Here is a 55,769-nt window from a genome sequence, read left to right as displayed (position 1 = left end):
GGGCGCCTATCGCTCGCTGAGCTCTGAGCACCTCGATCGGGTCGTGCGCGCTGTTGCCGATGCCTCACCGCGGATTGAGCTGCGGCTCGAGACCGATGTGCGCCAGGTGCGGGCGAAAGAGGTTGAGCTTGCCGATGGCTCGCGGTTGCACGGGCGTGTGGTGATCGATGCGCGTGGACCAGAGCAAGGGGCTAACAGTCCAGGTGGGGGATATCAGAAATTCGTGGGTCTTGAATGTCGTCTCAGCCGTGCTGCGCCGACGAGAGTGCCGATCCTGATGGATTCACGTTGTCAGCAGCGTGATGGCTTTCGCTTCTTCTATATCCTGCCCTTCGCTGAGGATCGGGTGCTGATCGAAGATACCTATTTCTCCAATCGCCCGGATCTGGATGTCGAAGCGATCAGCGCCGCGATTTTGGCTGAGGCGCCTGCGTTTGGTTTGGAGATTGACGCGGTCTTGCGCACCGAGGTTGGTGTCTTGCCGATGCCGGCGCTCAGCACCTTTCATCCTAAGTCCGAGGCGCCGATCCTAGCGGGCTATGCCGGGGGCTGGTTCAATCCGAGCACAGGCTATTCATTGGCCGCGGCTTCGCGCTTAGCCGAGCATCTCGCGAAGACGCCGATCGATGACCTCTTTGGCCGGGATTGGCGGCGCTTGACGCGCTACCTGCGCTTCCAGTCGATCTTCTTGGCGGCGCTGAATCTGCTCATGTTCCGCTGGTTCCATGATGATAAGCGGCGGCGCTTGATGGAGCGCTTCTATTTGCTGCCAGACGCGGTGATTCATCGCTTCTTCGCGATGGAGACGACCTTGGTCGATTGGTGGCGGATCATGTATGTCGGTGCCCCCTGGACGCCAAAAGGCTGGGGACGCCGGGCGCGAACCCCAGAACAGCCCTAGTCAATCCTTCATCAGTCTTTACCGAGCGACTGTGCTCAGCAGTTGTGGCGCAGTTCTACACCCATCACGAGAGAGTGTCTGTCATGCCAGAATCCGCGGCCGATTGTCGGCCTATTCCGTTCGTCCTGGTCTTCGTTATCGCCGCATCGGCGATCTTGCTCGGCGTCTACGCGGTGCCCAAGTCATTCAGTCTAGGCGTTATTGATGCGCCAGTGATCACCAAGGCGGCCATTTATCTGGGCGCGACCATGCTGATGATGTGCTATGTCGATGCCTTTCGCTCGCGCTGTCTGCGTGGCTTCGTCACCATCGCCTTGGTTCTGCTGGCGCTTGGCTGCGCGATCCCCTTCTTCGGTAGCGAGCGCGAGCTATGGGGCCCTCTGCAGCATGGGGCGATCAACAGCCTCTATCTGCTTGGGGCGCTACTGGCATTCCTGCACTTTTCTCTGCATACCATGCCGAGTGCCTGGCGTCAGAGTTTGACGCCAGGGCGCTCCAACCTGATCGGCGCAGTACTCGTGCTTGGCGTTGCCTGGTATCGCGATTATGACCCGAGTTTAGGGGTCGCGGAGAACCTGATCGGTTTGGCGGCGACGGGGAGCGCGATCTTCGTGGGTGCTGTGTGCTGTACGCTGCTGATGCGGCATCGAGCGCAAGGGCTCGCACAAGCCTAAGGCGATCAACCTTCGATGATCAGGGATGATTCGAAGGTTTGATCTCCGTTCTCCGCAAACAAAACAACGCCCATTGCGGGCGCTGTTTACCACTTCCCTGTGTATTAATCCTTGGCTTGGTGCCTAAGCGGACGAATGCTGATCTCGTCCTATGAGCGGCTCAGTCTGAGATGGGCCGCTCTGCATCAAGCAGGGTCTTATTGGACCTGAGCGATCTGCTGACCTTGAACCTGCTCAACCACTGCAGCGGTGCGAGCATCATAAGCTGCTTGTGCGGAATCTTTCCAGCCATAGCCTGGCAGGCTCAGTGCATAGGTGTGAATGATCCACATCTGCACGAACAGGATGGCAAAGAAAGGAACCATCCAAGTAGCTGGGTTAATGACGGTCCAGATCTTCCAGTCTTCTTCTGGATGATCGGGCTTTGCAATGGTTGGGTCAGCCATCAGATAAGGAACTTGCATGGAATCTCTCCTAAATAAAGGTTAGCGACTGCAGCACAATCAGCTGCAAATGCGTTCGAGGTATCGAGGCGCTTAGCGCTTAGAACCAGGGCTGATAGACCCAGGTCACCACGTGAACAACAGAAGCGATCATCACCCAGCTCCAGGTGCCATGCTTCCAATGCTCATGGAATTCCTTTGCTTGTGCGTCGGTCAGTCCGGACAGGTTCTTCGTTTCGGCCATTGAGAGTTCCTCCGATCTAACGGGGTCGAGTCACGGCGCGCGCCATCGAGACGAGTGCCTAGAAAACCGCATCTGCTGTGTGGTTGCTGGTGTGTTTCCGAACATCAGCTGCGGTGCATGGTTTGTTAGTTTAGCGTGACACTTCTCAGTGTCAAGCAAAAGTTACAGAAATCTTTGCTCAAGGCGTTGTCTGTGCCGAATCTGCTCGCTTGACCAAGTGCTTAGCAAGCGTTCAGCAGTCGCTCACCAGCGCTCACCAGGCGTTGAAGAGCCATTTAGCAAGAAAGATCGCGGCCAAAAAGAAGAGGAAGGCCGCCCCGCCAGCCTTGACGAACATCAAGATGTTGGCGATGACGCCGCGCCAAGCTCCAGCAATGGCCTCGACTCCACCATAGTTATCGTCACCGCCGTCGTTGTCGGTTTGCTCATCTTTGGCAGCAGCGGGCGCCGTGTCGGCGGTGCTGCTTGAGCCCGTCTCGCTCTCGACCCGAGGTGCAGCGGTGACGAGGCCGTAAGGAGAGGTTCGCGTCACCTTAAAGAACTCGATCTCGGATTCGGCGCCAGCCTTCTCGATAACGACGAATTCGGTGTCGACCGGGAGTGCCTTGTCGGTGGCGAAGGCGAGGGCGAAGTCTTCAAGACTGTCGGATTCACCCAGGTATTCCCAGGATTTGGATTTTTCGGGCCAGGTACGTCTAGCGGTATACTTCATCGGGTCTGCGACTCCTCGTAACGATGATGAGGTGCTGAAGGGGGCGGTTGGCTCTTGTCGGCTGCTTGAACGGCCGTCTGAACGGCGGTCAGATCAGCATGCGCGGTGCGAGATTCGGGTGTCGTTGGCCAATCTGCCTGCTGTCGTGTAATCTAGACAGTCTCGCGTGTCTAGTTTAGTAGACACCTGTGTCAACTTAGCAAATTCGAGTATCTCAGCGTATGCCGTCGCGCAAGAAACAGGTCATTGTCATCGGTGCCGGGATGGGCGGTTTGAGTGCGGCTTTGAAGCTCGCCTTGAACGGCCTTGATGTCAGAGTCCTCGAGCGTGGTCATCATCCCGGTGGCAAGCTGCGCGAGCAGCACGTTGGCGATCAATCCTTCTATACGGGCCCGACGGTGCTGACGATGCCGTGGGTCTTCGAGCAGATCTTTCGTGAGGCCGGTGCTGACCTCGGTGAACGGGTCAAACTGCATCAGGCGGAGGTGCTGGCGCGCCATGCCTGGAGTGAGACCGAGCGCCTGGATCTGTTCGGTGAACATGAACGCTCCGCGCAGGCCATCGCTGAGTTTGCCGGGGCCAAGGAGGCGGATGGTTTTCGCCGCTTCGCCGCCCATGCCAAGCGCGTCTATGCAGCCTTAGACGTGCCCTTCATCCAGTCGCAGCAGCCGACGCCGGTGACCATCTTCGCGCGCTTCGGCTGGAACGGGCTGGGTGAGCTGATGCGGATCAAGGCCGTGTTCACGCTCTGGCAAGCGCTCGGCAGCTACTTCAAGGACCCGCGCCTGCGGCAGCTGTTTGGCCGCTATGCGACTTACGTCGGCGCCTCCCCTTACCATGCCCCGGCGACCCTGATGCTGGTGGCCGATGTCGAAAGCCGCGGTGTACATGCGGTGGAAGGCGGCATCCATCGCTTGCCCGAGGCACTGGCGGAGCTGGCGGTCGAGAAGGGTGTTGAGCTGAACTATGGTACGGCTGTGGCCGAGATCCTGGTTGAAGGCGGGCGCGCTCGTGGCGTGCGCTTGGAAAATGGCGAGCAGCTTGCAGCCGATGCTGTGATCTGTAATGCGGATGCGGCCGCGCTGGGTGCGGGTCTGTTCGGCGAGCAAGCCAAGCGGGCGGTGCCGCCGATTCCGCCTGAGAAGCGCTCCCATTCGGTGGTGACCTGGAATCTGCTGGCGCGCCCGGTCGGGTTTCCGATGCAGTATCATAACGTCTTCTTCCCGCGCGACTATGCGGATGAGTTCAAGGCGATCTTCGAGGATCTACGACTCCCCGCCCATCCGACCGTCTACCTCTGTGCGCAGGATCGCGGTGATCCCTCGGCGCCGGAGCCAGCCGAGCGCGAGCGAATGTTGATCGTGGTCAATGCGCCCTCGCGGGGTGACTCTCAGGTTCTCTCCGATGAAGAGATAGGCCGCTGTGGCGAGCAGGTGACCGCCTTGCTCCAACAGTGCGGGCTGACGCTCGCCGAGCGCGAAGACATTGCGGTGACGACGCCGGCCCATTTCGAGCGTGCCTATCCAGCCTCTGGTGGGGCGGTCTTTGGGCGCGTCAATCATGGTTGGTGGGGTTCGTTCGATCGTCCTGGCGCGGTGACCAAGATCGAGCAGTTGTTTACCGCTGGTGGTAGCGCGCACCCAGGCCCGGGTATCCCGATGGCATCGATCTCCGGGCGCCTGGCGGCGGATATGGTGCTGAAAAGCCTCTAATTGAGACCGTTGTTGAGTCATTCCCACAATCGCGCCAGCCGCTATCCTGTTCAGCACTGCGTCCTTCTCATCGCAGTGCTGATGGTCTCGGCTCGCGCCTGCCTCAGGTCCCAGGGAGCCGATGGCTGAGCCGCACGTTGTTGTCATTGGCGCTGGGATTGGCGGTCTGGCCGCCGCGATCAGGATCGCCGCCCAGGGTCTCAGGGTGACCCTACTTGAGCGCTCAGGCTATCCGGGCGGCAAGATGCGTGAGGTCCAAGTCGCCGGTGCACGGATCGATTCAGGGCCGACCGTGGTGACCATGCGCTGGGTGTTCGAGGAGCTCTTCGCCGCGGCTGGAGCCAGGCTCGATGATTACCTCAGCCTGCATCCGGTCGAGGTCTTGGCTCGCCATGCTTGGAGTGAGGATGAGCGGCTCGACCTCTATACCGATATCGATCGCTCGGCCGAGGCGATCGGCGATTTTGCTGGTGCCGAGCAGGCGCGTCTGTTTCGCGCCTTCTGCGCGCGTGCCAGCGATATGTACCGCACCTTGGAGCATGCCTTCATCCAGCTCGCGGAGCCGACCCCGCTCTCGCTGGTGCTCGATTCTGGCCTGATTCCGGTGGCGCGTCTGAAGCCCTACTCGACCCTCTGGCAGGACTTGGGCCGCTTCTTCCCTGATCCGCGTCTGCGCCAGCTGTTCGGCCGTTATGCCACCTATGTCGGTTCCTCGCCGTTCCACGCGCCGCCAACGCTCGGGATTGTCGCGCATGTGGAGCAGGCTGGGGTCTGGACCGTCGATGGGGGTATCCATCAGTTGCCTAAGGCCTGTGCCGCGCTTGCGCAGGAGCAAGGCGTTGAGCTGCGTTATCAGGCCGGCGTGCAGGAGATCCTCGTCGAGCGCAAGCGCGTCGTTGGCGTGCAGCTTGAGAGCGGCGAGCGTATCCAGGCGGATGCCGTGCTCTGTAACGCCGATGTCGCGGCCCTGTCCGCTGGGGCCTTTGGGGCGGCAGCGCGCCGCGCGACCCCGGCGCATCCACGCTCCGCGCGCTCATTATCGGCAGTGACCTTCAGCGTTCATGCCAAGACCAGTGGCTTCCCGTTGGTGCGCCACAATGTGTTTTTTTGCCGCAACTATGCAGAGGAGTTCGAGGCCATCTTTGGGCGTGGTGAGCTGCCCAGGGAGCCGACGGTCTATGTCTGCGCACAGGATCGCGATGACGATGCCGAGGTCGCGGGGCCGGAGCGGCTGTTGTGCCTCGTCAATGCGCCCGCGCGGGGCGACACCAAACCTTTTACTAGCGAAGAGATCGAGCAATGCGAGGAGCAGACCTTCAACCTGTTGCGCCGCTGTGGCCTCAGGACCGACCTCAATCCGGAGCGTCGGGTCATCACGACGCCGACGGAGTTCGAGCGCCTGTTTCCGGCCACTGGGGGGGCGCTCTACGGCCGCACCTCGCATGGATGGCGGGGGCCGTTCAGCCGCTCGGCGGCGCGCTCGCGACTGGCGGGACTCTATCTGGCGGGGGGCAGCGTGCATCCGGGGCCGGGGGTGCCGATGGCGACCATCTCGGGGCGCCTGGCGGCGGAGGCGATCCTCAAGGACCTGACCTAAGCGTTCAGGTTCCAGCGCGCGGCTACGCCTGGTGGTATGTCGATGCGCTCAGTGATGATGGTCTCCATGGGCTGACCCTGATCGCCTTCATCGGCAGCGTCTTCTCGCCTTACTACTTCAAGGGCCGGCGGCGTGGACGCGATGAGCCGCGCGATTATTGCTCGCTGAACGTCTGTCTCTACGGCCAAGCGCGGCGTTGGACCATGACCGAGCGGCGTCAGCACGGACTCACGCAAAGTCCCTCGCACTTGCAGATCGGACCTAGCGCCCTGCACTGGGGGGCTGATCGGACCCTGAGGGTGGAGATCGATGAGATCGGCACGCCGATCCCGCAGCGCGTGCGCGGTGAGGTCAAGGTCACGCCGACCTTTATCAATGAGCAGGTCTTCGAGCTAGATCAGGCCGGGCGGCACCGCTGGCGACCGATCGCGCCGAGTGCCCGTGTTGAGGTCAGTCTGGAGCGTCCAGCCATCAGCTGGACTGGTCATGCCTACCTAGACCGCAACTGGGGCGACGAGCCGCTAGAGGATGCCTTCCGCTATTGGGATTGGTCGCGGGCCAGTCTCGGTGGTGATGAGAGTCTGATCCTCTATCATGCCGATCGACGGGAGGGAGACAGGCTCTCGCTTGGGCTCCACTTCGGTGCGGATGGCGGCTTGAGCCATTTTGAGGCGCCGCCGGATCATCGCCTTGCGCGCACGCCGATCTGGCGCATGCCGCGTTCTAGTCAAGCCGATGCTCAGCATCCGCCACGGGTCGTCAAGACCCTCGAAGATACCCCGTTCTATTCCCGCTCGGTGATTGCGTCACACCTGCAGGGCCGCCCGATCGAGGCCGTGCATGAGAGCCTATCGCTCGATCGCTTCCGCTCGGCTTGGGTCCAGCATTTGTTGCCCTATCGGATGCCGCGGCGTTGAAGGAAGATGGCATCCTCGGTGCTCGGTCTGAGTTCGAGCTGGGTTAGGGTCGCGAGCGGCTTGCCGCTAGCGACGAGCGATGGCAGCCAGGCGCGCTTGCGGTGTCGCCAGGGCAGGGGACGCAGTAGATCGTGCTGAGCATGAACCTGGATGCGCGCGGCCATCTTGGCGTAATCGCGCGGGTCGGCGATGCCAAAGCGGAATTGAGTGCGCATCCGCCGAAAGGTGTTGCCAAGCCGCGAGAAGGCGAGCAGGGCTGGGTGGTAGCCATCGATCAGGAGATCGGCCCCGGCGGGCGCGAGTCTGCCAAGTGCGGCGAGGCAGTCTGCAACCTGTTCGGCATCGAGGTAGGGTAGTACCCCTTCCAGGATAAACACTGGCCGCGTCTCGTCGAGGGCGGCGGCGATCTCATCGAGCTGGTCGGGCAGGGACGCACAGACGTGCCGAATCTGCGCCGAGGCTGGCAGGAGCTGGTCGCGTAGCGCCATGACCGGCGGCAAGTCGGCACAGACCCAGTGGCGCAGGCGCGCCCGTTGTGCTGGCGCCAGTGATGCGTCAAGCCGGACAGGCAGGGTATCGAGACCACAGGCGATCAGCACCAGCGTGCGCTCGATGGGCGTGCTCAATAACCGATTGAGTGCCGCCTCAATCGCAATTGAGCGGCTGATGCAGAGCCGCATCGGGAAGGGGTCTGATCCCAGCTCGGCGCGATCGACTGCAAGCTGTGCCGTCAGGCGACGCGCCGCGGCGTCATCGAATGCAACCCCTGGCCAAAGCGACTGGGCCTCGGCGCGGGCGAGCAGTGGGATCAGTAGGGTGCGGCTGACGCCGTCGAGCGTCGGCGCGACCGGCACCGCGCCGCCAGGGCTTTGAGTATCGACCTTGGCTGCCTTGTTCACCTTGGGGTTACATGCAGCAGCAACGGCGCCGAAGGCACCATCATGCCGGCAAAGCGAGGCGCGATCGGACCCGGGATAGCCCGATCGAGCTGCAGTCCGCGCAGGAGATGGGCGAGGAGTAGGGTGCCCTCGATCAGGGCGAAGCGCCGTCCGATACAGCTTCGCGGTCCACCTCCAAAGCCCAGATGATGCGCCTGCATCAGATGATCTGGATTGATGTTCGGATAGCGATCGGCCCGGAAACGATGTGGCTCCGGCCACAGCTGCGGGTCGTGGTGGATGGCGAGGATGTTGATGATGAGCTGATCGCCAGCGCGGATGCGGTAACCGCCAAGGACATGGTCGCTGAGGGCGTCACGGAGCAGGATCGGTGGCTGTGGATAAAGACGTAGCGCCTCGAGGAAGGTGCCTTGGGTCAACGGCAGGGTCTGCAGGGCGTTGGCGTCGGTTGGCGCCTGCGCTAGCGCGTCCACCTCTGTGTGGAGTCCTTGTTGCAGGTCTGAGTCACCGGCGATCTCCCACAGTGCCCAGCTCAGTGCGATGGCGAGCGAATGATGACCAGCGATGAGCATGGTCATGAGTTCGTCGCGCATCTCTTCCGGGGTGAAGTGCTCGGGGTCTTGCTCGCGCTGGCGAAGCCATTGGCCAAGCAGATCGCTCGGATCATCAGCGTCGTCTAGATAGCGGCGGCGGCTGTCGATAATGCGCGCCAGGATCATTTCGGCCTCGGAGATCTTGCGCCGGAAGGCGAGGTTGGACGGCGTCGGCCAACTCAGCGGCGCTGCGAGGAGGCTGCTCCCGCGTTGTACGAGAGCATCAAGCAGGCGATGAATGACTTCGCTGACATCTGCGTAGCGCGCGTCGTAGTCGATGCCAAAAAGCGTCCGCAGTAAGGCGATCAGGGTGGTGCGGGAGATCTCCGCTATCAGGTCGACCGGCTGTCCCGCTGGCAGGGCTCGCCAACGCTCGACCAGGAGGCGAGCCGATTCGGCCATTGCCGGCGCATACCCCGTCAGGCGACGGCCAGACATAGACGGATTCGCTAGACGGCGATGCTTCTTCCAGCGTTCGCCGTCGTTGATCAGTAGACCTTCGCCAGTCACCGCACCGAGCCGTCGCATGAGGCGGCCCTTGCGATAACGTCGCTCTTTGTCCAACAGCACCTGTCGAATCAGCGCGGGATCATTGAGCTGAAACAGGCGGAGGCCGAGATAGTCAAGACGAACGAGCGGCGACTGCGAGGCCCGCGCGAACAAGCTGAGAAGATCGCGACGGAACAACGGCGGCAGGGATGCAAAGGCTGATAAGGTCGGCGGTTTGGTGACGACCTGGTTGGGAGGCGTCACGGGGTCAGTGGCGGGGTGCAGGTGCATGAATAAGACCTGATCGGAGGCCGTTCGTCACGGCTCCGATCCACTAGGCATTCAGGTCGGCGACCTTGCGCAGAATTACTCGGTTTTCTGTGTCTGTGTCGGTGCTGCCGCAATCGTCTGAGCCGTCGGCTCCATGCTATCGGCCTTGCTCCAGCTGTATTCCGGCATTGCGAAGACCATCGCATGCACGGCGATGGCGACAAGGAGGACGAGGGCGAAGATGGGGATCAGCCAGACTGCCGGGTTGATAACCAGCCAGATGCGGTAGTCATGCTCGGCGGGTTTGTAGTTGAAGACTTTTTGAAACACATTCGCCTCCTGTTCAGAACCAAGGTTTCCAGATCATCACCATCAGGTGTGCGATCGCGGCGATGCCGACATAGGCGGTGTATGTGATCTTAAATTGTTCATGAAACTCTTTGGCTTGCTCGGGGGTGAGGCCCGAGGGGTGCTTGTCTTCTGACATCTCTTGAGTCTCCTAGGGGCGTGCCCCTCGCAAATCGGTTGTCGGGTACTGTTGCGATACAGAACGAGATTGGCTGCGGCCAGCGATAAGCCGCCCGCGGCTCCTAGTGCCTGGCTGACAGTTCCGATTGAGTGTCAGTTTAGCTTGACGCGATAAAATGTCAACAAAACTTAACAGTTGCTCTCTGGTCAATCAGGCAGCGTGCCGAGGGGCGTTCCTGGGACCGTGCCGAGGAGCGTTCCGGCTAGAGAGCGGGCCCAACAACGGCCGCTGAGACCGCTCGGCACATGCCGATTCGGCGTTGACCGGTCTTGCAACCCTCGCTAACCTCAGAGGGTTATGTCATCGTGGTCGCGCGGGGACGCTTGAGCGACATCATACTTGAGCGACGTCATACTCTAGTTTGTCGGTACCGATTGCGGCAAGGCCTAGATCATCGCTCGAGGGTCGTTTGCAGTAGAGGACCGGTTGGCTTGAGATGTAAGATTACAATGGCTTTGTGCCGCCACTTGAGGGGAAACTTCAATGAAATCAGGGTTGCTGATGTTTCTGTTCGCCATCATAGTCGTCGGGGGCACGCTTTTCGTTAAAGGCTATTCGAGATCGGTGAATCTCTACCACATCTGTGACAAGCAGATTCCCTGGTATGATGCAATGTTCTTGGATGCAATCAGTGATAAGGCCGGCTGCGAGAAGTATCGATAACTCGCTGGCTAACGTCATGGCGCCGGGCGATTCCGGCCGGCGCCGCTCCAGGGTACAAGACGAAGCAATCCTCCCTCAGCTTCGTACTCTTCGTACTCCTCGCGCACCGGCTAGCACCGCTACTCTAGCGTCGCTCCGCTAGCACTCTTTATCCCCGAATCTAGACTGTTGCGCTAAAGGCGTTACACGATCTCTGAGGTCTAGATCATGCGGATGCGGGCCTTTATTAACCGCTTGCGATGCTCTGAGTGTTAGTTTAACCTGACGCCCGCCTGTGTCAGTTTATGTTTACACAGGAATTCTAAGGTTTCGCCTGCCGGCGATGTTAGCGAGCTGCGGGTAGGGCCAGTTTCTTCCCTGATAGGGAGTTGTTCAACCAGTCTCGCTTCTGCTGTCAGCAATTGCGTAACCAATTCACAATGGCGTTGAGTTGTAGGAGTTTCGACATGAACATGACTAAAAACATTGGCGACACGGACCGTAACATCCGTTTCGCTGCTGGCGTCGCGATCGCGTTGTGGGGCCTTATCGATCATAACCTACTAGGTCTGATCGGTCTGGTTCTGGTTGGTACGGCTTACATGCGTTCGTGCCCGGTCTACTCAGCGATGAATATGGACACCACAGGGAAGTAGGGAGAGTGAAGTAGAAAGAGGGGATTTCTGTCGCATAACCTGCCAGCTTGCGGCTTGGTCGACTGTCGTTCGAGGCGAGCCAAGCGTTCGGGCAAGCGGGCAGGGGTTCCCTGTGATGGCCTGGATTTCCGATGCGTCGCCGCGATGCAAACAGCGACGAAACCGACCTTTGCAAATCGAAGTCGCCGGTTCCCGGGCAGTCTTCATGCCAGCGCCGCTCACCCGCGAGCAGGAAATGCTAAGATCCTGTCCGAAACGTTTAGTGGTGATGCAAGCCGGTATCAGCCTGCCGCTCGCGGAGCGGAGCCGATGGTCATCCTCCTTGCATCGATCCGGTGAGTTAAGGCCTAGTTTGGCCTTGAATTTTGGCCTCGATCCGTTAACCACTGGCGATGATCGACGGCGACCGCCGCGCGAGCAGAAGGTGATGCACCGCAACGCGGACTTTGGTCAAATCCCTCTTCGGCAAACCGTTGGCTGATGCAACCACGGCTGCTGATCGCCGGTTCGGCTCTGCCATTGACGATTGACAATTGACCTGTGAATTTATCTTGACAGAATTGATGGTCAAGCTAGACTTGCACTCGTATTAGAAGTCGGCTTAACTAATTGAAACTATTGGCCTAATTCTGTCGCTAGTCGGGTCGATAATCATGTTGACACATCTTTTATGAACGCTTCTGCTGATCTGTCCGCCTTCGCCGTCGTTCTTGATCAGCCTCGGCAGCTCGCGCTGACACGCCTGGAGCTGACGCCGGCGACAGATGCCGATTGTGTCGTCGACATCGACTTCAGCGGGATCAGTACCGGCACCGAGCGACTGCTTTGGACGGGTCGTATGCCGGCGTTTCCTGGCATGGGCTATCCATTGGTGCCGGGTTATGAGTCGGTGGGGCGAGTGATCAAGGCCGGCGTCGACAGCGGTCGCAGCGAGGGCGAGCTTGTGTTCGTGCCCGGCGCGCGCTGCTATGGCGACGTTAACGGCCTGTTCGGCGGCGCCGCGTCTCGGGTCGTGGCACCCGGCGCGCGGTTGCTGCCGATTCCTGATGACTTGGGCGAGCAGGGCGTGTTGATGGCGTTGGCGGCGACCGCCCATCACGCTATCGCCGGTACCGATAAGACCTGCCCGGATCTCATTGTCGGCCATGGTGTGCTCGGCAGACTGTTAGCGCGGGTCGCCATCGCCTTGGGCGCGCAGCCGCCGGTGGTCTGGGAAACGAATCCGAAGCGAGCTGTCGGCGCGGTTGGCTATGATGTCGTCGATCCACAGACCGACAGCCGTGCCGACTATTTGGTCATCTGCGATGTGAGCGGCGATAGCGCGCTCCTCGATCAGCTTATCGCGCGCCTGGCGCGCGGGGGCGAGATCGTTCTGGCCGGCTTCTACGAGGCGCCGCTCTCGTTTCAGTTTCCGCCCGCATTCATGCGCGAGCTGCGGCTTCGTGTTGCTGCGGAGTTCCGCGAGGCTGACCTGATCGCAGTGCGGGGTCTGATCGAGGCCGGAGCGCTCTCTTTGGAGGGGCTGATCACGCATCGCTATGCCGCCACCGAGGCCGCTACGGCTTACGAGACGGCCTTCGATGATCCAACCTGCCTGAAGATGGTTCTCGATTGGAGAGGAATGAATGGCTAACGCCTCCGCCACGTCCGCCGCTGTGAGCCTCGGTTTTCCCGAGCAGTCAGCGGCCTTGTCGACTCAGTCTCCGACGCTCACGCAGACGCAGGTGATCGCCATCTACGGCAAGGGTGGTATTGGCAAAAGTTTTACCCTGGCCAACCTGTCCTACATGCTCGCGCAGCAGGGCAAGAAGGTGTTGCTGATCGGTTGCGATCCAAAGAGTGATACCACGACGCTGCTATTTGGCGGTAAGGCCTGTCCGACGATTCTCGAGACCTCGTCGAAGAAGAAGGCGGCCGGCGAACAGGTTAGCATCAGTGATGTCTGTTTTAAGCGCGACGGCGTCTTCGCGATGGAGCTTGGTGGGCCTGAGGTCGGCCGCGGTTGCGGTGGACGCGGGATCATTCATGGTTTCGAGATCCTTGAAGGCCTTGGCTTCCATGAGTGGGATTTCGACTATGTCCTGCTCGACTTCCTTGGCGATGTGGTCTGCGGTGGCTTCGGTCTGCCGATCGCGCGTGACATGTGCCAGAAGGTGATCGTGGTCGGCTCCAACGATCTGCAGTCGCTCTATGTTGCTAATAATGTCTGCTCCGCGGTTGAGTATTTCCGCGGACTCGGCGGCAACGTCGGCGTTGCCGGCATCGTCATCAACAAGGACGACGGCACTGGCGAGGCGCAGGCCTGGGCGAAGAAGGTCGGCATTCCCGTGCTGGCCTCGATCCCGGCCGATGACGATATCCGACGCAAGAGCGCGGCCTATCAGATCGTCGGCATGCCGGGCGGGACCTGGGCGCCGTTGTTCGAGGAGCTGGGCGTGAATGCGGCTGAGGCGCCACCGCTGCGCGCCCATCCTCTTAGTCAGGACGAGTTGCTGAACCTGTTCTCGAGTGATGCGGTTGGGCGTGACATCAGGCTCGAGCCGGCGACGATCGAGGATATGTGTGCTGCGGGTAGTCTCGATAAGCCATCGCTCGAAGTCATCTACGACGAGGCTTGAAAGCGCATCAAGCCTGGCGTCGGCAGTTCCTGAGCCCAAGGGCCTCACCTCGGCCCAAGATCTGTCGTTCTCATCGGGCTGCACGGTTTTGGCCTATTGAGTCGAGCATCTATGCTCCAGAAAACTATGTATCAACAGGGTTTTAGGTTCCAATGAGCGATGACGCGACGCTCAGTAGCGAGGGCTTCGGCTGCCAGGCGGGCGCCGACGAATTGCGTCGAGCCGCAGAAGCGGCGGGTAACAGCGATGTACTGCAGCGCTTGGCGACCGACTATCCCACCGGACCCCATGATCAGCCCCAAACCATGTGTCCGGCCTTTGGGTCGCTTCGCGTCGGTCTGCGCATGCGGCGCACCGCCTCCGTCCTCTGCGGCTCGGCCTGCTGTGTCTACGGGCTGAGCTTCACTTCGCACTTCTATGGTGCGCGGCGCAGCGTTGGCTATGTACCTTTTGATTCCGAGACCCTGGTCACGGGCAAGCTGTTCGAGGATGTGCGCGAGGCCGTCCAACAGCTCTCGGACCCGAGCAAGTACGACGCCGTCGTGGTGATGAACCTCTGCGTGCCGACCGCCTCCGGGGTGCCGCTGCGGTTGCTGCCGAAGTCGCAGAACGGCGTGCGCATCATCGGTATCGATGTGCCTGGGTTTGGTGTGCCAACCCATGCCGAGGCCAAAGATGTGCTTGCCAGCGCCATGCTGCGCTATGCGCGCGGGGAGGCGGAGCAGGGGCCGGTGCAGGCGCCGCGCGGTGGTCGCAGTGAGCAACCGACGGTGACCCTGCTGGGCGAGATGTTTCCCGCTGATCCAGTCGGTATCGGCGCCATGTTGGCCCCGCTAGGCCTGGCCACCGGGCCGGTGGTGCCGACGCGCGAATGGCGCGAGCTCTATGCTGCGCTCGATTGCGCCGCTGTTGCTGCCATCCATCCCTATTACACGGCATCGATCCGTGAGTTCCAGAAGGCTGGGCGTGCTCTGGTTGGCTCGGCGCCGGTCGGCTATGACGGCACGGCGGCATGGCTGGATGCGATTGGCGCGGCCTGCAACGTCGCCGCGGATAAGATCAGCGCCGCTAAGAACGCCTTCCTGCCGGCGATCAAAGGGGCCATGTTGAAGGCGCCGATCGATGGCACGATCACGGTCTCCGGCTACGAGGGCTCGGAGCTGCTGGTGGCGCGGCTGCTGATCGAGAGTGGGGCGCGGGTGCCCTATGTTGGCACCGCGACGCCGCGCACGCCTTGGTCTGATGCCGATCGGGAATGGCTCGAGTCCAAGGGTGTGGTGATCCAGTTCCGCGCGACCCTCGAGCAAGACAAGGCGGCGGTTGATGCGGTGAAGCCTGATCTCGCGATCGGCACCACGCCGGTCGTCCAGCATGCGAAGGAGCAGTCGATCCCGGCGCTCTATTTCACCAACCTGATCTCGGCGCGTCCGCTGATGGGGCCGGCGGGTGCGGGCTCCCTTGCGCAGGTGGTCAACGCCGCGCTCGGCAACCAAGCCCGGTTCGATCGGATGACCGCGTTCTTCGCCGGTGTCGGCGAGGGCGACACCGCCGGGGTTTGGGATCAGCAGCCGATGCCACGCCCGAATCAGGGTAAGCACGCAACGCCGCGCTCAGGCTCAGCCAAGCCGCAGCGCAAAGGCCCGACGACGGGAGGATAGGGCTGATGCTGATCCAGGATCTCGACCGCGCTGGCGGTTATTGGGGCTCGGTGTATGTGTTCACGGCGGTCAAGGGGCTGTCGGTGATCATCGATGGCCCGGTTGGCTGTGAGAACCTGCCCGTCACCGCCGTGCTGCATTACACTGACGCCTTGCCGCCGCACGAGCTTCCCGTTGTCGTCACGGGTCTCGGCGAGCAGGAACTCGGTCAGGATGGGACCGAGAACGCCATGCGGCGCGCCTTCTCGACCCTCGATCCCGACCAGCCTGCGGTTGTCGTCACCGGCAGCATCGCGGAGATGATCGGTGGCGGGGTGACGCCGTCTGGGACGCCGATCCAGCGCTTCCTGCCGCGCACCATCGACGAGGATCAGTGGCAGAGTGCGGACCGCGCGATCGTCTGGCTCTGGAATCAATACGGCGCAGCGGCCGCTAAGAAGCGTGCTAAGGCTGCAAAGGCCAAGAGCAGCAAGCAGGTAGACGGGCAGGGAGCTAAGCCGCTGGTAAACATCATTGGCCCGATCTACGGGATGTTTAATACCTGGTCGGACCTGGCTGAGATCCGTCGATTGATCGAGGGCATCGGCGCCGAGGTCAATATGACCTTTCCGCTCGGTACCCATCTCGACGAGATCCCGCGTCTCGCCGATGCTGCGGTGAATGTCTGCCTCTATCGCGAATTCGGCCGCAAGCTCTGCGAGGCGCTGGAGAAGCCCTATCTGCAGGCGCCGATCGGACTGCATAGCACCACCCGCTTCTTACGTACCCTCGGTGAGCTGCTCGGGCTCGACCCTGAGCCCTTCATTGAGCGCGAAAAGCACACCACGATCAAGCCGATCTGGGATCTTTGGCGCTCGGTGACGCAGGATTTCTTCGGGACCGCGAGTTTCGGCATTGTTGCCACTGAGACCTACACCCGTGGCGTGCGCCATTTCCTCGAAGACGAGATGGGGCTGCCCTGCAACTTTGCTGTGCCGCGCCGACCAGGCAAGAAGCCGGATAACGATGCGGTGCGCGAATCTGTTCACGGGTGTACGCCATTAATCCTGTTCGGTGGCTATAACGAGCGCATGTACCTGGCTGAGATTGGCGGGCGTGCAGCCTTCATTCCGGCATCACTGCCCGGGACCATCATCCGGCGCCACACCGGCACGCCCTTTATGGGCTATTCCGGTGCGACCTACCTGATCCAGGAGGTCTGCAACGCGCTCTTCGATGCGCTGTTTAACATCCTGCCGCTTGGCACCGATCTCGATCAGGTCGATGCGACCCCGTCGCGCATGCACCGTGAGCTTGCCTGGGACACAGATGCCCAGCGTCTGCTCGATGAGATCCTCGAAGCGACGCCGGTGCTGACCCGCATCTCGGCGGCTAAGCGGCTGCGTGATGCGGCCGAGCGCGCTGCTCGGGTTGCCGGTGATGAGCGGGTCAGTGCCGCGACGCTGCGTGACACCAAAGATCAGCTGACCCGCGGCCGCCCAACTTAGAAAGCAACCACCAACTGCTTCCCGATTGGAGCACCACTGTCTGGCAAGCATCGGGAAGTAGAAAATGGGCAGCCACTTAGCGGCAGAGAAGAAGCCTCTCTAGGCCTCTCCTTAAGGACGCCGCCTCTTCCAAGGCCGCATCAGCGGCCGTCATAAGCTGCATCTGTGAGCTTCAAGCACCGATCTCCCTCGTGCTTCGCCGCTTGCTCCTGCCTTTTTCCTCTCGTCTGTCCCTATCGAAATAGAGGCTGCCTGGGAGCCGATCCTACGCAGCAACCTTGAGTCGTTTTGCCCGCGCCACCGGCACTGAGCACGCAAGCGGGGGAAGGCCGGCCGGTCTTGTCAGCCAAACAGCGATTCCGTTGACCTGTGTTGATCTGCCGGTGATCTAGCCTGGTGATCTAGCCGCACAGCAGGGCAACATGAGGTGCGTCATAAGGAATGCAGACTGCCAACCTGACTTGACAGTTAATGTGTAAGTTTGGCTTGACATAGAGCGTGGTCAGGCTAGACTGACACTTAACTCTTGGGCGTCTCAACGGACTTGAATCCAAGCGCCCATCCACCCAGCCGATTGAGCCAGCACTGATTGCATCGTACGACGTGAGCGCCTCGCCTGACATCTCCACCATTACGGTCGAGTACCGTATGTCCCGGCAGCTCCTCGGTACCTGGCTCAAGCTGAGGTTGGCAGGTTTGGCGGCTAGCAAGCCGATAAAGCCCAGGAGGCACGCTCTAGCACAGCTATACAGGGGTGCTGGTGCAAAAAACCAGTTTTTGCGTGGACAGAGCCTTTGATGCACTGCTCACGCTTCTTTTTTGGACTTAAGCGACAGCGGGCTCTGGCCCTCAATCGTGAGAGCCGAATGGGTATTCGCATGCTGCGGATGCCTGCAAACGCTGCGGCAACAGCAGCCACGGCGTTTCTTGGTGACGCATACGTCATGCGCCAATGGCCAAATGGTCGAGTTAGCAGAACCGGAGTGTAACCCAATGGCAGACAACAAAAGCTTAACCGGACTGACGGAAGAAGAGGCTCAAGAGTTCCACGGCATATTCATGTCTAGCTTTAGTGCCTTTGTTGGGGTCGCGGCGTTTGCACATTTACTGGCTTGGTTTTGGCGTCCTTGGCTTTAAGCCAAGCAGATTGCCTGTACGACCATTCTCATAACATCGATGTCCTAGCATCGCCAATTTCTGCTTAACGGCAGAGTACTGGAGAACGAAGTAATGCAAAAAATCTACAAAATCTGGCTGCTTGTTCAGCCGAGTATGGCCCTGATCGGCATCGCTAGCTTCCTGACTGTTCTAGCGCTAGCAATCCATTTGATCCTGTTGAGCACGAATGACTTCAACTGGCTAGAAGATGGTATCCCGGCCGTATCCGCTCAGGCGCCCGCAGTGCAGGTCGTCCCGCAGCAGAGTTAATAGGGCCTATCGGATGACGGCAGTGCGGGTGCCAGCATGGCAACGCCTGCCGCCGATTTTGCTACGTGGAGGGCGCTAGCGCGTGTCTCCCCAGCAGAGGAAATCTTCAATGGCCATGCTGAGTTTCGAGAAAAAATACCGCGTTCGTGGCGGTACCTTGCTCGGGGGGGATCTGTTTGACTTTTGGGTGGGGCCGTTTTATGTCGGCTTCTTCGGGGTCTCAACAATCTTCTTCGCCACGCTTGGTACCCTGCTGATTATCTGGGGCGCGGCCATGGGCCCGACCTGGAATCCTTGGGAAATCAATATTGCCCCGCCTGACCTGAGCTATGGGCTCGGGATGGCGCCGCTCATGGAAGGCGGTCTCTGGCAATTCATTACCATCTGTGCGATTGGCGCATTCGTCTCTTGGGCGCTGCGTCAAGCCGAGATTGCACGCAAGCTGGGCATGGGACTGCATGTTCCTATCGCCTTTGGCTTTGCAATCCTCGCCTATGTCACGCTCGTCGTGATTCGTCCGGTGTTGCTGGGTGCATGGGGACATGGCTTCCCGTATGGCATCTTCAGTCACCTCGACTGGGTGTCGAATGTGGGCTACCAATACCTGCACTTCCACTACAACCCAGCTCACATGCTGGCGATCACGTTCTTCTTCACTAACGCTCTTGCGCTGGCGTTGCATGGCTCGTTGATCCTATCGATGACGAACCCGCAGAAGGGCGAGCCAGTGAAGACGGGTGAGCACGAGAACACCTTCTTCCGTGACCTCGTCGGTTACTCCATCGGTGCGCTCGGTATCCATCGTCTCGGTCTGTTCCTCGCGATCAATGCGGCCTTCTGGAGCGCGGTATGTATCGTGCTGAGCGGCCCATTCTGGACGCGTGGCTGGCCAGAGTGGTGGAACTGGTGGCTCGAATTACCGTTCTGGTCATAAAGGGGACACCAATATGGCTGAGTATCAAAATATCTTTACGCGGGTTCAAGTCCGCGAGCCGGGCTACCCTGGTGTAGACCTTCCGGAAAGTAGCTTGCCGCGCCTCGGAAAACCGGTCTTTCCCTGGTTCTCATATTGGATCGGCAAGATTGGCGACGCCCAGATCGGACCGATCTACTTTGGGTTTGCCGGTATTGCTTCGTTGATCTGTGGTTTCATTGCCATCGAGATCATCGGCTTCAATATGCTGGCGTCGGTCGACTGGAGTCCAATTCAGTTCGTCAAGAACTTCTTCTGGCTGGCGCTTGAGCCGCCACCGCCAGCCTACGGGCTGAGCATCCCCCCATTGGGTGATGGTGGCTGGTGGCTGATGGCAGGGTTCTTCCTGACGGCCTCGATCATCCTCTGGTGGATTCGGACCTACCAGCGCGCGATCGCACTCGGCACCGGCACCCATGTCGCATGGGCGTTTGCTGCAGCGATCTTCTTCTACCTGACGTTGGGCTTCATTCGGCCCGTGCTGATGGGTAGCTGGGGTGAGGCGGTGCCATTTGGGATCTTCCCGCATCTCGACTGGACAGCGGCGATCTCGATTCGCTATGGCAACTTCTACTACAACCCGTTCCATGCCCTGTCGATTGCCTTCCTCTATGGCTCCGCGGTGCTCTTCGCCATGCACGGTGGCACGATCTTGGGTGTCTCTCGCTACGGCGGCGACCGTGAGATCGATCAGATCACCAGTCGTGGTACGGCAGCTGAGCGTGCGATGCTGTTCTGGCGCTGGACCATGGGCTTTAACGCCACCATGGAATCCATCCATCGTTGGGCTTGGTGGTTTGCGGTCTTGACGGTGATTACCGCCGGTATCGGAATCTTGCTGACCGGTACTGTGGTTGAGAACTGGTATCTGTGGGGCATCAAGCACGGCATCGTGGCTCCCTACCCATCAGAGATGACGATCCAGGATCCGTCCCTGCTGCAGGGGGTGTCGCAATGAAGTTTCTAAACCGTAAGACGGTGGTACTCGCGGCATTGGGCGCTTCGGCGATCCTTGCTGGCTGCGAGGCGCCGCCGCCCGAAACGATCCAGAACGGGTATCGTGGTCTACAGATGCAGACCAACTATAACCCGCGTTTGCTGCAAGCTTCGCTCGAGGCCAATGTGCCGCCAGATCCAATTCCAGCTTCGGCTGAGGGTGGGCCGCTGGCGAAGGATGTCTACAAGAACGTCCAGGTGCTTGGCAATCTGACGGTCAATGAGTTCAACCGGCTCATGGTTGCTCTGACCAATTGGGTGGCGCCCGAGCAAGGTTGCTATTACTGCCATGTGAGCGACGGTGGTTTCGAGGAGGATGGTATTTATACCAAGGTCACCTCGCGCAGGATGCTGCAGATGACGCAGGATACCAATGCCAATTGGAAGGACCATGTCGCGGATACCGGTATCACTTGCTATACCTGCCATCGTGGCAATCCAGTGCCGGAATACGTCTGGGTGACCGATCCGGGTCCGGGTCAGCCGACCGCACTGGCGCCGACTGGGCAGAATATTGCTGCTGCGTCTGTTGCCTACTCGTCGCTGCCTTATGATCCGTTTACGCCTTTCTTGCTGCAAGATAATGACATTCGTGTCATCGGCGATACCGTGCTGCCGCAGGGGAACCGTCGGTCGATCAAGCAGGCGGAATGGACCTATGGGCTGATGATGCACATGTCCGATTCGCTCGGCGTGAATTGCACCTACTGCCACAACTCTCGTTCGTTCTATTCCTGGGATCAGAGCCCGCCGCAGCGGACTACCGCTTGGTACGCTATCCGCCACGTCAGGGAGTTGAACAACGATTATGTTGTGCCGCTGACAGACATTCTGCCTGATTCGCGTAAGGGTCCGTTGGGCGACGTGTACAAGGTCTATTGCGCCACTTGCCACCAAGGCGCTTACAAGCCGCTTTACGGTGCACCGATGGTGAAGGACTATCCGTCCCTGCAAGGTCCCATCCCTGAGGGTGGCTTGGCGGCGAAGAAGGCAGCGGAAGAGGCAGCGGCTGCGGCTTCTGAAGGAGACACGCCGCCCGCACAGGCTAAGGCTGAAATGCCTGTTGTCGCTGAGCCTGAGCCCGCAGAGGCTGCAGCGTCCGATGAGCAGGCAAAGGCGGAACCGCCGGCGCCTGCACCTGAGGCGGCTGCGGAGGAAGAGCCAGCAGAGGCGACGGCTGACGCTCCGGTCGAGCAGCAGCCTCAACAGTATCCACCTCGGCTTCAGTATCCGCCGCCATCGATGATGCGCTATCCGCCGGCACCGCTACAGTATCCGCCGGCCCCACAAACTCGGTAGGAATATCCAGGGTGACGGATCACCCCGCCCATCTGGGTGGAAACGATGACCGTAAGGTCAAACCTGAAAACGACACAGAGGTAATTACCATGGCTGATAACAAAAGCCTGACGGGCCTGACCGAAACAGAAGCCCAAGAATTTCACGGTATTTTTATGTCAAGCTTTAGCGCATTCGTCGGTGTTGCGGCATTTGCGCATCTGCTCGCATGGTTCTGGCGTCCCTGGCTGTAGTGGTTGCTGGTCGATCATGAACAAGGTGGGGATTTGTTTGACAGTCGCTGTCTGCCAATCTCTGCCAGGCTTTCCAAAGGAGAAAACTGATGCATCGCATTTGGCAGATCTTTGATCCACGCCGAAGCCTAATCGGGCTTATGAGCTTTTTGTTCGCGTTGGCGTTGGTGATTCATTTCATGTTGTTGATGTCCCCTGCCTTCAACTGGCTGGGTAACAACGCACTGCAGGCTCCGGCGAGCAGTATGTCGGCAATGCCGCCAACGCGCACAATCAATTGATAGTCGCTGAGTGAGAAGCGGCGACTGTTCTTTGAGATTGAGGTGCTCGACCCCCTCCATCGCGTTGTCGGATCTCGAGGCTTAGAGCTCGGGTTCGGTCGCTTAACGCCCCTAGGGCGACCCCACCGCGGGGGTATCGCGGTCAATGGCCGAGAGGCCTTTATTGAAATCCGGAGGTTGAATCCATGGCTGATAACGCAAGCCTAACCGGCCTGACTGAAGAAGAGGCGCAGGAGTTTCACGGCATCTTCATGTCTAGCTTTTCCGCATTCGTTGGTGTTGCCGCGTTTGCACATTTGCTGGCTTGGTTTTGGCGTCCTTGGTTGTAATCCGAAACCTCGGGTAGACCAGCTAGATTTCTGACGGGAACGAAGCGCAAAAGCCGCCGTTGCCCGCAATTACTTCAGGAGAACTCGAATGCCCATGCACAAAATTTGGCAGATCTTTGATCCACGTCGCGCCTTGGTAGCGTTGTTTGGATTCTTGTTCGTGTTAGCCCTGCTAATTCACTTTATCCTGCTCAGCAGCGCTGACTTCAACTGGTTGGGTGGCCCCGCCGTTAGTGATGCGGCGACCATGATCTCGCAGGTCATGTCTGTCGTCTGACTCGGGCGAGCAACGTTCGAGACGCTGTGCGGACCCGGTACCCTGCCGGGTTTCGCGCAGCAAGTAGAGGCAGCGAGAGCTGCCTTTTTTGTGGGCATCGGTCTGTGCTTATTGCCCGCGCCAGCGTTGGGCGATGTCAAGCAGGTGCGTGACCAAGGCTAAGGTCAGCGGCAAGGCGATGAATTCCCAGCGGAGGTCGGCGATGGCGGCGCGCAGCGCAAGTATCAACAGCAGGCCAGAGGCGAGTGTCGGCAAGAGTGCTTGCGGCCTCGGACCTCGACCAGTGATGCGACGATAGGCCAGCAAAGCCGCGGTCTCGAGCATCACCAGTAAGATGATGACATCGATGATGCGGCCGCTATGAAATAGCTCGGCGATAGCGGCGATCTCTCATCGTAGAACAATCCAAAAAATCAGCAGACCCAGCATGAGGCGATAGGCTACAAACGGAAACATGCTGATGCGCTCGATGAAGCGCAAGAAGAAGTGGATCGTCAGGTAGGCGATCGCGAACGAGAGTGCGGCCCCAAGCCAAAGCTGGCCCCAAGCGACCGGGTCTGGTGACTCGATGAGTTCCTTGGTCTCTAGTAGTCCCGCGATCAGGATGGTGGGTATCGAGAGCAAGAACGAGAAGCGCGAAGCCGCCTCCCGCGTCAGCCCAAGGAATAGACCCGCGGTCATGGTGATTCCAGAGCGCGAGGTGCCGGGAATGATCGCCATCGCTTGGAAGAGCCCAATCAGGAGCGCGCTGCGCCAGCCCAGCTTGTATTCGTCACGCCTGCGCTTGCCGAGACGGTCGGCTTGCCAGAGCAACAGGCCGAAGCCGATGGTTGTACTGGCGATCACGAGCTGCACGAGGCGTTCGTCTTCGCGGATAACCTCAAGCAGTGCCTTCAATGGGAAGCCGAGCACAAGGATCGGCAAGGTCGCGATCAGGATCATCCATCCCAAGTGGGCGTTGCGATCGGCAAGCGAGCCTGTGCGGATAGCGCTGCCGACGGCAAACGTCATCGTCACGAGCTCATGGCGAAAATACAGCATCACCGCGGCCAATGTCCCAAGGTGCACGGCGACATCGAAGGCGAGACTCTGTAGCGCGTAGCCGAAGACGATCGGCGTCACGATGAGGTGCGCCGAACTCGAGATGGGGAGGAATTCGGTCAAGCCCTGTACAGCGGCGAGCAGAACGATCTGGACGACGTCCATTCAGCGGGTCCTTACAACAGCGGGTCGTGGTGCGCGGGAGCGAGAGTATAGCGCTCAGGCGTCGAAGCGGCACAGGGGCACCATCAGCTCGGCCGAGCTGAGGCCGCCATGGACGCCGATCTGCCGGAATGGCTTTTCGCCGATGAGTGCTTGGTGGAGCAGGGCCCGGTCGCGTGCGATGAGGCAGTAGTCGCCAACGCGCTCTTGTAGGCGCGGGTGCGGCTGACCGAGTCCGAATAGCCCCTGGTCGATCAGATCGGTGCTGCGGAACAGCTCGAAGTCTTGGCTGAGATGATCCATACAGAGGCGCTCGAAGCGCGCGCCCTGATCGAGACGGACATAGCAGTAGGCGGCGCGTGGCTCGCCACAAAGCGGGATTCGCAGGCAGTCAGCAAGCGCTGGAATGCTACTGAGTTCGGTGATCTGCGCTGGCTCGGTATCGAGCTGTCCGTGGTCGGCGCAGATCAGCACCAAGCAGTCAGTGCCGGCGAGACGCTTCATGAGCAAGCTTAGACCCTGTTCGATCGCGTCGAGATGGGCAAGGGCTTGCGGGCTCTCGATGCCCTGTTCGTGGCCAAGGCTATCGAGCCCGGGCCAATAGGCGTAGAAGGTGGTTGGCTTGCGCGCGCGCTTGATGGTCTTTGCGATGACGCTGAACATCCCGGACAAGCGCTCATACGGATACAGCTGAGCCGGCCCGAGATGCGCCAAATTGTACTCTGAGCGGGCGATCGCGCGTGGTGAGATGACGGTAGAAGCGGTGTCCAGGTAAGCAAACAGCGAGCGGTGGCGATAGAGCTGCTGCACGTCGATGCCGGCTTGTTTATAGCTGCTGCCGCCATATCTTGGCTTGCCTGGAAGCACTGCGAGCACACAGCCAAGCTCTGCTAGCCACATATGCCAGCCGGTCATCGCGTGCTGTTGCGGCGCATCACCGGTGAGATAGGTGGTGATCGCCGACGCGGTGGTGGCAGGGAACACCGATGTGAGCGAGCCGAGCCGATGTCGCGCCAAGGGTCCATGGGGTGAGTGCCGCCGCAGCCAGTCGTCGCCGAGGCCATCGATCACCAGCAGCAGGACGTGACGCGCCTGGCGGATCTCGGCTGCGGGCAGCAACGGCGCCTCGGGATAAGGCGCTGCATCGCCAGGCCAATGCCCGCGCGCGTGGATCAGCGACTGCATCAGATTGACGATGCTGCCGCCTTGGTAGTTCGGAACATGCATTGTTGCAGGATACGGTAGCCTCTCTGGCAGGACCAGCCTCGGGCGACGGTGAAGCCAGCGCTGAATCGTCTGAGCTAGCGGTGCGCTATATACGATGCTGTGAAACCCGCGCTTCATCGCCTGGAGGGCGCCGCCCTTCGCATTGAGTAAGCCTCGGTATAATCGTCATCTGCCGCGCATTCGTGCTCAGTAACCCCGCTCGCGCTCTTTATGTCGTCCTTCGATCATCGCACCGCAGTCTCGCAGATCCCGGTTGATCCAGGCGTCTACCGCATGCTTGATGATGCCGGCAGCGTGCTCTATGTCGGCAAGGCAAAAAACCTGAAACGCCGCGTCAGCAGTTATTTCGGCCGCGCATTGAATCGGCGGCTGCAGGTGATGGTGGCGCAGATCGCCGACATCCAGGTGACCGTGACCCGCACCGAGGGTGAGGCGCTGCTGCTCGAGAGCGATCTGATCAAGACGCATCGGCCGCGCTACAACGTCCTCCTGCGCGACGACAAGAGCTATCCTTTCATCTATCTGAGCACCCAAGACGAGTTTCCGCGGCTGTCGTTTTATCGTGGTGCGCGCAAGGGCTCGGGCCGCTACTTTGGTCCCTATCCAAGTGCTTCGGCGGTGCGCGAGACGCTACAGCTGCTGCAGAAGCTGTTCCCGGTGCGGCAATGCCGCGATAGCTTCTATCGCAGCCGGACGCGGCCTTGTCTGCAGTACCAGATCAAGCGCTGCACCGGCCCCTGTGTCGGGCTGGTGTGCGCCGAGGACTATGCACTGGATGTCCAAGACAGCATCAAGTTCTTGGAGGGGCGTACCGACGAGGTGATCGCTGAGCTTGGTCAGCGGATGGAGCAGGCCGCGGAGGCGCTCGAGTTCGAGCGTGCGGCGACGCTGCGCGATCAGATCGCGACCTTACAGCGCATCCAGCAACGCCAATACGTCACCGCCGAGGGCGGGGACGTCGACATCATCGCGGCGGTGGAGGAGGCCGGGACGGTCTGCGTCCAAGTCTTTTTCATTCGCGGTGGGCGCAACCTCGGCAACAAGGCGTTTTTTCCACAGGTGCCCGTCGATGCCGATCAAGCGACCGTGCTCTCGGCCTTCTTGGCCCAGTTCTATGTCGATAAGGAGATCCCGCCAGAGGTGCTGTTGAATGCCGAGCCGGATGAGGCCGAGTTCTTGACCGCGGCGCTGAGCGAGCGCGCCGGTCGGCGAGTGGCGCTGAAGCACCGACTGCGTGCCGAGCGTGCGCGCTGGGTCGAGATGGCGGTCAACAATGCCGCCTTGGCGCTCAAGACACGCCTCGGTAGCCGGGCTGGCTACGCGCGCCGACTGGAGGCGCTGCGCGATTTGCTCGGTCTTGATGCGCTTCCACAGCGCATGGAATGTTTCGACATCAGTCACACCCGTGGTGAGCTGACGGTGGCCTCCTGCGTCGTGTTCGACGACCAAGGGCCGCGCAAGTCCGACTACCGACGCTTCAATATCGAGGGCATCACCCCGGGCGACGATTATGCGGCGATGGAGCAGGCGCTGCTGCGCCGTTACCGCCGGGTCCAGGCCGGCGAGGTTCCCCTGCCAGACCTGCTGTTCATCGACGGCGGTAAGGGTCAGCTCGGTGCGGTCATGCCCGTGCTCGACGAGCTTGGGATCGATGGGGTCAAGTTAGTCGGGGTCTCCAAGGGGCCAGATCGCAAGGCGGGGGCCGAGCAGCTGTGGCTCGCGGATGGGTTGGCCGACGGCGATGCGGCGATCCTCGCCGGCGCTGATTCGCCCGCTCTGCATCTGGTTCAGCAGATCCGTGATGAGGCGCATCGCTTCGCGATCACGGGGCACCGGCAGCGGCGCGATAAGGCGCGCAAGACATCCACGCTCGAGGATATTCCCGGCATCGGCCCGAAGCGCCGGCAGAATCTGCTGCGCGCCTTCGGCGGGCTACGCGGGTTGGTGCGGGCGGCGCCGGACGATATCGCCCGCGTTGAGGGTATCAGCCGAGCGCTCGCGCGCCAGATCCACGACGCACTGCACGCCGAGTCTGAACGGAATTAGCCGGTGCTTGCGGCGGTCTGATGGTTGGCCAGGGCGCTGCTGTTGCTTTTCCGTCCGCGCTAACAACGAACGCCTGACGCTAGGCTGGACTCATGCGGTGGCAAGTGCTTGAGCGGCTGATTGATCCGGCACTGCGAGGAGGGTGCGAACCGGGCGTGCTGTTTTGTTGGAAGACGCGCCCAACGCGATATTGAACGGCTCCAAGTGGTATGATGACTGGCTTTTATCGCTTGCGATAGAGCGTCGCGTTACCGCCGTGCTTGGTTTGATTGCCCGGTGTCGGTGGATTCGATCGCGGCTTCATTCTCTCGCGTTTTGCCCGGTTGCCGGAGCCGCCCGACTGCTCCCCGCCAGGCGCAACACATCCCTGTTTTAGGAAGTTTATAAAGAGCGATGGTCGATTTCGCGAAAGAAGTCCTGCCGGTTAATCTCGAAGACGAGATGCGCCAGTCTTACCTCGATTACGCGATGAGCGTGATCGTCGGTCGTGCGCTGCCGGATGTGCGCGACGGCCTCAAGCCCGTGCATCGACGCGTGCTGTTCGCGATGAACGTGCTCGGTAACGATTGGAACAAGCCGTACAAGAAGTCGGCCCGTGTCGTCGGTGACGTCATCGGTAAGTACCATCCGCACGGCGACACCGCGGTCTACGACACCATCGTGCGCATGGCGCAGCCGTTCTCGATGCGCTACATGCTGGTCGACGGCCAGGGCAACTTCGGCTCGGTTGATGGCGACTCGCCGGCGGCGATGCGCTATACCGAGGTGCGCATGGCGCGCATCGCCCACGCGCTGCTCGACGATCTCGACAAGGAGACGGTCGACTTCATTCCCAACTACGACGAATCCGAGCAGGAGCCGATGGTCCTGCCGGCGCGTTTCCCGAACCTCCTGATCAATGGCTCCTCCGGCATCGCGGTGGGCATGGCCACCAACATCCCGCCGCACAACCTCGGCGAGATCATCGATGCCTGTCTGGCGATCATCGAAGATCCACTGGTAACGATCGAGCGTTTGATGGAGATCGTGCCCGGCCCGGACTTCCCGACCGCGGCGATCATCAACGGCATTCGCGGCATCCGCGAGGCCTATCGCACTGGTCGTGGTCGCATTCGGTTGCGCGCGCGCACCCATCAGGAGACTGAGTCGCGCAGCAAGCGTGAGGCCATCGTCATCACCGAGCTGCCGTATCAGGTCAACAAGGCGCGCATGCTCGAGAAGATGGCCGAACTGGTGCGCGAGAAGAAGCTCGAGGGCATCGCCGAGCTGCGCGACGAATCGGACAAGGACGGTATGCGGGTGGTGATCGAGGTCAAGCGCGATCACTACCCAGACGTGGTGCTGAACAACCTCTATCAGCACACGAGCATGCAGACCGTGTTCGGCATCAACATGGTCGCCTTGGTCGATGGCCAGCCGCGTACATTGAATCTCAAGCAGATGCTTGAGTACTTCCTACGCCATCGCCGCGATGTCGTCACTCGCCGTACCATTTACGAGCTGCGTAAGGCGCGCGACCGCGCCCATCTGTTGGAGGGCTATACGGTCGCCTTGGCCAACATTGACGAGGTGATCGCGCTGATCAAGGCCTCGGCCAGCCCCGCCGATGCCCGTGAAGGGCTGATGGCGCGCGACTGGGCCGCTGGTGAGGTGGCTGGGATGCTCGAGCGCGCTGGTGCGGATGAGACCCGGCCAGATGATCTCGACGCCGGTTTTGGCCTGCGTGAGGATGGTCTGTATCGGCTCAGCGAACGCCAGGCGCGGGCGATCCTCGACCTACAGCTGCAGCGCCTGACCGGACTCGAGCAAGACAAGATCATCAAGGAATTCGAGGCCATCCTCGAGACCATCTCCGAGCTACTGGCGATCCTGCGCGATCCGGACCGGTTGATGCAAGTCATCCGCGATGAGCTGACCGCGATTCGCGACCAATATGCCGACAAGCGTCGGACCGAGATCACCGAGGATCAGGCCGATATCTCGCTGCTCGACCTGATTGCGCCGGAAGATGTGGTGGTCACGCTCTCGCATGCCGGCTATGTCAAGGCGCAGCCAATCGCCGAGTATCAGGCCCAGCGCCGGGGCGGCAAGGGGCGCAGTGCGTCGAATCTAAAAGACGAGGATTTCATCGACCGCCTCTTCGTCGCCAACTCGCACGACACCGTGCTCTGTTTCTCAAGTCACGGCAAGGTCTATTGGCTCAAGGTCTACGAGCTGCCGCAGGCCAGCTACGGTGGCCGCGGGCGGCCGATCGTCAATCTGCTGCCGCTCGAGAAGGATGAGCGCATCAACGCCACGCTGCCGGTGCCTGAGTACGAGGAGGGTAGCTTCGTCTTCATGGCCACCAGCAAGGGTACCGTCAAAAAGACGCCGTTATCGGACTTCTCGCGTCCGCTATCACGCGGCATCATCGCCATCGACCTGCACGAGGACGAGTATCTGATCGGCGTTGCGGTGACCGATGGTCGTCAGGATATGATGCTGTTCAGCTCGGCCGGTAAGGCGGTACGTTTCAATGAATCCGAGGTGCGCTCGATGGGGCGCACGGCGCATGGCGTGCGCGGCATCTCGCTCGGCGAAGGCCAGCGCGTGATCTCGCTGTTGGTGGCTGAGCCTGGTACGGTCCTCACCGTTGGCGCCAACGGCCAGGGCAAACGCACGCCGATCGAGGAGTTCCCGACCAAGGGCCGTGGCACCAAGGGTGTGATCTCGATGCGCATCGGCGAGCGCAATGCCGAACAGGTCGGCGCGGTGCTGGTGCGGCCCGGCGATGAGATCATGCTGATTACCGAGGCCGGTACCCTGGTGCGCACCGGCGTCGACGATATCTCGATCCTCAGTCGTAACACCTGGGGTGTGAAGCTGATCAATCTCGGCGACAATCAGCGCCTGGCTGGTATCGAGCGCATCATCGCGCTGAACGGCGATGATGAGGACAGTGAGCTCAGCGATGAGGGTTTGTCTGGCGACGATTCGCCCGGCGCTGATCCGGCTGGGAATGGCGCTGACAACGACGCTGATCTCGACTAATGCGCCCCCTATCCAATCGATTGAATCAAGAAGAAGGTACCGCTGATGTCTCGACCCTATAACTTCAGCGCCGGCCCGGCGATGCTGCCAGAGCCCGTGCTCAGCCAAGCCCAGGAAGAGATGCTGGACTGGAACGGCAGCGGCATGTGCGTGGCCGAGATGAGCCATCGCGGCAAGGAGTTCATGAGTATTGCCGAGCAGGCCGAACAAGATCTGCGCGAACTGCTGGCGATTCCGGAAGGTTATCGGGTGCTGTTCCTGCAGGGCGGCGCCTCGAGCCAGTTTGCGATGGTGCCGATGAACCTGTCCGGGCGCGCCGGTAAGGCTGATTATCTCAATACCGGCAGTTGGTCGAAGAAGGCCATCGCCGAGGCGCATCGGTTTTGTGCTGTGCATATCGCGGCCAGCACGCAGCCTGAGCATTTCGTGCGCGCGCCAGCGCAGTCGGAGCTGGCACTGTCCGAGGATGCGGCCTACCTTCATTACACGCCAAACGAGACCATTGAGGGCGTCGAGTTTCCTTACATTCCCGAGTCCTCGGCGCCGCTAGTGGCCGATATGTCATCAACGCTGCTGTCGCGGCCGATCGATGTCTCGCGTTACGGGTTGATCTACGCCGGTGCGCAGAAGAACATCGGCCCGGCAGGGCTGACGATCCTCATCGTCCGTGAGGATCTGCTCGGTGAGCCGCTCAGTGGCACCCCAACCATGTTCGACTACCGGGTTCATGCCGATAGCGGCTCGATGTACAACACGCCGCCGACCTATGCCTGGTATTTGGCCGGTCTGGTGTTCAAATGGTTGAAGGATCTCGGTGGGCTTGAGGGCATGGGCGAGATCAACCGGCGCAAGGCCGAGAAGCTCTATGCCGCGATCGATAGCTCCAGCTTCTACGCCAATCCGGTCGAGCCGGCGTCGCGCTCCTGGATGAATGTGCCCTTCACGCTCGCCGATCCTGAGCTGGATGCCGACTTTCTCGCCGGGGCCAAGGCGGCCGGGATGCTCACCCTCAAGGGCCATCGCTCGGTCGGCGGCATGCGCGCAAGCATCTACAATGCGATGCCTGAGGCCGGTGTCGATGCACTGATCGCCTTCATGGCTGAGTTCGAGCGGACCAAGGGGTGATCGGGTGTACAAGATCCAGACACTGAACAACATCTCTGTAGCAGGCCTCAATCGGCTGCCGCGCGAGCAGTACGAGATTGCATCCGAGCTGAGCCATCCCGATGCGATCCTGGTGCGTTCGGCAAAGATGCACGATCTGCCGGTGCCCGCGAGTCTGAAGGCGATCGGCCGCGCGGGTGCGGGCGTGAACAACATCCCGGTGCCGGCGATGACCGAGCGCGGTATTGCGGTGTTCAACGCTCCGGGCGCCAATGCCAATGCGGTCAAGGAGCTGGTGCTGGCCGGCATGCTGCTGGCGGCGCGCAATATTGCTCAAGGCTGGCAGTTTGCCCGCGAGCTTGAGGGCGATGATGCGGCGATCGGCAAGGCGGTCGAGGCCGGAAAGAAGCAGTTCGTCGGCTTCGAACTGCCGGGCCGGACCTTGGGCGTGATCGGACTAGGTGCGATTGGCGTGTTGGTCGCCAATGCCGCACGGGCGCTTGGCATGAAGGTGATCGGCTTTGATCCCAGCATCACCGTGCGCAGTGCCTGGAAACTGGAGGCCGATGTCGAGCGTGCGCTGTCGATCGATGATCTGGTCTCGCGCTCCGATTTCATGAGCTTTCATGTGCCATTGACCGACAAGACCCGGCATATGATCAATGCCGAGCGCATTCAGAGCATGCGCGATGGGGCGGTCCTGCTCAACTTCTCCCGCGATGGCATCATCGATGACGATGCAGCGGTCACCGCGCTCGATGCTGGCAAGCTCTACGCCTATGTCTGCGACTTCCCCAGCAATCTGCTGAAGGCGCATCCGCGTGTGGTGACCCTGCCGCACTTGGGCGCTTCGACCTGTGAGGCGGAGGAGAATTGCGCGGTGATGGTGGCGGATCAGGTTCGCGCCTATCTCGAGGATGGCAACGTCAGCAATTCGGTCAACTTCCCTGAGATCCATCTACCACGCAACGGTGGACATCGGATGGTGGTAGTCAATCGCAACGTACCGAACATGCTCGGGCAGATCTCGACCGATCTCGCCCAGGATGGTTTGAATATCATCGATATGCTGAACCGCTCGCGAGACGACCTAGCGGTAACGCTGATCGATATCGACCAGCCCTGTCAGGAGCAGACGGTACAGCGCATCGCCGGCATTGATGGTGTGTTGTCAGTGCGTTGTCTGCCTGATGCCGTACAAGCCTGAGACGAGGTTGACCCAAGGTGGTCGAGCGGAGGTTTCTGTGATCAACAGGCGTTACCAGGACTCATGACCAGCGACGATCAGCTCCAACAGGTGCGCGAGCGGATCAACGCCATCGATGCCGATCTGTTGCGGCTGATCTCCGAGCGCGCCGCATGCGCCCAAGCTGTGGCCAAGATCAAGGATGCCCATGGTGAGTCGGTCAAATACTACCGACCGGAGCGCGAAGCCGAGATCTTGCGCCGCATCAAGGCCGAGAATCCCGGTCCGCTCGACGGCGAAGAGATCGCTCGGCTGTTCCGCGAGATCATGTCGGCCTGTCTGGCGCTCGAGAAGCCACTGAAGGTGGGTTATTTGGGGCCGCAGGGCACCTTCACTCAGGCCGCGGCGCTGAAGCATTTTGGCCACTCGGTGCATGCCCAGCCGTTCGGTGCGATCAGCGATATCTTTCGCGAGGTCGAAGCGGGCGCCTGTGACTATGGTGTGGTGCCGGTCGAGAACTCGACCGAAGGGGTGGTCAACCACACGCTCGACATGTTCATGCGCTCGCCGCTGCTGATCGCAGGCGAGGTGACGCTGCGCATCCATCATCATCTGCTATCGAACGCGAAGGATCTGGCTGCGGTGCGGCGGGTCTACTCGCATCAGCAATCGCTGGCCCAATGTCGCGGCTGGCTCGATCGCTATCTGCCGAATGCGGAGCGCGTCGCGGTTGGAACCAATGCCGATGCGGCAAAGCGCGCGGCGGCGGCAGAGGACGCCGCGGCGGTGGCGAGCGAGGCGGCCGCAGAACTCTATGCGCTGAGGGTTCTGGCGCAGCGTATCGAGGACGAGCCCGGCAATACCACCCGATTCTTGGTCATCGGCTCTGAGGATTCGCCGCCAAGCGGGCATGATAAAACCAGCATGCTGTTGTCGTGCAGGAACGAGGCGGGTGGCTTGCATCGGTTGTTGACCCCGTTTGCGAAACAGGGCCTGAGCATGACCCGAATCGAATCCCGCCCCTCGCGTCAGGGTGTGTGGGATTACGTCTTTTTTGTCGATGTCTGCGGGCACCGGCAGTCGCCCGAGGTTGAGGCAGCGCTCGCGGAGCTGAAGGGCGCTGCGAACCTGTGCAAAGTGCTTGGCTCCTATCCGGAGGCCGTGCTCTAGGATGCGCTGACCTCCGTGGATGCGCATGCTGGCCCGTGCTGGCCTGGGCCAACGAAGCCAACGAAGCCAATGGCGACCGGGCGGCCATGAGCAGCCGAGAGCCGGCTGCCAATCGAGTAGGAGTGCATGATGAGCGAACAGCCAAACCGACATCTGGCGAAGGCCGCACCGCAGATCGCGGGGCTGACACCTTATGTGCCGGGAAAGCCAATCACCGAGCTTGAGCGAGAGTTGGGTATCACCGGGTCGGTGAAGCTGGCCTCGAACGAGAATCCACTTGGCTGTGGTGAAGCGGCGCGTGCTGCCTATGCGGCGGCTGCGGCTGAGCTGGGGCGCTATCCGGATGGCGGGGGGTTTGCGTTGCGCCGGGCAATCGCTGCGCATCATGGCGTTGAGCCTGAGCAGGTGACGATTGGCAATGGCTCTAACGATGTGCTTGATCTGGTTGCGCGTGTGTTCCTGCATCCTGGGCTGGAGTCGGTGTTTTCCGAGCATGCCTTTGCCGTCTATCCGATCGCGACCATGGCGGCCGGCGCGCTTGCACGCGTCGCACCGGCGCGCGACTTTGGACATGATCTCGAGGCGATGGCGGCACTGGTCAATGAACGCACGGGCGTGGTTTGGATCGCCAATCCGAACAATCCAACCGGGACATGGATCGCGGCCGAGCCGTTGCGGGCCTTCTTGTCTGGCCTACCAGAGCACTGCATGGTGGTGGTGGATGAGGCGTATTTCGAGTATGTCGATGAAGCTGATTATCCAGACACCAGCGCTTGGCTCGATGACTATCCGAACCTGATCGTCACGCGCACCTTTGCCAAGATTCACGGGCTGGCCTCGTTGCGGGTCGGCTATGGCCTCAGTCATGCGCATGCCGCTGAGCTGATGAACCGTGTCCGGCATCCGTTCAATGTCAATGCACCGGCGCAGGCTGCGGCGGTGGCTGCGCTTGCTGATCGTGAGCATGTTGAGCGCTCGGTTGCGCATAACCAGCAGGAGAGGGCGCGGGTGATGGCGGGTCTCGACGCCTTGGGCCTGGACGCGATTCCGTCGGTTGGTAATTTTGTCACGGTTGATCTGGGCCAGCCGGTCGGTCCTATCGATCAGGCGCTGCTGCGCGAGGGCGTGATCTGTCGCCCGGTTGCGAATTACGGCCTGCCGACGCATCTCCGCATTAGTATCGGCCTGGCGGAAGAGAACGACCGGATGCTGGCGGCACTCGCTCGGGTGCTCGGGAAAACGAACGCGCCTCGGAGCGGCGGATGATCGAGCGCCTTGCAGTCATCGGCGTCGGTCTCATTGGCGGGTCTTTGGCGCGAGCCTTGCGCGCGGCTGATGCCGTCGGGGAGGTGATTGGCTGCGGTCGCTCGATAGAGAACCTTAAGCTCGCGCTCGAACTCGGTGTGATCGACGATTACGTTTTCGAGCCCGGCGATGCGGTGGCGGATGCCGATATGGTGTTCATCGCCGTGCCGTTGGGGGCGATTGCGGGGGTCTTTGCGAAGATCAAGGGGCGGCTCCCAGCGCGTGCTGTGGTCACCGATGGCGGCAGCGTCAAAGGCAGCGTTGTTAGCGATGCTCGGCGAGTCTTTGGCGGCAATGTTCCGTCCTGGCTGGTGCCTGGACATCCGATCGCGGGCACCGAGCGCAGCGGCGTCGGCTCATCGTTTCCTGACCTTTACCAGAGTCGCCGGGTTATCCTGACGCCCGTACCTGAGACAGACCCAGGAGCGGTCGCGCGGGTGCGGGCGATGTGGGAGCAGGTGGGCTCTGAGGTGACCGAGATGAGCGTCGAGCATCACGATGAGGTGCTTGCCGCGACCAGCCATCTGCCGCACATGCTGGCGTTCGGGCTGGTTGATGCGCTCGCGAGGATGCGTAGCAACGATGAAATCTTCCGCTATGCGGCCGGCGGCTTCCGCGACTTCACCCGCATCGCTTCATCGAGTCCAGAGATGTGGCGCGATATCTGTATTGCCAACGCGGACGCCCTGAGCAGCATGCTGAGCCGCTTTGGCGATGAGCTCAACGAACTCTCGAACACCATTCGATCTACCGATGCAGATGCGTTGCTGAGCATCTTTGAGCGCGCGCGCGCGGCGCGGGAGCGCTATGTTGACGGGTTGGAGCCATCAACAACGGGTGGTGATTGAGGAACTGCCGCTAGTTCGTTGCCGGAGTTGAGGCCCGATGCTTATCGGCGTCTTCTCGACGCGCGAGGCATCAGGGCCTGGCGATCCTGTCTAGGTGATTCCAAGTGCGGTTCCAAGCGCGACTCTAATGGCGACATTCGTCCATGTGCCGTGAAACGCCAGGGATCAGAGCAACCAGGAAGGTCACGGCTAGAAGTAGCGCTGCGGACAGTACTAGCACCAAGGCGAGTTGGCTCGTCGGTACCGCGAGCGGTGTCATCATGGCGATGACGCCAAGTAGAACACCTGTAGCCAGCAGGAGTGCGGAGAGTATCACGGCAGCGCGCATCGTTCGGCAATTGGTCAACATGGCCAAGCTCCGTTTTGTTAGTGAATAAGCAAATACTAATTCACTAACCCTTGTTTGTCTAGGACGGTTGCTTGAATGTTCTCTGGACTGTGGTCTGAGTCACGCTTTCAGCCCGTCTTCAGGTGCCGATAGGCTCGGTTAGCGGCGTGCTCCTGAACCCGTCGCGCTCCTGAGCCAAGGCGTCTGGCGGTCGGCTGCGATTGATCTGGAGGGCTGCTTCATCGAGAACTTGCGCCTTGCTGAGACAAATCGAGGGGTGGGCCCATCGCAGGACTCCCAGTAAGCGATCCTGATTGCCAGAGTCCGAGGCCTGCAGTAGCCTTTGCTGGCATTCTGGATGCTTGATTTCGATGCTCAGGTGCGAGCCGGCGCGGATCACGGCGCGGATCACTTGGTGCAGCTTTTGGTAGACTGCTTGTATACTCGTTGCGCGGTCATTTGCGGCTGTCTCGCGACAGCGCTTTTTTAATCAAATCGCGATCGGAACTGCGTCCGGCAGGCCGATCCCTTGTCACGGGAATCTAGAGTAGATGGAGAACGATACCAACATCACTTGGCACGAGCACCGGGTGACTCGTGAAGAGCGTGAGCGGTTGCATGGCCACCGTGGGTGCGTGATCTGGTTTACCGGTCTCAGCGGCTCGGGCAAAAGCACGCTGGCGAATGTGCTCGACCACATGCTCGCAGCGCGTGGGGTGAAGAGTGCAGTGCTTGACGGTGACAATGTCCGACACGGCCTGAATGCCGGCCGGAACATCCTCAAGGAGACCCATGGCGACGAGTTCGCAGAGCGCTTCGGTTTGGGCTTTTCGGCTGTTGATCGAGAAGAGAACATCCGTCGGATCGGTGCCGTGGCTCAGTTGTTCTGCGAGGCGGGCACGATCGCGCTGACGGCCTTTATCAGTCCCTACCGCGTAGACCGTGATCGCGTACGGGCGACGATGCGCGATGGCGATTTCATCGAGGTCTTCGTCGATACGCCGCTCGATGTCTGCGAGCAGCGCGATCCCAAAGGCCTGTATAAGAAGGCGCGTGCCGGGGAGATCAGCCACTTCACCGGCATCGATGACCCCTACGAGGCTCCAGATTCACCTGAACTGACCCTGAAGGCGAGCGAGCAGACACCCGAAGCACTGGCGGGGGAGGTCATTGACTATCTGGTGGGCCGGGGCATCTTAAAGGCCTCCGCGACCTGAGCTTCTAATGCTCATGGAGCTTCACCACCCCGGCAGATGAATCGCGCAAGATTCACATTAACTGAGTGTGTTGCATGAAGATCTGCATTGTTTCGGATAGCCATGATCGTGGTCCCATGCTTGCGACCGCGATTGCTGAAGCCAAGACACGGGGCGCAGAATGCGTTCTGCATTGCGGCGACCTGATTGGAACAAACACGCTGCTCGCGTCACTTAAACTGAATCTTCCGATTCATGTGATCCATGGCAACAATCTCGGCGATCCGGTCTCGATATCGCGCTTGGCGTGTCGCTCAGAGGGGCAGCTTTCCTACTATGGCAACGATGCCAACCTGGAGTTGGCGGGGCGCTGCATTTTCATGACGCACTATCCGCATATTGGGCAGGCCTTTGCGCGTGCCGGTGATCACGACTTAGTCTGTTGTGGACACAGTCATGAGCCAGAGATCCGATGCCTAGATAATGTGAAAGGTGGCATGACTTGGCTCGTCAATCCTGGCACCGTGGCCGGTCTCGGCGCTCCTTCTGCGACATGGATCTTTGGTGATCTCGAGACCATGGACTTCGATCTCCAGCGACTCGAGTGAGTGCAGAGGATTCCATAGACCGTCGATGGCGAGTCCATAGACAGCCTTTGGCCGCGCGGCGAGTCCTTGCCGCGTGGCCGCTTCGTTTACGGGCGTTTGGGCGTTGAGTATTTTTTCTCTTTCTGAAACGACTCCCAGATCGTGTCGTAGCCAACAAACCCTTTGTCATTGGCACTCTTCTGGCGCGTGATCAAATAGCGCGCGCTGCCCTCGGGAACCTTTGGCCGGCTTTTCGGTGCTTCGCTCATAAAAGACCTCTACTCGTGGGTGATAACGGGAGGATCGGATCGCTGCCGTCAGCCCCTCCCGAAAGACTGACGCTTTAATGAGAATTCGGCCCCGTCCGGGCTACAAGGGCGCGCCGGGCTGGTCGAATCCGGGACTTTGTGGTTCTGGATCGCGTCAGTGGAGTTTGCGGAGGCTTCCTTCCAGGTTGGGGCCTTCATCGAGCTTGCCGCCCGCTTCTATCTCCTCGTCGGTCGCGTCCCGTACCTCGATGATCTCCAGTCGAAAAATCACTTCTCTACCGCACAGCGGGTTATTGCCATCGATCGTTAAGGTTTTATCGTCTTTACGGGTGACCAGGAAGCTCTTGGTCTCACCCTTAGCATTCTCCATCGTGATCGTCGTGCCGACCTCGCGGTATTCCTCGGGGACATTCTCGATATAGTCTGTCACGACCAGGGACTCGTCTCTTGGGCCATATAATTCATTGCAGTCAATTGGAACTTCAATGATGTCACCCACGGCTTTTCCCTTCAGTTCGGCGCTGACAGCAGGTGATAATACCTCATTGGCGCCATGCACATAACCGACAGGGAATTCGACCTGGGTCAAGACGCTTCCCGTTTTTTTGTCGATGACCTGGTATGTCAACTCGACGTACTTGTTGTCTTCAATAATCGCGGGCATGGTCATTTAAAAAACAGATGCGGCAAAGATCTTGACTTCGCCTTCCTCGTAGCCCAGGACCATGCGCCCGAGCCATTCGCCTTCTTTCTTGGTGCTGCGGACTCTAAACAAACAGCTGACATGCTCGCCACGACGAATAAAGCCGAGCACATCGTAGTCTGGTGATAGGCTCCGTGTTAGCTCACTTTTTGCGAACTGCTTGCCAACCTCTACTTCGTTTAGTCCGAGCAACAGATTGTAGGAAAAGTTGCGGATAAACTTTCCATATTGCCCCTTATTTGAGTACTTAATGAGGTCATCCCACATGGGGATGGCGATCTCCAGTAACTCATCGTCTGTTTTTTGAATGATGTTCATCGGCTCATCTCAATCAGTAGATCAAGCGGCGGCGGGTCCGGATCTACTTGCCGCGGCAGGCGCTTTGGCTCGCTCGAAAAAAAAGACCAACAAACCCGCCGTTGATCTTATCGCTTACTGAATAGCCCCCGATTGTTCGGGGGCACGGTTATCTCAGCCGACATCCGGCTGGAGTCTTAGGCCGCCTCGGCCTCAGCCTCGTCCACCAAGTGGTAGCAAGGCGCCTTCTCCATGGTGTATTCACCCGTTTTCGGATCGCGATGCGAGACCGTCAGCACATGCCAGTTCTCATCATCCAGCTTCATTGCGTCACCGCGGTAGTAGTAGCCGGGCCAACGCGTCTCCTTGCGGAACAGCGTGTGCTGCAACACGGACTCGGACGTCCGCATGCGATGCTTCAGTTCCCATGCCCGCATCAGTTCATGGATATCTTCCGCTGCGATCTTGTCGAGATCTTCCTCGAGTAGCTTGATCTTCTTCAGACCGATGTTGAGCAGCTTTTCATTGGTCATGTAGTTGACCGTGACACCACCAGCGTACTCGTCCATCAACTTCTGTAAGCGATCGAGGCCTTGACGCGGGTTGATGTAGTTCGGGTTGACCGAGCCGGCGGTGATCTCATTGCGGTAGATCTTGTAATGCTCCATCGGCTTGAAGATCTCCTCCTTGCGCCGATTGATCTGAGCCTCAGAGATCATAATGCCTTCTGCCTTGCCATCGTCGATGTACTTGCAGGCAGCCTTGGCGGCCAGGCGACCTTCCGTGAAGGAGCCGGAAGAGAAGGCATGTGGGGTACCGCCGACGGCATCACCAGCGCCAAACAGACCAGCGACTGTCGTCATTCGGTTGTAGCCCCAGAAGTACTCATCCGGTGACACATCTTCAGGACCGGAGCACCAGGCACCGCAGCCGGTCGCATGAGAGCCCATCACGTAAGGCTCTGATGTCGTCAACTCAGGATTCTCGTACTTCGGATCGACATCTGTTGCGGCCCAGAGGACGGCCTGACCAACCGTCATGCCGAGGAAGTTGTGCCAGCCGATCTCTTCGAGATGCGGGTCCTGGAAGGCCTCCATGGTGACCATGTGGATCGGGCCGCGACCGGCATTGACCTCATTGATGAACGCGTGGTTGCGCAGACAGGTTGGGATCGGGCGATGGGTTCTGTGCGAAGCCTCCACGTCCAGATATTCCTTACCCACCATCTCCTGGAGCGCGGGGAACCACTTGGATTCGTACTCTTCGCCCAGGCCATTCTGGGTATAGGTTTTGAGATGCAGGAAGTATGCGCCAACCGGACCGTAGCCATCCTTGAAGCGCGCCAGAACAATCCGGTTTTCCATCTGCGTCATCTTGGCGCCGGCCTCGATCAGCAGACCATAGGCGGAGCCTGATGACCAAGGTGCGTACCAGACGCGACCGGCACCTTCTCCGACCGAGCGGGGCTTGAAGATGTTCGATGCGCCACCGGCACCAACGATCACGGTCTTGGACTTGAAGACGTGGTAGTTGCCGGTCCGGACGTTGAAGCCGACGGCGCCAGCGACCCGGTTCTCCTGGGCCTCGTCCATGAGCAGATGGGTGACGCAGATACGATTGAAGACCTTGTCCGCCGATTTCTTCGCCGCCTCGGCGACGATGGGCTTGTAGGATTCGCCGTGAATCATGATCTGCCAGCGCCCTTCGCGCTGATAGGCGCCCGTCTTCGGATTCCGCATCAGGGGCAGACCCCATTCCTCAAACTGATGCACAGTTGAATCGACGTGGCGAGCCATGTCAAACAGGAGGTCTTCGCGAACCATGCCCATCAGGTCAATGCGCGCATAACGCACATGATCTTCCGGGTTGTTCTCTCCGAATCGGGTTCCCATATAGCAGTTGATGGCGTAGAGACCCTGCGCAACGGCGCCGGAGCGGTCGATATTCGCCTTCTCGGCAATAACGATCTTTTTGTCTTTACCCCAGTATCTCGCTTCAAAGGCTGCGCCAGTGCCTCCCAGACCCGCACCAACAACCAGGACGTCAATGCCGTCTTCGACGATTGTTTCGTGAGCCATCAGTAGTACACCCCCTCTTTCATTTTTAGGCCGTTAGACTTGAGCGTATGCAAGCCACCATCGTCGAGACGGATGTACTTTGGCTCGTTGAACAGCAGTTGGCTGTCGCGCGCTTCATTGCTCGGTGCGGGTTCGTCGGCGAGCTTGGGGATATGTTTGCCCCAAGGTTTCGTCGTGATCGGCGCCAGCAAATTCATATCCTTTTTGCCATTGCGGAATTTGATTCGCCAGGCGATCACCCCTTTTTCTTCGTCTCGAATCACTCGCACCGAGTGGCCAAGTGGAGCAAAGTCGGCGTAGCCGCGAACGTCAATCGCCTGATGTGGGCAAGCCTTGACACAGGAATAACACTCCCAGCACATGTTTGGCTCGATATTGTAAGCGCGTCGCGTGGTCTTATCGATGTGCATGATGTCGGACGGGCAGATATCAACGCAGTTGCCGCAGCCGTCGCAACGAGTCATATAGACAAAAGTTGGCATTCTATTACCCCTAGTGGTTGTTCGTCGGCGAGTGCCTGATCAATAGTGACTCGGTGCTTCCCGATTGATGCCAAGCCCCATGTACGGTGGTTTGTCGCCCATGTACTCAGGGATATCCGGGTACATCTCTTTTACCTCGGGGTCAGTGAGTTCGGGAATCTCAGGCAAATTTTCCCTCGACCCATCGGCCTTGATCACGCGCTTCTGGTACGCGGCCGCCGGTTTGAAGAACATGTGCGCAAATTTCGACCAGTACACAGTGCCGAACAGGAAGGTAGTCGCGGCGATGAACAGCACAAAGAACAAGGTGTCAAGCCCGCTGGCGCCGCCCGACTGCAAGATCGACCAAATCAACCCGAATGTTGCCATCGCCAGTAGAGACAGGATGAACATGTCCGCCCGCACGATCCGATACCAAGGATTGCCTTCTGCAGAGACGTCGACGCGGATACGGAACCAGAACCAGTAGCCGCCGAAACAGAGCATCAGGGCGCCCAGATGCCACAACAGCGCCAAAATAGCGGGGGCTTGATCAGCCGCAGTCGGATACCCAAAGATAAGGATCGCTGTGGTCACAACGAACAGGATGAACCCGTACATCGTGAATAGGTGCGAGAGCCTGCGTTGGGGGTTAGCGAACTCGCCCGAGGTTAGAACCTCCTTGGCGAGCGTTTGAACAGCGAGGGATGTTTTCTCCGCCCCGCCCACTGTACGTTTAGCTTGTGTCTTTGCCTTGCGGGCGTTCTCGAAAAAGTACTTGGCGTTCTTCTTGAGCACCATGTCTACGACCGTTCCGCCGGCGACCAGCAGGACCATCAGAATGATGTAGCCCTGCATGACTGCAGTCGGAATGAAGGTTGATACTTCAGCAAAAGGATTTGTGGTGAACATCGACGTCGGTTTCCTCTGTTCCGGGTTTCCGAACGGAACATCGTGGATGATCCCTTATCGGCATACAAGTCAATCTTTTTTTGGGTCATATAAAACTTCCTGAGTGGAGAAAAAATATAATATTTACATGTGCTTAAAGCTTGCCTAGTGCTGGCTGTGGGCGGCACAATGACCGCGCAGCATCGACGGCAAGGCCTTGCTGCTGCGCGACACAGACGCAGAACGGAATCAAGAGCGTTCGCTTTTGATAGCAACCTGATGAGGGCTGACGGGTGAAGAAGATGCCTGGCTAACGGGCTAACCGGTATGCTGTCTTTGGCAGACCCTCGCTCAGCAGGTGGCTGGATACGGCTTCTGTCTGGCTAAGATTCTCTCTGGATCGTTCACTATGCTAACGCGACTTGTACAAAAACATCGATTTCTGGTCACACAAGAGTTGGACATCGTCGATGACGAAGTCAGGGTGTGCATCAAGTCACCCTGGAGAGAAGAGAAACTCAGGGTGATGCTAACCGTGCTGAACCCCGAGCCGGTGATCAAGAAGTCTCGCTTGGAGTTCACCAGTCGCGTGAATGGCGAAACCCTCCTGTCACTCTATTCGGGGCGGCCTAACACGGCTCAGTTCAATGATTTCGTGAGTAGCCTTAAACAAAGAGCACAGGAGGAATACAACGCTTTTGCCGGTCTGAAAGCGTCTGCCAACCGGCAGATGTTTGCCGGAAATAGTGATGAGGAAGCGCCAGATTTCGATACGTCAAATGCCGATGAGGCTGCAAGGGCAAGGCATGAGGTCGACGCTGAGAAGGTCGATGATGCAATGCGTATGCTGACGACTTATCTGGATGCCGAAGCGATTGGTCCTTTGATTCTTGCTTTAGAAGCGCTGAAAGCAGACCCACAGAACGAATCTCATCTCGACCGCGTCGTGCATGCGTTTTCGGCGGTCGGCGTTACTCAGGGCGCGGTATTAACCTATGCGCCTTATTTGGGTGTCTTGTTATCTGATGAGCCTCGCGGTTGGTGACTCGCGATGATGAAAGCCTTCTCCCAGCGACTTCTCCCGCCTTACTCCGGTCAGGTGCAGATCGCAGAGTCTGACCGCGCTAGGGCGATTACGATGGATGGTGTACGTTGGGAGATTCACTTTCTCCGTGCAGCTAAGGCTCGCGAGGGTGCGGCTGGACTCAAAGCAAAGGGGGCCTTTACGAGAGTTGCAAGTATCGGCAACGACGAGTTAAGGGCGATAGCAGAGCAAACGTCTTCGATGTATGAAAACAGCGATGAACGGATCATTGAGCTTGCGGCTTTCCTGACAACAGCCTGTTTGCCATTCCCATCGGCTGACAACTATGAGTATTGGCTGCTTGATGCTGAGGACCAGTCTCCCTTGGCGCTGATCTTTTCTTGCACAGAAGCCGATTACATGGCGTTGTTTCCGTCTCGGCCGGAGTGGACTGCGCTACCAGCGGCGGTGATGCCAATCGACAGGACTCGAGATGAGCAAGATCGTTGCGAGGCGCCAGTCAATTACCAGGTTGAGCGACTGGTCGCCGCAAGGGCCGGCTCTAAGCCGCGTGCTCGCTGGTTCCAGCGGCAACCAGATGAGTCCGATCCGTTTCCCGTTTTCTTGCTGAGAGAGGACTGGAGGGATGAGGAGCAGCGCCAGCTATGCCAGCGCTATCTGATGAGGCAGTCGACGCGTCTATTGATGTTACATGGATTGCAGCGCGAAGACCGGAGGCGACTCGAACTCGCGGCAAGACCTTATGCCTTAGAGGTTGAGCGATTCTTCCCGCTCTACCCGGAGATCGCGGATCAGAGGGTCGTCAATGCCATTCGAGCCGAAGCGCGGCTGAGAGGTGCATCAGGGGAGCAGGTTTCGCTTCTAGACCGCAGAGACGGCGTCCTGTACCTGTGACACCGGGCCACCTCTTGTGCGAGGTGGCCGTTTTAACCAGAAGTCAGCGCTTTATCGTCCAGGGTGGTGACCGGCTATTGACGTGAGCGGATTTAGCTGATCGATTGGTAATAATCCATCAGGATCTGTGCGACTTCGGGCCGCGAGAACTCAGGTGGCGGCGCCTCACCGCGACCCAACATCTCTCTGACCTTCGTCCCTGATAACAAGATGAAGTCTTCCTTACTGTGGTCTGGGGCGTCGCGCATCATCACCACTCGGTTGAGCTTCTTCGAGTAGGCGGTGTGATCGGCGCGAAATACCTCGATATCGAGCGCCCCCTCAGGCACCTCCTCATCGAAGATGCTCTGGGCATCGAAGGCCCCATAGTAATCCCCGATCCCTGCGTGATCGCGGCCAATGATAAAGTGCGTTGCGCCCATGTTTTGTCGGAAATAGGCATGCAGCACGGCCTCACGCGGACCCGCGTAGAGCATGTCGAAGCCGTAGCCGGTAATCATGACGGTGTTAGGCGGGAAGTAGAGTTCGGCCATCTTGCGAATCGCGGCGTCGCGGACCGGAGCCGGAATATCGCCGGGCTTGAGCTGGCCGAGCAGCATGTGAATCACGATGCCATCGCCGCCAACCGCTTCCATCGCCATCTTGCACAACTCTTCGTGGGCGCGGTGCATCGGGTTACGGGTCTGGAAGGCAACGGTTTTCTTCCAGCCATGCTCCTGGATCTGGTGACGGATCTCGACCGCTGTCCGGAATGTATCCGGAAAGTCGTTTTGAAAGTACGAGAAGCTCAAGACATGGATCGGCCCCGAGATCGCCGTTCGCCCCTGGCTGTGGAAGGTCTTCACCCCGGGATGCTCAGGGTCGTTGGTTCGATAGACCTTCTCCGTCATCCGTGCCATCTGGTCGTCGGAGACGGTCTCGATCGCCTTGACCTCCATCACCGCCAGCACCGGGTTGCCCTCGACGTTCGGGTCGCGCAGCGCAATCCGCTCGGCGCCCTCAATGGCGTCCGCGGACTCCAGCAGGCAGAGCACAGGCACCGGGAAGAAGCGACCGTCAATGGTCTTCATCGACTCGGCCACACTGAGCGCGTCGGCCAGATTCATGAAGCCCTCGAGAGGGCTGAAGTAGCCGGCACCCATCATCACGGCATTGCCGGCAGCCTGAGAGCTGATCGTCACAGAGGGCAGGGATTCTGCCTCGTGGGCGAGCTGATGGTGGCGTTCGGAGTCGTAGACGAACCGCGGTTGGAGTTCGTCAGAACCGATTGGCTTGATCATGCGTTGGCCTCCTCAGTATGCAGAGATGGGACATTGCGAATAACGCTGATACGGCAGGCGAGCGTTAAGGAATTCCCAAGCTTTTGTTATCTAAGCTATAATTTTTTCAACATCGATATGGGTCGTTAAACTAGCAGAATTCACAGGGTTGCGCTCAGCGATTCTTTTTTGCCCATGGCAAGGCGACTTTATGGGCTTTTGGCTCGCGCAGGATGCCGATGCGGTTGGAGCTGACACTGAGACTGTCCCAACACGGGGTCTGTATCGAGCCGGTATAGTGGGGCCCTGACTGAGGCTCCTGCCCTGATACAACTGCCGGACCTGACCTCCTTGACTGACTGCCAAACCCCCATCGTCGCCGTTGTGATTCCGACCTTTAACGAGGTAGAGAATGTTCCCATCCTGGTCGATCGTCTGCAGTCGGTGCTGCGTGGGCTGAGCTGGGAGCTGATCTTCGTCGACGACGATTCGCCAGACGGAACCGCAGCGCGCGTGCGCGCGATGGCCTGCCAAGATCCCCGTGTGCGGTTGATTCAACGCATTGGCCGCCGCGGCCTCTCGTCGGCTTGTATCGAAGGGATGCTCGCGACCTCGGCGCCCTACATCGCGGTGATCGATGCCGATCTGCAGCACGATGAGTCGCTGCTACCAACGATGTTGGAGAAACTCCGCGCGGAGCCGCTGGATATTGTCATCGGCAGCCGTTACGTCGCCGGCGGTGAGGTGGGTGACTGGGATGCGCAGCGTGCCTCGATGAGCCGGGTGGCGACCCGCATCGGGCAACATCTGATCAAGGCGGACCTCAAGGACCCCATGAGCGGTTTCTTCATGCTCCGCGCTGAGGTGCTGCAGGAATGTATGCGAGAGCTGAGCGGGGTTGGCTACAAGATTCTGCTCGATCTGTTCGCGACCTATCCGCGGCCGCTGCGGTTTCTCGAGCTGCCCTACCAGTTTCGTGCGCGACAGTCCGGCGAGAGCAAGTTGGATGAGGCGGTGCTCTGGGAGTACCTGCTGATGCTGATCCAGAAGTGGGTCGGTCCGATGATCCCGGCGCGCTTCATTGCCTTCTCGCTGATCGGCGGTAGCGGTGTGTTTGTGCACATGCTGGTGCTCTGGCTCAGCTTCAAAGGACTCGGCACCAGTTTCCTGGTCGGCCAGAGTGCGGCAGCGTTGGTCGCGATGACGACCAATTTCTTCCTCAACAACCTGTTCACCTACAGCGATATGCGCTTGCGCGGCTGGGACATGCTCCGCGGCTGGCTCTCGTTTGTCGCGGCTTGCAGCGTTGGCGCCTTGGCGAACGTCGGTATCGCGAGCTGGATCTTTCAAACCCACTCGCTCTGGGTGCTGTCGGCGCTCGCCGGTATCTTGGTCGGTGCGGTCTGGAACTATGCGGTGACCGCGGTCTACACCTGGAAACGTCCGAAGGCTGCCTGAGACCCGGCTGTCACATTTGGACACATCTCGCAACCGATTGTTTCAATTTACTGCCTAGTGGGTCTGGACTATAAATTAGAAATCGCTAATATACTTAGGCATCTTATCGAACTTTGTGGATCGACCGACGATGTCTTACCCAACCTTGATTGCCGGAGGCTTTAGCCTCGCCATGCTCGCGGCCGGAAACCTAGCCGCAACCGAAACCGGTCACTCAACTGCGCCGGCGTTTGAAACCCCGCGCCCGGTGGTGACCGCCTCGGAGCTGCACCAGATTGATACCGCCTCCAACCCATTCCCGAGCAAGGTGATGGCCAAGCAGTTCGCCGACTACCTGGCCTGGACCAAGTCGCGGGGACTCAGCCGCCTGGCTGCCTTTGAGGCCCTGAGGGACCTTGAGCAGGGCAAGCCCGCCGCTGAGGTGCTGCCGTTCCCGAGCGAGCAGATGGCCGAGCAGTTCGATGCCTATCTGCGCTGGACCGAGGAACAGCGAGTCAGTCCGTTCTACGCCTTCAAGGTCACCAACTTCGATTGACCGCCCCTATGGCCCGCTCTGGGCCGCTTAAAAAGCCCCGTGCCGCTCTTGGTGGTGCGGGGCTTTTGTATTGCGTTACGCGTCAATGTCGGCTAGCGTCCCGGGGCGCCTCGCCTAGGGTGCAGGAAGTGCGTGGCGACAATGCGCGCTTTTACAAGACTGAATCGAAACCCGACATCCGGCAGATCTCACTGTTGCTGCTACGGTTGCTGCCAGCGTCTCTGGATAAGCGGCAGGGATACCACTGATAAGGATGAGGTTGCCACTAGCGGTCGCGAACCGCTAATCTTGTTGCGCTGCACAAATGCGTGCCTGACTGATCCCAGACAAGCCTAGACAAGTTCCAGACAAGCGAGCCTCTCATGGTCAAATCTCGCCCCGTTTTCCTCGAGTTCTGGCGTATCCGGCTGCCGATACCCGGCGTCGTCTCGATTTTGCACCGCGTTAGCGGCCTGTTGATGGTGCTCGCGATTCCGGTTTTTGCCGCCCTGTTCGCGCAGGCCCTCTCCGGCAGTGCTGGGTTTGCATCGGTCCAGGTGTTGGCCGGCAGCGCCCTGGGGCAGCTGGTCTTCGTGCTGCTGGGCTGGTCGCTGCTCCATCATCTGTTCGCGGGTATCCGCTATCTCGCGCTTGATCTCGGTTGGGGACTCGACCGTCCGAGCGCCCGTAAGACGGCTTGGACGGCACTCTCTAGCGCCCTGGCACTGACCCTGATTGGGGCGGTGGTGCTGCGATGAGCCGGCGCGCCTCTGGTCTCAAGGCCTGGCTCGTGCAGCGCGTCAGTGCCGTCTATCTGGGCCTGTTCGGGCTCTACTTGGTGCTTTTCTTTGCGTTCGCGCCGCCGCAGGACCATAGCCAGCTGGCCGCTTGGGCAGGTTCGCCCTGGGTGGCGGTTGGTCTGTTGGTCTTCATCCCGTTGCTGCTGGCCCATGCCTGGGTCGGCATCCGTGATGTGCTGATCGACTACATCAAGCCGATTGGCCTGCGTGTCGGGCTGTTGTCGCTGTTCGCGCTGGTGTTCCTCGCCTCCGGCCTCTGGGCGCTGCAGGCCTTGATCTTGGTTCAGATTGGTTGATCCTTATGCCCGCTGCCCACTCTCTACCCCACCGACATTTCGATGCGCTGATCATTGGCGCTGGCGGCGCGGGTCTCAACGCCGCGCTGCGCCTTGCCGCTGCTAATCTGCGCGTCGCCGTGGTCTCGAAGGTGTTTCCAACCCGTTCGCACACGGTGGCCGCCCAGGGCGGTGTCAACGCTGCCCTGGCCAATGCGCTGCCCGATAATTGGCACTGGCACATGTTCGATACCGTCAAGGGCTCGGACTACCTGGGCGATCAGGATGCCATCGAGACCATGTGCCGCGAGGCGATCCCCACCGTCTACGAGCTCGAGCATGCCGGTGTGCCGTTCTCGCGGCTCGACAATGGCAAGATCTACCAGCGTGCCTTTGGCGGCCAAAGCCAGAACTTCGGCGGCGAGCAGGCGGCCCGCACCTGTGCCGCCGCGGATCGCACCGGCCACGCCATCCTGCACACGCTGTATCAGCAGAACCTGCGCGCCAAGACCCACTTCTTCGACGAGTACTTTGCGGTTGACCTGATTCGCGACGATGAAGGGGTCGCGATTGGCGCGTTGGTGTTGGACATCGAGAGCGGCGAACCGCTGATCATCGAAGCCAAGACCACGCTGCTCGCCACTGGCGGCTATGGCCAGGTGTTCCGCACCAATACCAACGCCTTCATCAATACCGGTGACGGCATGGCGATGGCGCTGCGCGCCGGGGTGCCGCTGCAGGACATGGAGTTCTATCAGTTCCATCCCACTGGTGTCGCCGGCAAGGGCATGCTGATCACCGAGGGTGCGCGCGGCGAGGGTGGCTATCTGGTCAACGGCGAGGGCGAGCGCTTCATGGAGCGCTACGCGCCCAAGGCGCGGGATCTCGCCAGCCGCGATATGGTCTCGCGTTCGATCGTCACCGAGATCCGCGAGGGCCGTGGCTGCGGACCCAACAAGGACTATGTGCTGCTCAAGGTCGATCACCTGGGCGCCGATGTCGTGCATCACCGCCTGCCTGGGATCACCGATATCTGTCGGGTATTCCTCGGCATCGATCCCGCCAAGGAGCCGATCCCGGTGTTCCCGACCGCGCACTATGCGATGGGCGGCATCCCGACCGATCGCCATGCGCGGGTCGTGGCACCAGCTCGACATGGTCCCGAAGAGGTGGTGCCGGGGCTCTATGCGGCGGGCGAATGTGCCTGTGTCTCGGTGCATGGCGCCAACCGCCTGGGCGGCAACTCATTGCTCGACATCCTGGTCTTCGGCCGCGCCGCGGGCACCGACATCCTGAGCTATGTCGCCGAGCATCCGAATCACCGACCGATGCGCGATGCACACATTGAGCCGGCGATTGCACGACTAGCGCGCTGGGAGCGCCAAGGCGAGGGCGAGCGCGTCGCGGATGTGAAGGCGGAGCTCCGCCGGTTGATGGAGGATCACTGCGGTGTCTTCCGCGATCAGCCGACCATGGCCGAAGGCGTCGAAAAGCTCAAGGCGCTGCGTGAGCGGGTCGAGGGCGTTCGCCTCCGTGATCACAGCCAGACCTTCAACACCGCGCGGATCGAGGCACTCGAGCTGGACAATCTGGTCGATGTCGGCATGGCGACGATGATGTCCGCCCTGCACCGCGATGAGAGCCGCGGTGCCCACTCACGCGTCGATTTTCCGGAGCGCGACGACGAGCGCTGGATGAAACACAGCCTCTATCTGCGCGAGGGCGATCGCATGGACTACAAGCCAGTGCGCACCAAGCCGCTCACGGTTGAGTCTTTTCCGCCGAAGCCGCGGGTTTATTAAGAGGAGGACCGACCACGCATGTCCGTCACGATCAGCGTCTACCGTTACCAGCCCGATAGCGACACCGGCTCCAGCTTGGCGGCATCCGGCGCCAAGCCCTACATGCAGACCTTCGAGATCGAAGCCGCGCCAGGCATGATGCTGCGCGAGGCCCTGCTCGCGATCAAGGAGCAGGACGAGACCTTCGCCTTCCGTCATTCCTGCGGCGAGGGTGTCTGTGGCTCCGACGGCGTCAACGCCAACGGCACCAACTGCCTGGCCTGCATCACCCCGGTCGCGGACCTGAAGCAGCCGATCCAGGTGCGCCCGCTGCCGGGACGGCCGGTGATCCGCGATCTGGTTGTCGACATGACCCAGTTCTACGAGCAATACCGCGCGGTCGAGCCCTATCTGATCCGCAAAGACCCGCTCCCTGAGCAGGAGGTGCGACAGTCGCCCGAAGACCGCGAGAAACTCGATGGGCTTTATGAGTGCATCCTCTGCGGTTGTTGCTCGACGGCCTGCCCATCGTTCTGGTGGAACCCGGACAAGTTCCATGGTCCCGCGGCGCTGCTGCAGTCCTGGCGCTTCCTGGCGGACAGCCGTGATCAGGCCACCGAGGAGCGGTTGGATGCGTTGGAAGGACCGTACAAGCTGTTCCGCTGCCATAGCATCATGAACTGCGTCGAGGTTTGTCCCAAGGGTCTGAATCCGACCAAGGCGATTGGTCAGATCAAAGAACTGATGCTCGAGCAGTCGGTTTGAGTGGTGAGTGGTGAGTGGTGAGTGAGTGTGGCGGCAGCGCGGCTTCTCTTGCTCAGCGTCGCGCTGGGTCCTTTCAGGCTGAGGCCTTAGACTTGGAGCGCCAGATCCAGCGCCTGCGCTGGCAATGCCGGCGCGGCATGCTTGAGCTCGACCTGTTGCTGAACCGCTTTTTGGATCAGCGCTATGCCGAGCTAGACTCCGCCGGGAGCGCTGACTTCGAGCGCTTGCTCGGCTATCAAGACCAGATTCTGCAGGATTGGCTGCTCGGCCAGGCGGTGCCGGCAGATCCCGCGCTCAGTCGCCTGGTTGCGGCGATTCAAGACTGCATGCTTGAAGGACCGCGAACATCGTCGAGCGATGCTGGCGCAGAGCGTTGACATCAAGGTGAGTTCTCCGCAAGGCGATCCCTGCGCGAGCTAAGCCCTATGCAAGCTAAGGCCTATGAATGAACCAGTACGAACACCTGATCGATATGGCTGGCTCGAGCAACAAAGCCGCTTGTTGAAGGCGGGGCGAATACAGGATCTCGACATTGAGCAGCTGGCCGAGGCCTTGGAGCAGGAAATGGGCAACGAGCGTCGAGAGTTCTATCGGCGGCTGCGCATCTTGATTGGTCATCTCCTCAAGTGGCAATATCAGCCGGATCAGCGCTCATCGAGCTGGGCGGGCATCATCCGGGTGCAACGCAAGGATCTCGCGAAGCTGCTTAAGGATAGCCCGAGTCTCAAGCGTTTTGTCGATGCGGAAATCCTCGACGCCTATACCGATGCTGTCGATCTCGCGAGCTTCGAAACCGGACTCCCTCAGTCCAGCTTTCCCGCAGACTGTCCTTATCAGGCACAAGCGCTCTTCGATCAGGAGTTCTGGCCTGGTCCTAGCGCCGGCTGATCAACGGTTCGCTGAACGCTGATCAGTCGGCTGTTGAGGACGGCTCAACGATTGGCGGCGACAAACTCGGCCGCGGTCTGGAGCATCTGAACCCTGATCTGTCCGGTGGCAGTATTGAAGGAGATGCGACGGCCACGGGTGCCGCCGACATCTTCTGCTTCAATTGGGATGTGATGCGCCGCGAGGATCTGCCGAGCAACCGCGATATTGGCGCGGCCGATGTCGCCATTTGGCGCGAGACAATCGATGACCTGGGCGCCGCCGAAGAGCTGCGCGCGTAGCACGCCTTCGGTCGGGTCGAGCCGGCGCATGAGGTGAATAATCGCGGTCGTGGCGCGGTCGCCATAACGACCGATGTCGATGTCTTCAGGACGCGCCCTGGCCAGCAGAAAGTGGTTCATGGCGGCGTAGGGTTTGTCGATATGGCGCAAACAGACCCCAACGCAGCTTCCCAGCAGGGTGGCAAGCTCGCACGGCGTTTGGGCGACATGGTATTCGCCGGGTAACAGATAGACGCGCTCCATGCTGATTGCTCCTCATGTGGTTCATCGGTGTTTGCGCGAGACTGGCTATCCTGCCAGCGCTTTAACTGTTTGCTTTCACTGTTTGCGCGGTAGCCGGCGGCTCCGGCGCTGGGCGGCCGATGAAATAGCCTTGTGCGAAATCGACGCCGAGCTCGAGGAGCACCTCAAGGATGGCTGCTGACTCAACGAACTCTGCGACCACTTTCTTGCCCATCGCGTGCGCCATCTCGGTCGTCGCCTGCACGAAGATGCGATCTTCTGCGTTTCGATCCAAGTCGCGGATAAAACTGCCGTCGATCTTTACGTCATCCACCGGCAGCTGCTTCAGGTAGGCGTAAGAGGCAAAGCCGCTACCGAAGTCATCTAATGCAAAGTGGCAGCCGAGGGCGCGCATGCGCTTGATCCGCTCTACCGCGGCGCTGATGCTATCGATGGCAACCGTCTCGGTGATTTCGAGCGTGAGCCGTTGCGGATCGATCTGCGAGCTGCGCAGTAAGCGCGCGAGTTCGGCCTCGATCGAGGTGTCGGCCAGTGCCTTTGCGGACAGGTTAATGCTCAACGACAGGTGAGGATGCTTGGTCAGGACGCGAATCGCCTCGGCCATGACCCAGCGATCGATGGCGTTGATGAGCCCGCTGCGCTCAGCAATAGGGATGAATTCATTTGGGGTTGCGAGCCGCCCATCGGCAAGGTACATGCGCAACAGGCCTTCGGCGCGCCAGATCGTTCGCTCTGGCAGTGCCATCAGTGGTTGGTAGAACAGCCGCAGCCGACCGACCTTAATCGCCTCGGTCATCTCTCGATTCCACAGCACGCGCGCGTTCGCCGCGGCGCGGGCGGTGTCTTGATTGGAGTAGAGGTGGCAGCGTTGACGATGCTGCGCCTTGGCTTGATACATGGCCAAGTCGGCATTGGCCATGAGCGTTTGAGGGTCGTTGCCATGATCGGGGAAGAGCACGATGCCGATGCTGGCAGAGACCTGGTGTCGGTGACCTGTGGCTTGCACCCTGGTTGTGTGGATGCGTTCTTGGAGCTGCTCGGCCAGATTCAGCACCTGTTCCTGCGTGGCCGTGGCGACGAGCACCGCAAACTCGTCACCGCCGAAGCGGCCGATCTTGTCGTCCGCGCTGAGACAGGCGGTCAGCCGTTTGCCGATCCGCTTGAGTAAGCGGTCGCCGATCTGATGTCCGCTGGTATCGTTGACGTCCTTAAAATTATCCAGGTCGATGAAGATCAGGGCGCCGCGGCCCTGGTTGCGCTTGCTGTGTTCGATGAGCTTGGACAGCTCCTGGTCGAAGCGCCGACGATTGAGCAACGCCGTGAGTGGGTCGTGATCGGCAAGCCAGCGCAGCTCGTCTTGTGCCGTCTCGCGCTCGGCCTGCATCTGCGCCATGCGCTGGTTCAAACGCAGTGCAACGGCGATGGTTTCGTCAATCTCGTCGCGCAGACCGGTCGGGCTCTGGGCGCTCTGGAGTTGATCAGCGAGGGCCTCGAAACGGTTCTCTGCCAGCAAGGGCAGCAGCCGCGATAGGGTGCGAATGCGGTTGATGGGGCGGCGCATGATGAGCAGTAGCAGCGCCTCGGCCACGAGCAGACCGAGCAGGCCGATCAGCAGGCTATTGCGCGACATCTGGCTGATGCTGCGCCGCGCATCAGTGATCCGGTTGATGACAAAACCGAGCAGTTCGCTGTCCGCAGGATCGATCCGAAAGACCTCATACCAGTCGCCTCCGAGCGGGATGGCCAAGGGTGCCTGAGCGTTGCTGGCGAGTAAGGCGGCGGTCGGGATTGATTGCAGCAAGGGCAAGACTTGCTCGGCCTGCGTCGCTCCGAAGAATTGCAGCGGGGGGGGCGCTGAGGCTGTACTGGATTCAGTAATGTCAACCGGCCGTGCGATGGCAAGATCTGAATCGGTCAGCTCGCGGAACGCCAGCAGGATGCTTGCGATGGTCCGCCCGAGTACCAGGCTGCCGGCGGTTTCGCCGTTCCATAGCACCGGGGAGGCCAAGTATTGGCGACAGGCATCTTCACTACAGAGGATGTGCTCGCTGATCTGTTCTGGATTCTGCTGTACCTCGCGCAGCAAAGACGCTGGCAGCGGTAACCCCTCCGAGGGCCAGAGGGTGAGCGATGTGCCACCGATCTTGATCCAGTGCACTGAACGAATATCCCACTCGAGGTCGAGCAGGGTGCCATCGACCTGAAGCGCGTCGCGAAGATGATCTGTCGCCGAGCTGTCGATGGCTGGGGATTCGAGGCGCGGCACCATGCTGGCCACCCGCGCCATCTGTTGAAAGCGATCTGCGATCAGGCTAGCGAAGTGCTCGGTCTGGCGGTGGCGAAGGTAGGCTTGGCTGCGTTCGAACTGGTCAACCAAGACCTTGTGGGAGTAAAGCGTCAGCGACAGAATGACGATCGCCAGTGCAACACTGATGCCGATGAACACCTTCCAACCGAGGCCGAAGAAGGGTCGGTGCTCAGCACTGGTGTCGGTTGCGAATGGCTTGTGCAAAATGGCCTCCAGCCGACTTGCTCAAAACCTGAATGCGGCTTGAATCGCAAACAGATCCCAGTGTTTGTCAAAGCTGCCGAAGTCGGGGTTCTCGATCTCAGACAGGATGAAGTTACCGATGTGGCGCTGATACTCGGTCTTGAGCATCCATTGTTGATTGAGATCCCAGCGCAACCCGAGCGTGAGAATGCGCGATGAGGTTGCCTTTGCCGGTATCAGGCCGAAGGTCTGCTGTTCGAGTTTGAGGCCATCGCGATCGGCGCGATCG

At 60.1% G+C, this 55,769-nt stretch carries 58 protein-coding genes (2 of these 58 only partly in view); 38 read left to right on the top strand and 20 right to left on the bottom strand.

The annotated features are described in order from the left end of the window. On the top strand, positions 1-901 hold the 3' portion of the coding sequence (gene crtY, locus CCR96_RS00770; protein WP_201215124.1) for a lycopene beta-cyclase CrtY. It extends 272 nt beyond the left edge of the window; 901 of the gene's 1,173 nt are visible here — the last part of the coding sequence; the start codon falls outside the window, past its left edge; the stop codon is at positions 899-901. An 83-nt stretch (positions 902-984) separates the two neighbouring features. Next, on the top strand, positions 985-1,575 hold the full coding sequence (locus CCR96_RS00765; RefSeq protein ID WP_201215123.1) for a hypothetical protein: 591 nt from the start codon (positions 985-987) through the stop codon (positions 1,573-1,575). A gap of 197 nt (positions 1,576-1,772) precedes the next feature. On the opposite strand, the gene pufA (CCR96_RS00760) is transcribed toward CCR96_RS00765, so the two are convergent. The 3 genes from pufA (CCR96_RS00760) to CCR96_RS00750 form a co-directional block, all read right to left on the bottom strand. Continuing rightward, complete coding sequence (gene pufA, locus CCR96_RS00760) at positions 1,773-2,039, bottom strand: light-harvesting antenna LH1, alpha subunit (RefSeq protein ID WP_201215122.1); 267 nt, start codon at positions 2,037-2,039, stop codon at positions 1,773-1,775. Between the two features lie 79 nt (positions 2,040-2,118). Further along, a complete protein-coding gene (gene pufB, locus CCR96_RS00755) occupies positions 2,119-2,262 on the bottom strand; it encodes a light-harvesting antenna LH1, beta subunit (RefSeq protein ID WP_201215121.1) in 144 nt (47 codons plus the stop codon). Between the two features lie 253 nt (positions 2,263-2,515). Then, the gene (locus CCR96_RS00750) at positions 2,516-2,974 is read right to left on the bottom strand and encodes a hypothetical protein (RefSeq protein ID WP_201215120.1); all 459 of its coding nucleotides are present in this window, start codon (positions 2,972-2,974) and stop codon (positions 2,516-2,518) included. A 221-nt stretch (positions 2,975-3,195) separates the two neighbouring features. Here CCR96_RS00750 and crtD (CCR96_RS00745) point away from each other — a divergent pair, with 221 nt between their 5' ends. The 3 genes from crtD (CCR96_RS00745) (at position 3,196) to CCR96_RS00735 (ending at position 7,200) form a co-directional block, all read left to right on the top strand. Then, entirely contained in the window at positions 3,196-4,686 is a 1,491-nt protein-coding gene (crtD, locus tag CCR96_RS00745; RefSeq protein ID WP_201215119.1) for a 1-hydroxycarotenoid 3,4-desaturase CrtD, read from the top strand. Between the two features lie 121 nt (positions 4,687-4,807). Continuing rightward, positions 4,808-6,283 (top strand): 1-hydroxycarotenoid 3,4-desaturase CrtD, encoded by a 1,476-nt coding sequence (gene crtD / locus CCR96_RS00740; RefSeq protein WP_201215118.1) that lies wholly within the window; start codon positions 4,808-4,810, stop codon positions 6,281-6,283. Between the two features lie 71 nt (positions 6,284-6,354). After that, on the top strand, positions 6,355-7,200 hold the full coding sequence (locus tag CCR96_RS00735) for a carotenoid 1,2-hydratase (RefSeq protein WP_201215146.1): 846 nt from the start codon (positions 6,355-6,357) through the stop codon (positions 7,198-7,200). Here CCR96_RS00735 and CCR96_RS00730 read toward each other — a convergent pair. From CCR96_RS00730 to pufB (CCR96_RS00715), 4 genes are all read right to left on the bottom strand, one after another. Further along, on the bottom strand, positions 7,179-8,099 hold the full coding sequence (locus tag CCR96_RS00730; protein WP_201215117.1) for a class I SAM-dependent methyltransferase: 921 nt from the start codon (positions 8,097-8,099) through the stop codon (positions 7,179-7,181). The two genes, CCR96_RS00735 and CCR96_RS00730, sit on opposite strands and share 22 nt — an antisense overlap. After that, on the bottom strand, positions 8,096-9,472 hold the full coding sequence (locus CCR96_RS00725) for a cytochrome P450 (protein WP_201215116.1): 1,377 nt from the start codon (positions 9,470-9,472) through the stop codon (positions 8,096-8,098). The genes CCR96_RS00730 and CCR96_RS00725 overlap by 4 nt, the downstream gene beginning before the upstream one ends. A 75-nt stretch (positions 9,473-9,547) precedes the next feature. Further along, entirely contained in the window at positions 9,548-9,781 is a 234-nt protein-coding gene (gene pufA / locus CCR96_RS00720) for a light-harvesting antenna LH1, alpha subunit (RefSeq protein WP_201215115.1), read from the bottom strand. A gap of 13 nt (positions 9,782-9,794) precedes the next feature. After that, complete coding sequence (gene pufB, locus CCR96_RS00715) at positions 9,795-9,938, bottom strand: light-harvesting antenna LH1, beta subunit (RefSeq protein ID WP_201215114.1); 144 nt, start codon at positions 9,936-9,938, stop codon at positions 9,795-9,797. A gap of 1,151 nt (positions 9,939-11,089) precedes the next feature. Here pufB (CCR96_RS00715) and CCR96_RS00710 point away from each other — a divergent pair. The 14 genes from CCR96_RS00710 to pufA (CCR96_RS00645) all read left to right on the top strand — a co-directional run bounded on the left by CCR96_RS00710 (position 11,090) and on the right by pufA (CCR96_RS00645) (position 22,857). Beyond that, positions 11,090-11,278 carry a YgaP family membrane protein gene (locus CCR96_RS00710; RefSeq protein ID WP_201215113.1) on the top strand — a complete coding sequence of 63 codons (189 nt, stop codon included), beginning with the start codon at positions 11,090-11,092 and terminating at the stop codon, positions 11,276-11,278. Positions 11,279-11,948: 670 nt separating this feature from the next. Next, positions 11,949-12,911 carry a chlorophyll synthesis pathway protein BchC gene (gene bchC, locus CCR96_RS00705; protein ID WP_201215112.1) on the top strand — a complete coding sequence of 321 codons (963 nt, stop codon included), beginning with the start codon at positions 11,949-11,951 and terminating at the stop codon, positions 12,909-12,911. Then, positions 12,904-13,896: a chlorophyllide a reductase iron protein subunit X gene (locus CCR96_RS00700; protein WP_201215111.1), complete on the top strand. Its 993-nt coding sequence runs from the start codon at positions 12,904-12,906 to the stop codon at positions 13,894-13,896. The genes bchC and CCR96_RS00700 overlap by 8 nt, the downstream gene beginning before the upstream one ends. Before the next feature lie 152 nt (positions 13,897-14,048). After that, on the top strand, positions 14,049-15,554 hold the full coding sequence (gene bchY / locus CCR96_RS00695) for a chlorophyllide a reductase subunit Y (protein ID WP_201215110.1): 1,506 nt from the start codon (positions 14,049-14,051) through the stop codon (positions 15,552-15,554). A 5-nt stretch (positions 15,555-15,559) separates the two neighbouring features. Then, positions 15,560-17,041 (top strand): chlorophyllide a reductase subunit Z, encoded by a 1,482-nt coding sequence (bchZ, locus tag CCR96_RS00690; protein WP_201215109.1) that lies wholly within the window; start codon positions 15,560-15,562, stop codon positions 17,039-17,041. Positions 17,042-18,034: 993 nt separating this feature from the next. After that, a complete protein-coding gene (pufB, locus tag CCR96_RS00685) occupies positions 18,035-18,178 on the top strand; it encodes a light-harvesting antenna LH1, beta subunit (protein WP_200244217.1) in 144 nt (47 codons plus the stop codon). A gap of 93 nt (positions 18,179-18,271) precedes the next feature. After that, a complete protein-coding gene (gene pufA / locus CCR96_RS00680) occupies positions 18,272-18,469 on the top strand; it encodes a light-harvesting antenna LH1, alpha subunit (RefSeq protein WP_201215108.1) in 198 nt (65 codons plus the stop codon). Positions 18,470-18,578: 109 nt separating this feature from the next. After that, entirely contained in the window at positions 18,579-19,403 is an 825-nt protein-coding gene (gene pufL, locus CCR96_RS00675) for a photosynthetic reaction center subunit L (RefSeq protein ID WP_201215107.1), read from the top strand. Positions 19,404-19,416: 13 nt separating this feature from the next. Beyond that, positions 19,417-20,400: a photosynthetic reaction center subunit M gene (gene pufM, locus CCR96_RS00670; protein ID WP_201215106.1), complete on the top strand. Its 984-nt coding sequence runs from the start codon at positions 19,417-19,419 to the stop codon at positions 20,398-20,400. Beyond that, a complete protein-coding gene (pufC, locus tag CCR96_RS00665) occupies positions 20,397-21,737 on the top strand; it encodes a photosynthetic reaction center cytochrome PufC (RefSeq protein WP_201215105.1) in 1,341 nt (446 codons plus the stop codon). Before pufM ends, pufC begins: the two co-directional genes overlap by 4 nt. Before the next feature lie 89 nt (positions 21,738-21,826). Beyond that, a complete protein-coding gene (pufB, locus tag CCR96_RS00660; RefSeq protein ID WP_200244308.1) occupies positions 21,827-21,970 on the top strand; it encodes a light-harvesting antenna LH1, beta subunit in 144 nt (47 codons plus the stop codon). A gap of 89 nt (positions 21,971-22,059) precedes the next feature. Continuing rightward, entirely contained in the window at positions 22,060-22,251 is a 192-nt protein-coding gene (pufA, locus tag CCR96_RS00655) for a light-harvesting antenna LH1, alpha subunit (protein ID WP_200244212.1), read from the top strand. Positions 22,252-22,436: 185 nt separating this feature from the next. Next, a complete protein-coding gene (gene pufB, locus CCR96_RS00650) occupies positions 22,437-22,580 on the top strand; it encodes a light-harvesting antenna LH1, beta subunit (protein ID WP_200244210.1) in 144 nt (47 codons plus the stop codon). 88 nt (positions 22,581-22,668) lie between these two features. Then, positions 22,669-22,857, top strand: a complete 189-nt coding sequence (gene pufA, locus CCR96_RS00645) for a light-harvesting antenna LH1, alpha subunit (RefSeq protein ID WP_420827238.1) — start codon at positions 22,669-22,671, stop codon at positions 22,855-22,857. 108 nt (positions 22,858-22,965) lie between these two features. Here pufA (CCR96_RS00645) and CCR96_RS00640 read toward each other — a convergent pair whose 3' ends face one another. The 3 genes from CCR96_RS00640 to CCR96_RS00630 all read right to left on the bottom strand — a co-directional run bounded on the left by CCR96_RS00640 (position 22,966) and on the right by CCR96_RS00630 (position 25,287). Beyond that, the gene (locus tag CCR96_RS00640; protein WP_207191806.1) at positions 22,966-23,181 is read right to left on the bottom strand and encodes a hypothetical protein; all 216 of its coding nucleotides are present in this window, start codon (positions 23,179-23,181) and stop codon (positions 22,966-22,968) included. Between the two features lie 66 nt (positions 23,182-23,247). Further along, positions 23,248-24,063, bottom strand: coding sequence for an undecaprenyl-diphosphate phosphatase (locus CCR96_RS00635; protein WP_201215104.1), 816 nt, complete (start codon positions 24,061-24,063; stop codon positions 23,248-23,250). Between the two features lie 54 nt (positions 24,064-24,117). Next, on the bottom strand, positions 24,118-25,287 hold the full coding sequence (locus tag CCR96_RS00630; protein WP_201215103.1) for an alkaline phosphatase family protein: 1,170 nt from the start codon (positions 25,285-25,287) through the stop codon (positions 24,118-24,120). 210 nt (positions 25,288-25,497) lie between these two features. Here CCR96_RS00630 and uvrC point away from each other — a divergent pair, with 210 nt between their 5' ends. From uvrC to CCR96_RS00580, 9 genes are all read left to right on the top strand, one after another. Continuing rightward, positions 25,498-27,333, top strand: a complete 1,836-nt coding sequence (gene uvrC / locus CCR96_RS00625; RefSeq protein ID WP_201215102.1) for an excinuclease ABC subunit UvrC — start codon at positions 25,498-25,500, stop codon at positions 27,331-27,333. Between the two features lie 393 nt (positions 27,334-27,726). Continuing rightward, positions 27,727-30,363 carry a DNA gyrase subunit A gene (gene gyrA / locus CCR96_RS00620; RefSeq protein ID WP_201215101.1) on the top strand — a complete coding sequence of 879 codons (2,637 nt, stop codon included), beginning with the start codon at positions 27,727-27,729 and terminating at the stop codon, positions 30,361-30,363. Between the two features lie 45 nt (positions 30,364-30,408). Next, a complete protein-coding gene (serC, locus tag CCR96_RS00615; RefSeq protein WP_201215100.1) occupies positions 30,409-31,488 on the top strand; it encodes a 3-phosphoserine/phosphohydroxythreonine transaminase in 1,080 nt (359 codons plus the stop codon). Between the two features lie 4 nt (positions 31,489-31,492). Next, a complete protein-coding gene (locus tag CCR96_RS00610; RefSeq protein WP_201215099.1) occupies positions 31,493-32,674 on the top strand; it encodes an NAD(P)-dependent oxidoreductase in 1,182 nt (393 codons plus the stop codon). A gap of 63 nt (positions 32,675-32,737) precedes the next feature. Then, complete coding sequence (gene pheA / locus CCR96_RS00605) at positions 32,738-33,823, top strand: prephenate dehydratase (RefSeq protein ID WP_201215098.1); 1,086 nt, start codon at positions 32,738-32,740, stop codon at positions 33,821-33,823. A gap of 129 nt (positions 33,824-33,952) precedes the next feature. Further along, on the top strand, positions 33,953-35,089 hold the full coding sequence (gene hisC / locus CCR96_RS00600) for a histidinol-phosphate transaminase (RefSeq protein ID WP_201215097.1): 1,137 nt from the start codon (positions 33,953-33,955) through the stop codon (positions 35,087-35,089). Next, positions 35,086-35,976, top strand: a complete 891-nt coding sequence (locus CCR96_RS00595) for a prephenate dehydrogenase (protein ID WP_201215096.1) — start codon at positions 35,086-35,088, stop codon at positions 35,974-35,976. The genes hisC and CCR96_RS00595 overlap by 4 nt, the downstream gene beginning before the upstream one ends. An 879-nt stretch (positions 35,977-36,855) precedes the next feature. Then, positions 36,856-37,521 carry an adenylyl-sulfate kinase gene (gene cysC / locus CCR96_RS00585; protein WP_201215095.1) on the top strand — a complete coding sequence of 222 codons (666 nt, stop codon included), beginning with the start codon at positions 36,856-36,858 and terminating at the stop codon, positions 37,519-37,521. A gap of 74 nt (positions 37,522-37,595) precedes the next feature. Next, a complete protein-coding gene (locus CCR96_RS00580; RefSeq protein ID WP_201215094.1) occupies positions 37,596-38,108 on the top strand; it encodes a metallophosphoesterase family protein in 513 nt (170 codons plus the stop codon). 86 nt (positions 38,109-38,194) lie between these two features. Here CCR96_RS00580 and CCR96_RS00575 read toward each other — a convergent pair whose 3' ends face one another. From CCR96_RS00575 to CCR96_RS00550, 6 genes are all read right to left on the bottom strand, one after another. Further along, positions 38,195-38,356 (bottom strand): hypothetical protein, encoded by a 162-nt coding sequence (locus CCR96_RS00575; protein WP_201215093.1) that lies wholly within the window; start codon positions 38,354-38,356, stop codon positions 38,195-38,197. 154 nt (positions 38,357-38,510) lie between these two features. Further along, complete coding sequence (locus CCR96_RS00570) at positions 38,511-39,020, bottom strand: FKBP-type peptidyl-prolyl cis-trans isomerase (protein ID WP_201215142.1); 510 nt, start codon at positions 39,018-39,020, stop codon at positions 38,511-38,513. 6 nt (positions 39,021-39,026) lie between these two features. Beyond that, complete coding sequence (locus CCR96_RS00565; protein ID WP_201215092.1) at positions 39,027-39,377, bottom strand: hypothetical protein; 351 nt, start codon at positions 39,375-39,377, stop codon at positions 39,027-39,029. Between the two features lie 176 nt (positions 39,378-39,553). Continuing rightward, complete coding sequence (gene aprA / locus CCR96_RS00560) at positions 39,554-41,434, bottom strand: adenylyl-sulfate reductase subunit alpha (RefSeq protein ID WP_201215091.1); 1,881 nt, start codon at positions 41,432-41,434, stop codon at positions 39,554-39,556. Continuing rightward, positions 41,434-41,916 (bottom strand): adenylyl-sulfate reductase subunit beta, encoded by a 483-nt coding sequence (aprB, locus tag CCR96_RS00555; protein ID WP_201215090.1) that lies wholly within the window; start codon positions 41,914-41,916, stop codon positions 41,434-41,436. The genes aprA and aprB overlap by 1 nt, the downstream gene beginning before the upstream one ends. Positions 41,917-41,955: 39 nt before the next feature. Then, positions 41,956-42,807 (bottom strand): adenylyl-sulfate reductase, encoded by an 852-nt coding sequence (locus CCR96_RS00550; RefSeq protein ID WP_201215089.1) that lies wholly within the window; start codon positions 42,805-42,807, stop codon positions 41,956-41,958. A gap of 388 nt (positions 42,808-43,195) precedes the next feature. On the opposite strand from CCR96_RS00550, the gene CCR96_RS00545 reads away from it, so the two are divergent. Together CCR96_RS00545 and CCR96_RS00540 are read left to right on the top strand one after the other, a co-directional pair. After that, positions 43,196-43,831, top strand: coding sequence for a hypothetical protein (locus tag CCR96_RS00545; protein WP_201215088.1), 636 nt, complete (start codon positions 43,196-43,198; stop codon positions 43,829-43,831). A 240-nt stretch (positions 43,832-44,071) separates the two neighbouring features. After that, complete coding sequence (locus CCR96_RS00540) at positions 44,072-44,725, top strand: hypothetical protein (RefSeq protein ID WP_201215087.1); 654 nt, start codon at positions 44,072-44,074, stop codon at positions 44,723-44,725. A 92-nt stretch (positions 44,726-44,817) separates the two neighbouring features. Here CCR96_RS00540 and sat read toward each other — a convergent pair whose 3' ends face one another. Continuing rightward, positions 44,818-46,005 carry a sulfate adenylyltransferase gene (gene sat, locus CCR96_RS00535; protein ID WP_201215086.1) on the bottom strand — a complete coding sequence of 396 codons (1,188 nt, stop codon included), beginning with the start codon at positions 46,003-46,005 and terminating at the stop codon, positions 44,818-44,820. A 330-nt stretch (positions 46,006-46,335) separates the two neighbouring features. Between sat and CCR96_RS00530 the strand changes: the two genes are divergently transcribed. The 8 genes from CCR96_RS00530 (at position 46,336) to CCR96_RS00495 (ending at position 52,465) form a co-directional block, all read left to right on the top strand. Continuing rightward, positions 46,336-47,442 carry a glycosyltransferase gene (locus CCR96_RS00530; protein ID WP_242518262.1) on the top strand — a complete coding sequence of 369 codons (1,107 nt, stop codon included), beginning with the start codon at positions 46,336-46,338 and terminating at the stop codon, positions 47,440-47,442. Between the two features lie 130 nt (positions 47,443-47,572). Further along, positions 47,573-47,977: a hypothetical protein gene (locus tag CCR96_RS00525; RefSeq protein WP_201215085.1), complete on the top strand. Its 405-nt coding sequence runs from the start codon at positions 47,573-47,575 to the stop codon at positions 47,975-47,977. Positions 47,978-48,339: 362 nt separating this feature from the next. After that, a complete protein-coding gene (gene sdhC, locus CCR96_RS00520) occupies positions 48,340-48,714 on the top strand; it encodes a succinate dehydrogenase, cytochrome b556 subunit (protein WP_201215084.1) in 375 nt (124 codons plus the stop codon). Continuing rightward, positions 48,711-49,052 carry a succinate dehydrogenase, hydrophobic membrane anchor protein gene (gene sdhD, locus CCR96_RS00515; protein WP_201215083.1) on the top strand — a complete coding sequence of 114 codons (342 nt, stop codon included), beginning with the start codon at positions 48,711-48,713 and terminating at the stop codon, positions 49,050-49,052. The genes sdhC and sdhD overlap by 4 nt, the downstream gene beginning before the upstream one ends. A 5-nt stretch (positions 49,053-49,057) precedes the next feature. Beyond that, entirely contained in the window at positions 49,058-50,833 is a 1,776-nt protein-coding gene (sdhA, locus tag CCR96_RS00510; RefSeq protein ID WP_201215082.1) for a succinate dehydrogenase flavoprotein subunit, read from the top strand. A gap of 18 nt (positions 50,834-50,851) precedes the next feature. Further along, a complete protein-coding gene (locus CCR96_RS00505; RefSeq protein ID WP_201215081.1) occupies positions 50,852-51,577 on the top strand; it encodes a succinate dehydrogenase iron-sulfur subunit in 726 nt (241 codons plus the stop codon). A gap of 92 nt (positions 51,578-51,669) precedes the next feature. Further along, positions 51,670-51,954, top strand: a complete 285-nt coding sequence (locus CCR96_RS00500) for an FAD assembly factor SdhE (RefSeq protein WP_274601046.1) — start codon at positions 51,670-51,672, stop codon at positions 51,952-51,954. A 64-nt stretch (positions 51,955-52,018) separates the two neighbouring features. After that, complete coding sequence (locus CCR96_RS00495) at positions 52,019-52,465, top strand: DUF29 domain-containing protein (protein WP_201215080.1); 447 nt, start codon at positions 52,019-52,021, stop codon at positions 52,463-52,465. A gap of 44 nt (positions 52,466-52,509) precedes the next feature. On the opposite strand, the gene CCR96_RS00490 is transcribed toward CCR96_RS00495, so the two are convergent. The 3 genes from CCR96_RS00490 to CCR96_RS00480 form a co-directional block, all read right to left on the bottom strand. Next, entirely contained in the window at positions 52,510-52,989 is a 480-nt protein-coding gene (locus tag CCR96_RS00490) for a chemotaxis protein CheD (protein ID WP_201215079.1), read from the bottom strand. Positions 52,990-53,050: 61 nt separating this feature from the next. Beyond that, the gene (locus CCR96_RS00485; protein ID WP_201215078.1) at positions 53,051-55,501 is read right to left on the bottom strand and encodes a bifunctional diguanylate cyclase/phosphodiesterase; all 2,451 of its coding nucleotides are present in this window, start codon (positions 55,499-55,501) and stop codon (positions 53,051-53,053) included. 21 nt (positions 55,502-55,522) lie between these two features. Next, a protein-coding gene (locus tag CCR96_RS00480) for a hypothetical protein (RefSeq protein ID WP_338035785.1) crosses the window boundary here: on the bottom strand, positions 55,523-55,769 show its 3' end. Its footprint extends 974 nt past the window's final position; the window shows 247 of its 1,221 coding nt (coding positions 975-1,221); its start codon lies off the right edge, out of view — the gene reads right to left on this strand; its stop codon occupies positions 55,523-55,525.

This window comes from Halochromatium roseum, assembly GCF_016653315.1.
Lineage (GTDB): Bacteria > Pseudomonadota > Gammaproteobacteria > Chromatiales > Chromatiaceae > Lamprobacter > Lamprobacter roseus.
The sequence above is the reverse complement of the archived record's forward strand: the minus strand, read 5'-3'. Positions and strand labels throughout refer to the sequence as shown.

Excerpts from the sequence above, each read along its gene's own strand:
- CCR96_RS00765 (WP_201215123.1), top strand. The coding sequence starts at position 985 with ATGCCAGAATCCGCGGCCGATTGTCGGCCTATTCCGTTCGTCCTGGTC.
- pufA (WP_201215122.1), bottom strand. The coding sequence starts at position 2,039 with ATGCAAGTTCCTTATCTGATGGCTGACCCAACCATTGCAAAGCCCGAT.
- pufB (WP_201215121.1), bottom strand. The coding sequence starts at position 2,262 with ATGGCCGAAACGAAGAACCTGTCCGGACTGACCGACGCACAAGCAAAG.
- CCR96_RS00750 (WP_201215120.1), bottom strand. The coding sequence starts at position 2,974 with ATGAAGTATACCGCTAGACGTACCTGGCCCGAAAAATCCAAATCCTGG.
- crtD (WP_201215119.1), top strand. The coding sequence starts at position 3,196 with ATGCCGTCGCGCAAGAAACAGGTCATTGTCATCGGTGCCGGGATGGGC.
- crtD (WP_201215118.1), top strand. The coding sequence starts at position 4,808 with ATGGCTGAGCCGCACGTTGTTGTCATTGGCGCTGGGATTGGCGGTCTG.
- CCR96_RS00725 (WP_201215116.1), bottom strand. The coding sequence starts at position 9,472 with ATGCACCTGCACCCCGCCACTGACCCCGTGACGCCTCCCAACCAGGTC.
- pufB (WP_201215114.1), bottom strand. The coding sequence starts at position 9,938 with ATGTCAGAAGACAAGCACCCCTCGGGCCTCACCCCCGAGCAAGCCAAA.
- CCR96_RS00710 (WP_201215113.1), top strand. The coding sequence starts at position 11,090 with ATGAACATGACTAAAAACATTGGCGACACGGACCGTAACATCCGTTTC.
- bchC (WP_201215112.1), top strand. The coding sequence starts at position 11,949 with ATGAACGCTTCTGCTGATCTGTCCGCCTTCGCCGTCGTTCTTGATCAG.
- CCR96_RS00700 (WP_201215111.1), top strand. The coding sequence starts at position 12,904 with ATGGCTAACGCCTCCGCCACGTCCGCCGCTGTGAGCCTCGGTTTTCCC.
- bchY (WP_201215110.1), top strand. The coding sequence starts at position 14,049 with ATGAGCGATGACGCGACGCTCAGTAGCGAGGGCTTCGGCTGCCAGGCG.
- bchZ (WP_201215109.1), top strand. The coding sequence starts at position 15,560 with ATGCTGATCCAGGATCTCGACCGCGCTGGCGGTTATTGGGGCTCGGTG.
- pufB (WP_200244217.1), top strand. The coding sequence starts at position 18,035 with ATGGCAGACAACAAAAGCTTAACCGGACTGACGGAAGAAGAGGCTCAA.
- pufA (WP_201215108.1), top strand. The coding sequence starts at position 18,272 with ATGCAAAAAATCTACAAAATCTGGCTGCTTGTTCAGCCGAGTATGGCC.
- pufL (WP_201215107.1), top strand. The coding sequence starts at position 18,579 with ATGGCCATGCTGAGTTTCGAGAAAAAATACCGCGTTCGTGGCGGTACC.
- pufM (WP_201215106.1), top strand. The coding sequence starts at position 19,417 with ATGGCTGAGTATCAAAATATCTTTACGCGGGTTCAAGTCCGCGAGCCG.
- pufC (WP_201215105.1), top strand. The coding sequence starts at position 20,397 with ATGAAGTTTCTAAACCGTAAGACGGTGGTACTCGCGGCATTGGGCGCT.
- pufB (WP_200244308.1), top strand. The coding sequence starts at position 21,827 with ATGGCTGATAACAAAAGCCTGACGGGCCTGACCGAAACAGAAGCCCAA.
- pufA (WP_200244212.1), top strand. The coding sequence starts at position 22,060 with ATGCATCGCATTTGGCAGATCTTTGATCCACGCCGAAGCCTAATCGGG.
- pufB (WP_200244210.1), top strand. The coding sequence starts at position 22,437 with ATGGCTGATAACGCAAGCCTAACCGGCCTGACTGAAGAAGAGGCGCAG.
- pufA (WP_420827238.1), top strand. The coding sequence starts at position 22,669 with ATGCCCATGCACAAAATTTGGCAGATCTTTGATCCACGTCGCGCCTTG.
- CCR96_RS00640 (WP_207191806.1), bottom strand. The coding sequence starts at position 23,181 with ATGCTCGAGACCGCGGCTTTGCTGGCCTATCGTCGCATCACTGGTCGA.
- CCR96_RS00635 (WP_201215104.1), bottom strand. The coding sequence starts at position 24,063 with ATGGACGTCGTCCAGATCGTTCTGCTCGCCGCTGTACAGGGCTTGACC.
- CCR96_RS00630 (WP_201215103.1), bottom strand. The coding sequence starts at position 25,287 with ATGCATGTTCCGAACTACCAAGGCGGCAGCATCGTCAATCTGATGCAG.
- uvrC (WP_201215102.1), top strand. The coding sequence starts at position 25,498 with ATGTCGTCCTTCGATCATCGCACCGCAGTCTCGCAGATCCCGGTTGAT.
- gyrA (WP_201215101.1), top strand. The coding sequence starts at position 27,727 with ATGGTCGATTTCGCGAAAGAAGTCCTGCCGGTTAATCTCGAAGACGAG.
- serC (WP_201215100.1), top strand. The coding sequence starts at position 30,409 with ATGTCTCGACCCTATAACTTCAGCGCCGGCCCGGCGATGCTGCCAGAG.
- pheA (WP_201215098.1), top strand. The coding sequence starts at position 32,738 with ATGACCAGCGACGATCAGCTCCAACAGGTGCGCGAGCGGATCAACGCC.
- hisC (WP_201215097.1), top strand. The coding sequence starts at position 33,953 with ATGAGCGAACAGCCAAACCGACATCTGGCGAAGGCCGCACCGCAGATC.
- CCR96_RS00595 (WP_201215096.1), top strand. The coding sequence starts at position 35,086 with ATGATCGAGCGCCTTGCAGTCATCGGCGTCGGTCTCATTGGCGGGTCT.
- cysC (WP_201215095.1), top strand. The coding sequence starts at position 36,856 with ATGGAGAACGATACCAACATCACTTGGCACGAGCACCGGGTGACTCGT.
- CCR96_RS00580 (WP_201215094.1), top strand. The coding sequence starts at position 37,596 with ATGAAGATCTGCATTGTTTCGGATAGCCATGATCGTGGTCCCATGCTT.
- CCR96_RS00575 (WP_201215093.1), bottom strand. The coding sequence starts at position 38,356 with ATGAGCGAAGCACCGAAAAGCCGGCCAAAGGTTCCCGAGGGCAGCGCG.
- CCR96_RS00570 (WP_201215142.1), bottom strand. The coding sequence starts at position 39,020 with ATGCCCGCGATTATTGAAGACAACAAGTACGTCGAGTTGACATACCAG.
- CCR96_RS00565 (WP_201215092.1), bottom strand. The coding sequence starts at position 39,377 with ATGAACATCATTCAAAAAACAGACGATGAGTTACTGGAGATCGCCATC.
- aprA (WP_201215091.1), bottom strand. The coding sequence starts at position 41,434 with ATGGCTCACGAAACAATCGTCGAAGACGGCATTGACGTCCTGGTTGTT.
- aprB (WP_201215090.1), bottom strand. The coding sequence starts at position 41,916 with ATGCCAACTTTTGTCTATATGACTCGTTGCGACGGCTGCGGCAACTGC.
- CCR96_RS00550 (WP_201215089.1), bottom strand. The coding sequence starts at position 42,807 with ATGTTCACCACAAATCCTTTTGCTGAAGTATCAACCTTCATTCCGACT.
- CCR96_RS00545 (WP_201215088.1), top strand. The coding sequence starts at position 43,196 with ATGCTAACGCGACTTGTACAAAAACATCGATTTCTGGTCACACAAGAG.
- CCR96_RS00540 (WP_201215087.1), top strand. The coding sequence starts at position 44,072 with ATGTATGAAAACAGCGATGAACGGATCATTGAGCTTGCGGCTTTCCTG.
- sat (WP_201215086.1), bottom strand. The coding sequence starts at position 46,005 with ATGATCAAGCCAATCGGTTCTGACGAACTCCAACCGCGGTTCGTCTAC.
- CCR96_RS00525 (WP_201215085.1), top strand. The coding sequence starts at position 47,573 with ATGTCTTACCCAACCTTGATTGCCGGAGGCTTTAGCCTCGCCATGCTC.
- sdhC (WP_201215084.1), top strand. The coding sequence starts at position 48,340 with ATGGTCAAATCTCGCCCCGTTTTCCTCGAGTTCTGGCGTATCCGGCTG.
- sdhD (WP_201215083.1), top strand. The coding sequence starts at position 48,711 with ATGAGCCGGCGCGCCTCTGGTCTCAAGGCCTGGCTCGTGCAGCGCGTC.
- sdhA (WP_201215082.1), top strand. The coding sequence starts at position 49,058 with ATGCCCGCTGCCCACTCTCTACCCCACCGACATTTCGATGCGCTGATC.
- CCR96_RS00505 (WP_201215081.1), top strand. The coding sequence starts at position 50,852 with ATGTCCGTCACGATCAGCGTCTACCGTTACCAGCCCGATAGCGACACC.
- CCR96_RS00495 (WP_201215080.1), top strand. The coding sequence starts at position 52,019 with ATGAATGAACCAGTACGAACACCTGATCGATATGGCTGGCTCGAGCAA.
- CCR96_RS00490 (WP_201215079.1), bottom strand. The coding sequence starts at position 52,989 with ATGGAGCGCGTCTATCTGTTACCCGGCGAATACCATGTCGCCCAAACG.